Here is a 57,671-nt window from a genome sequence, read left to right as displayed (position 1 = left end):
ATACCATGCAAGTTGCCCCCGAGTACAACGATGTCATAAGCGATGTCAGGGCATTTCTCAAGCAACGTGCGGCTGCTGTGGTTTTAGCTGGAATTGCTGCAACACGAATCATAATTGATCCCGGATTTGGTTTTGGCAAGACACTGAAACATAACTTGATGCTATTGCATCAACTTGATCAGTTTTTGCCAATGGGTTTTCCGGTTTTAGTCGGTATTTCAAGAAAATCGATGCTGGGTGCAATCACGGGGAATGATGTCGATGATCGAAAATATGCCAGTATTGCAGCAGCTTTGATTGCGGCAGACAAAGGCGCTAGAATATTACGCGTGCATGATGTCAAAGCAACGCGGGATGCGGTTGCTGTACTGGAAGCGGTAAAATCAGCAAATACAATGTGAAGACCAATATCGGTAGCCTTTTAAGCAAATGACATTCAGCCAGCCATTCTTTGGTTTCTAGATTTTTACATAAAATGAAAAAAAAATATTTTGGTACGGATGGTATACGCGGAAAGGTTGGCATATCGCCGATAACACCAGAGTTTATACTTCATCTGGGATATGCTGCTGGCAAAATCCTGCGTGAAACTGACTGGCAGCCGCCCGTAAATGAGCGACCGACGATATTGATCGGTAAAGACACGCGAATATCTGGCTACATGCTGGAATCTGCCCTCCAGGCGGGTTTTTCTGCTGCAGGTGTAGACGTCTTGTTGTCCGGCCCGATGCCAACTTCCGCCGTTGCCTATCTTGTGCGTGCGCTGCGTATTCAGGCGGGCGTGGTTATTTCTGCTTCACATAATCCCTTCGACGATAACGGTATCAAGTTTTTTTCGGCAACAGGCTCCAAGCTACCGGATGAAATGGAATTAAAGATCGAAGCCGCCCTCGATATCCCGATTGAAACCATGCTATCGGCAAAACTGGGTAAAGTGCAGCGTCTCAAGGATGCATCTGGCAGATATATAGAATTTTGCAAGGGTACTTTTCCTTATCAGCTCAACTTGCGTGGATTGAAAGTTGTGGTGGACTGTGCTCATGGTGCGACGTATCACATCGCCGGTTCGGTATTCCATGAGTTGGGCGCCGATGTGGTAACTGTTTTTGCTTCGCCGAATGGCCTCAATATCAATCTTGACTGCGGTGCCACCCATATTGCTGCATTGCAGGATGCAGTTGCTCAACATCAGGCCGACTTGGGTATTGCGCTCGATGGTGATGGTGACCGGGTCATGATGGTGGATCATACCGGGCGAATATTTGATGGCGATAGCTTGCTCTACATTATTGCAAAGCACCGACAACAGTTAGGTACACTGCAGGGTGGGGTTGTCGGTACGCTCATGACCAATCTTGCCATTGAGCAAAAATTTGCAGAGCTCAGTATTCCATTTGCCAGAGCCAATGTAGGCGATCGCTATGTGTCGGCGTTATTGGAACAAAACAATTGGTATCTGGGTGGTGAAAATTCAGGGCATATCATATGCCATGATAAGCATTCAACTGGAGATGGCATCATTTCGGCTCTGCAAGTCCTCTATGCCTTGCGGGATACCGGATTGACACTTGCTGAATTCATGCAGAATATCCATTTCTTTCCACAACGGCTATTGAACGTGCCGATTCAGAGGAAATTTGATTTTAACCGCAATGAGGCTGTACTTAAGATAAAGTGTCAAGCTGAGCAAGCTTTAGGCAATGATGGTCGCATTCTGCTACGTGCATCGGGAACCGAACCTCTAATCAGAGTCATGGTTGAAGGCAAGATTCAAGAGCAGATCGAGCACTGGTCAAACAGGCTTGCTGAAATCATTCGGGATCAGGCAGAAATTAGTCACTAAAGAGCATTTCTAAAGTAATAACCGTTGTTAGTCATATAACTGTAACTAAAAGTGTTTACCTTGGCGGTGTTTAGCCTTGCAGGCTAAACAAAGTTCGATTTTAATTTTTAAAAAACAAGGGTAATTAACATGCAAAAATTTTTACTGGTATCGAGAAAAAATAATGGACGTATTTTTGCATTTTTAGTCAGCTTTCTAGCGATCAGCTTTGCCAGTCATTGTAGTTACGCAAAACCTATTATTAAAATAGATGGGTCAAGCACGGTATTTCCAATTACGGAAGCAGTTGCCGAGGATTTTCAGATTGATAAAAAAGGGGCGGTACGGGTTACCGTTGGAATTTCCGGTACAGGCGGGGGGTTCAAGAAATTTTGTCGAGGTGAAACTGATATATCGAATGCTTCTCGACCCATTCTGCATTCAGAAATCAAAGAGTGCAAAAGTAACGGGATTGATTTTATAGAAATGCCCATTGCGTTTGATGCATTAACCGTGGTGGTCAATCCCAAAAATAACTGGATCCAGTCATTAACGGTCGCAGAACTTAAAAAAATGTGGGAGCCATCGGCACAACGAACTATCACCCGCTGGAAACAGATCAATCCCGCCTGGCCTGATGCAGAAATGAATTTGTATGGTGCGGGTGCAGATTCTGGAACCTTTGATTATTTTACTGAAGCTGTTGTTGGGAAAGCTAAATCCAGTCGAGGTGATTTTACTGCTTCCGAAGATGACAACGTGCTTGTGCAGGGTGTTGCCAGTGATATTTATGCCCTTGGATTTTTTGGCTTTGCTTACTACATTGAAAATCAAAAAAAAGTAAAGGCGGTTGCGATTAATAATGGAGAAGACAGTGTTATTCCCTCCATGCAGACTGTGCAGAATGGAAGTTATGTTCCTTTGTCACGGCCAATTTTCATTTATGTCAGCGCCAAATCTACCCGGAAGCCAGAAGTTCGGGAATTTGTAAACTTTTATATGAAAAATGCGCCTGAACTAGTCACGGAAGTAAAATATTTTCCACTGGATAATAAGTTCTACGAACTCAACCTGAAACATATGCAGGATAACGTACTGGGAACAGTATTTGGTGGTGAGGCCAGTATTAGTCTGACTATCGAGGAACTATTTACCAAATCCAGGACACACTAAAAATCGTTATTTTTTATCCCGAGGCCGCAGGTACTGCTGGTCGTTTTGGTGGGCGTCGTATCTTCAAAAGGCATGCTGCTGCCGCATTCAGGAGCGCGGAGGGTATGAATCTTCGTAACCGGCTAGTTTTTGCCTAACAGGTGAACTGTTTTTACCTGGTCGGCCAAGCAGTAGCATGAAGAGATATGGCCATTCTATTAATAACCTTAACACATTAATTTAAAACAAATTTTTTTTCATAAGAGGTATACATTGATTGGCTTAACAAAGAAATTGCATTTCTCATCAAGCATTGTACGGTAATATCTCTTTTTGAATCGGGATGGGGTAACTCGTTCTTCTATATATGACGTTAACCATTCGCTCTCCGGAATTAAGACAACTGTACCAGCATCGCTGGGCTCCCAATCTGAAAATTCCTTTTTTCTACGGTATCTGGGGCGCGCTGGGTGTAATTGCCTGGCATACAGACTACTGGGTGCTAACCTGGCTGTGTTATTTGGCAATGGGCTACATGCAGATGGGTATTGTTACTTTCATGCATGATTGTACGCACAACACCTTATTTAAAGTTCGCTGGAAAAACTGGATATTTGGTGTTTTTGCGATGATTCCGCTCATCATCTCATTTACCGCTTTCAAGGAAGATCATCTTCAGCATCACCGATACAACCGTACTCCAAAGGATCCGGATGCATTTACAATGGGAAAGCGCGGGATAGGAGATTTTATTCTCTTTTATGCTTACGCATTGGTCGGCGTGTTTTTAACTGCGATTCAGTTTACTTTGATTTTTCCGTTGCAAGCCCTGCGTGGTAGAAAAGCGTTGTTCCATTGGCTCGAAATAGCGCTGCACATCTCGGTGATGTGGGGTTTGTTTCATTGGGCAGCCTCGCATGGAATGGCAGATCAGGTGTTTGCCCTATGGTTCTGGCCACTCATTTTTTTCGGTTTTTTTAACAGTATTCGTTTTATTGCGGAACATTATGGCTGTCCATGGGATGCCGGACCGCTGATTGGAACCCGAACAATCATCAGCAACCAGGCAAATGCATTTTTCTGGAATAACATCAATTATCATATTGGCCACCATGCCTACCCAGGCGTGCCATGGTACAACCTCAAAAAACTTCACATATTGATGCTGCCGGAAATCGAGCTCAGTGGTGCACTGATTGCTCATAGCTATTTTTCGATTTTCTTTGATGCACTTAAGCGTGGACCCGAAATCCAAAAAATGAGGCAGAATCGCTTTGACAAGGAGTAAATGTTTTCGCGACTTGCCTCTTGGTGAACTCTACGATATTCGGTTTACATCAGTACTTAAAATGAAGACCGACCTCGTCAATCTGAGCCTGGCCGACTAACTAGTCAAAATATTACCTGAAAATCAGCAGACAACCGTATTCGCGCCGGGTAACTGTCATGTCATAAAAACCAGAGCGGGTGTGGCCAGCCCGCGATGAACAGGCAGTTTTCCCGGAATAAAGATTACTCAAAAAGATTCAGCACGCCGTCCAGTCCGACATGATTGAGGCAATAAGTAGCGCGTGCCTGCAATACCGGCTTGGCATGAAAAGCAATGCCTACACCTGCCGCACCCAGCATTTTGAGGTCGTTCGCACCATCACCGATAGCAATTACCTGTTCTTTGGACAGCCCTAGTTCATTCCGTACCTGCTCAAGAATCTCGCCCTTGCCGGTTGCGCCGATTATATTGCCCAGCACATGCCCGGTCAGCCTGCCATTCTGAATATCGAGCGTATTGGCGAAAGCATAGTCCAGTCCCAGGCGCTTTTTGATCCGTTCGGTGAAAAAAGTAAAACCACCAGAAAGCACCATCGTCTTTATCCCTACTGATTGCATACGTTGCAGCATTTTTTCCGCTCCAGCACTTAACCGGAGGCGTTCATCATAAACACTTTGCAGTGCGTTCTCTGGCAGGTCCTTAAGCAAGGCAGCGCGACGGGTGAGACTTTCCGCAAAATTGATCTCACCACGCATGGTGCTTTGCGTGATTGCGGCAACTTCGGCCTTGACTCCATGAAGATCGGCAATTTCATCGATGGACTCGATCGCCAGTAGCGTTGAGTCCATATCCATCGCTACCAGACCGAAATCAGTCAGTTTTTTCCCCGGCACCACGAATGCAAAGTCGAGCGCTGTTTCTTCGCAAAAGGACTCAATTTCTGGATGCGGCTCAGCATCGAGCATCCGGAATGCTTCGCCTGTAATGCGCTCGATCTGACTCGCCCCAGCAAGTTTCGCCACCGCCCGCAAATCGCTATTTTCTATTTCAGTTCCTTGAATAATCAGATTCATATCATTTAGTTAAAGGTAATAAATCAATTAACATCCGCAACCGTCAATGCGGTCACGGCCTGAATTTGTATAAATCAGTATATTGTACCCGTCCGACATTACGCGGGGAGAGCTAATAGCGTTTGCCAATTAATCAATTAATATAATTTAGCGATCTTCATCTACGCTCCTTGTAACTATCCTCGGCAATTGAGGCTTCCCTGGCAGCGAATGCTATAATCGCGGGAATCAACTTTCTATTACTCCGATATGCCGGTACCTCATCTGACCGCTGATTTAAGCGGTCCCATCTTTGATCTGGAAAAACGTATTCTCGATGCCATGCCGACAATTGAGCATTGGTTGCGCAAGCAGTGGGTTGAACATGCTGTTCCTTTTTATTGCTCAGTTGATCTGCGTAATAGTGGCTTCAAGCTTGCTCCGGTGGACACCAATCTTTTTCCAGGTGGATTCAATAATCTGAATCAGGCATTTATCCCGTTGTGCGTGCAGGCGATGATGGCCGCGGTCGAAAAAATTTGTCCGGATGCGAGCAATATTCTGCTGATCCCTGAAAATCATACCCGTAATACCTTTTATCTGCAGAATGTTGTCACGCTGCAGGCGATCATGCAGCAGGCGGGGCTCAATGTCCGCATTGGCTCGCTGTTGCCGGAAATTACTCAACCTACTCCGATCACCTTGCCCAATGGCGATATGCTGTTGCTGGAGCCGATAAAACGCAGTGGCAACCGACTGTGTACTGGAAATTTCGATCCCTGCGCCATTTTGCTCAACAATGATCTGTCGGGTGGAGTGCCCGATATTCTGCAGAATCTGCAACAGATTATTCTGCCACCGCTGCATGCGGGCTGGGCAACGCGTCGAAAATCTTTACACTTTAGTGCTTTCGATGCGGTGGCACAGGATTTTGCCGAATTGATCGGCATTGACCCATGGCTGATCAATCCTTATTTTACCTCTTGCGGTAAGGTCAATTTTCACGAGAAAAAAGGAGAAGATTGCGTAGCTGTGGCAGTTGGCGAAATTCTGCGTGAGATTCAGGAAAAATATACACAGTACGGTGTCAAGGAAAAACCGTTTGTTATTGTCAAGGCGGACTCCGGGACTTACGGCATGGGAATCATGAGTGTCAAGGACAGCAGTGAGGTTTATCAGCTCAACCGCAAGCAGCGTAACAAGATGGCCACGGTCAAAGAAGGTCTGCAGGTCAGTAATGTGCTGGTACAGGAAGGCGTATATACTTTCGAGAGCATCAACCAGGCTGTAGCTGAACCAGTCATCTATATGATCGACCGCTATGTAGTCGGTGGGTTTTACCGGGTCCACACTGGTCGTGGCATCGACGAAAACCTTAATGCACCGGGCATGCATTTTGAACCACTGGCATTTGATACTACCTGCGTTCAGCCAGATCGCACTGCCGATCCGGATGCAATCCCCAATCGATTTTATGCCTACGGGGTTATTGCCAGATTGGCGCTGCTGGCTGCCGCTGTTGAACTGGAACGTTACGCACAGCAGACCGCGGTACTGTCGATTACCACAACCTGATGAAACTGGCCTTCATCCTCGATCCACTCGATACTATGAATCCGAAAAAGGATTCAAGTTACGCGATGATGCGCGAGGCGGATGCCCGGGAGCATCAGCTTTATGTGCTGCAACAGAGAGATATTATCTGGAAAGGGGGGGCGATTCTGGGGCTTGCTCGCAAACTCAATTTCATCGATCCTCCCATGAATGGCAATGTCTGGTATCAGCAGGACGAAGGCCAGGAACTGGCGCTGGCAGAATTTGATGTGGTGCTAATGCGTAAGGATCCACCATTCGACATGGAGTATGTCTACAGCACTTATTTATTGGAGCTGGCCGAAAAGCAGGGCGCATTTGTGGTCAACCGTCCTCGGGCAATCCGTGATCACAATGAGAAGCTTGCCATCATGGAATTCACGCAGTTCATTCCGCCATCTCTGGTTACGCGCCAGGAAGCGCTCATCCGTGATTTTCTGGCGGAACATAAAGACATCATTCTCAAACCACTCGATGGCATGGGTGGTGCCAGTATTTTTCGCGTGCACAGCACCGATCACAACATTGGCGTGATCATCGAAACACTCACCCACTACGGTACGCGTACCATCACGGCCCAGCGGTTCATCCCGGAGATCGTGGATGGTGACAAGCGGATATTGTTGATTGCCGGTAAACCCGTCGCACGTGCGCTTGCACGCAGACCCAAACCAGGAGAAACACGCGGCAATCTTGCCGCCGGAGGAACGGGAATAGTGCAGCCTTTATCACCGCGCGACTGGGAGATTGCCGAAACACTTGGTGAAATTCTGCATCAACGTGGACTGATGCTGGTCGGACTGGATGTGATCGGGGATTATATGACGGAAATCAATGTTACCAGTCCCACTGGGATGCAGGAGATTACCGCACAGAGCGGCATCAACGTGGGGGGGTTGATGATTGATGCACTGGAGAGTAGCATCCGTGAGCGTAAAGCATAAAATATAGGTGTGCCGCACGTTGTTTTTAATTGGGAAAAGGTTTCGTAGTAGTGCCCGTACAGTATGGTTTTCTTGAGAAATTTCCAGAACCGCTCGATCAAGCTAAGGTTCGGCGCATAAGGCGGCAGGAAAACCAGTTTGATTCTGGAATTCGCCAGGTAGTTCTTCACTAGCTGGGCATGGGAGTAACGGGCGTTGTCATAGCGAACAATGGAGCTGAGGTCGCTGCAATCGATGACACTATTGATGTTGAGCTGTTGCCGCCCGCCTTTGCGTTAGCGCTTGTGATGGTTGCGCATACTTTCCCGATCTGTCGTCATTAGTCGACTGCGCGACTCAGCTGACTGGCCAGCCACTGCCGAGCAAGTATACGGCTTTGATCCGATTGTCATATCGCCTGTCGTTGGTATGACGATGCTCGTATCCCAATTCGCCGAATTTTTGTTGTGTTTTAAGTGGTAACGATTTGACATGAGCTGATTATGAACGAATCAGCCGGTTATCGCATACTCCTAAATCTAATTTTGATTAGCGAGGGGCATATCTATCATACACAGCTGTAATATTTTGCCAAATCTGATCTATTCGGAAATCTGCGGGCGACTGTCATGGATGAACAAGTGAACCTCTTCTGATTGGACTTTGCTATTGGCTGGCCAGTAAAATAGAGTTAGTCGCCTTTTGCCTGGGTAAATCAACCTAACAATGAAGTTATGCCATTACGCCTTCAAAGCCATGGGTACGCCATGTTCCATGCAGCTTTATTCGCGCCGTTTCACGGTGGCGGAGGCCACATCCAAGCTGGTTATCCAGGATATCAAGCGACTGGAAGCCAAGTATTCCCGCTATCTGGATAACAGCTATCTATCCAGAATCAATCAGGTTGCGGCGTCTGGTGGGGAAATTAGAGTCGACCCGGAAACTGCCAGTCTGCTGGATTATGCGGCGGCCTGCTATCGTGAAAGTGGAGGGTTATTTGATATTACTTCCGGAGCCTTGCATCGTGCCTGGAATTTCAAATCCGGTCTGATACCAACCAAAAATATCATTAAAACCGCCCTGAAAACGGTAGGCTGGAAAAAGCTGCGCTGGGAGAACCCTTCGCTGATTTTTCCGATTGCGGGCATGGAGCTCGATCTGGGCGGTGTCGTCAAGGAATACGCGGTTGATCGCGCCGTTACGATTTGCTGGGAGGCAGGCATACGCAACGGTATGATCAATCTGGGCGGTGATATTCGCGTTATTGGCCCGCACGCCGATGGCCGGCCGTGGCGGGTTGGCATCAGTCACCCTCGCCGCAGGGATGTGGTGCTGCAAACCCTGGAGCTTTATGAAGGAGGGTTGGCGAGCAGTGGGGATTATGAACGCTGCATCACTCTCAATGGCGTGCGTTATGGTCATATCCTCAATCCTAAAACTGGCTGGCCAGTCAGACATATCGCCGCAGTCAGTGTGTTGGGTGAGCTTTGCGTTGTAGCCGGAAGTGCTGCTACGATTGGCATGCTGAAAGAAGATCAGGCGGACAAATGGTTGCGAAAACTCGGTTTGCCGCATTTATGGGTAACAGTTGATGGCGAAACTGGTGGCAGTTTGATGAAAAATCTGAATCAAACAAGTTTGTGATCATTCAACCAATAGTAACTGCTTACCCCTGTTCCATGCCGCCTCTCATCCAATGTTTCCCGCCGGTTGTGAATCAAAGCGCGACGGTACTGATTTTGGGCAGCATGCCGGGCATGGCGTCCCTGGCCGCCAATCAGTATTACGCGCATCCAAGGAATGCATTCTGGCCGATCATGGGGAATCTACTGCAGTTTGCACCGGAAACCGCCTATGTGCAGCGATTGCAGATTCTGCAAAATGCGGGGATTGCCCTGTGGGATGTGTTGCAGTCCTGCGAGCGCAGCGGCAGTCTTGACACCAGTATTGTGGCCAGCACCCGGTTTGTGAATGACTTTGCTGGTTTTTTACGGGACTATTCCAGTATTCGGTATATTTTCTTCAATGGCGGCCGTGCGTATACGATGCTCAGAAGGTATTCCTCGAATAGTTGTCTACCACCACACCTGTGCTTCACCCGTCTGCCCTCAACTAGTCCGGCGCATGCGCGAATGACTTTTGCACAAAAACTGACAGCTTGGCAGGTTGTACTAGACGTAGTCAGTTGAAGCAATGATTGCAAGCGTCATGTTTAGCTGAGGACAGCCGACTATATCAAGGAAAGGCAGGGGTTGTGGGTTCTGTCTTTTCCATTTCCAGCTCTGGTATGTGCCGTTTGATGCGATTTTCAATCTCTTCAACCCGGTCTTTCTGAACATCAACCAACACCAAAAAATGACCTGCTTCTATTGCACTCTCAAATTCTTTGATGCGTCTATTGTCAAAACTCAATCCAACCATACCACTTATCCAGGCGCCAATGCTTGCTCCTGCAAGTGAACCTATAAGCAAAGCACCACCTGCAATTACTGTTGACGCTGGCGGAAGAGCAACTGCAACGAGTCCGGCCAGCGCCCCGGTCACTCCTCCAACTGCAAGACCTTGTTCAACAGCTGGTATAAAATCACTCTTCTGTATTGCACTAGCTTCAGGCAAGTCTTCAAGTGGTGTCCCCGGTTTTGCAATGATATGAATATGTTTTTCTTCTATTTTCGCAGAAATCAGGTCGGCGACAATATGTTTTGTGGCATCAATATTAGGGACAAGAAAATAGATCCGTTTCATTTTACCCTCCTTCAAATTAACAGTACTTACTGACTAATTAATTACTTGCTTGTATATAAAACGGTTTCGCAGATAAAACTAAAGTACTCAAGAAAAACAATCGCTTTCTTCTCTATGAGACTAGAGCAACCTGCTGAGAATGAGTTTGACAGCCAGATGATAATGTGTCAATGCCAGATAGGAGTATTCGCATTCTCCTGTTATCCCCTTACTATGTATGAATCAGCATAAAACCCATCATGGACGTATTTATTTACGCTTGGTCGTAGGGCTGCAGTCTAAGAACACGGGCAGCTTATCCAATCGATTTTACGCGCGACTCTTACCTGTGTGATACACACAGGCAAAACGAAGCGCGCGTTCCCCTCCGGTATAATAAGCGTTTTGCGCTTTACCCCTGAAAGCGCAGTATGCGCACATCGCCTTCCATGCAAACTACCGAATTTGATTATCACCTACCCGCCGAGCTGATCGCACAATTTCCACTGGAAAAACGCACCGCCAGCCGCATGCTTTATGTCGACCCCGCTGGCCCGGTCATCCGGGGCGATCATTTCACTCAACTTCCCGATTATCTGCGCGTCAATGATTTGCTCATTCTCAATGATACGCGCGTCATCAAGGCGCGGCTGCATGGGGTCAAGCAAAGTGGCGGCAAGGTGGAGGTGATGATTGAGCGGGTACTCGATGACCATCGGGTATTAGCGATGATTCGCGCCAGTCATGCACCGGCAATCGGTTCGATACTGCTGCTGGAGCAGGAAGTTTCCGTCATGGTGGAAGCACGCCAGCAATCGTTGTATGTGTTGAGCTTCCCGGAGGACAGGGTGCTTGACGAATTACTCGAACGTTACGGCAGACTACCGTTGCCGCCTTATATCGAACGTGCCGCAACCGCCATCGATGAGAATCGTTATCAAACGGTATTTGCCCATGTGAATGGCGCAGTTGCCGCACCTACCGCCGGGCTGCATTTCGACGAAATTATGCTGACAAGTTTGCAGCAACAAGGTATCAATATCGCTTATGTCACTCTGCACGTTGGTGCGGGCACATTTCAACCCGTCAAGACCGAAATGGTCGAAGAGCACGTGATGCATGCCGAGCGCTACCATATTTCCGCAGAAACCATCGACGCCATCGAGCGCTGCCATGCGCAGGGGGGGAGAGTACTGGCGGTAGGCACTACCTGCCTGCGGGCACTTGAAGCTTGCGCGCAAGCCAATCATGGTGAGCTGTTGGCTGGCAGCGGTGAAACCCGCCTTTTCATCGCCCCGGGATTTGATTTTCAGATAGTGGATCGTTTGCTGACCAATTTTCATTTGCCGCGCTCGACGCTGTTGATGCTGGTCTCTGCATTCGCCGGAATGGATACGATCCGCCATGCCTACCAGTACGCCATTGCTGCGCGCTACCGTTTCTTCAGTTATGGTGACGCCATGCTATTGGAGAAGAGCGCATGAATTTTCAGCTGCATTACCGCGAGCAACGTGCCCGTCGGGGAACGTTGACACTGGCGCATGGCAAAGTGGAAACCCCGGCGTTCATGCCAGTCGGCACCTATGGCGCCGTCAAGGGACTATCCCCGGCAGAGTTGGTAACATTGCATGCTGAGATTATTCTTGGTAATACGTTTCATCTATGGTTGCGCCCAGGACTGGAAGTCATTGAGGCGCACGGTGGTCTGCATGGTCTCATGGGCTGGCAAGGGCCGATTCTGACCGATTCCGGAGGCTTTCAGGTTTTTAGCCTGGGGGATCTACGTAAAATCAGTGAGGCAGGCGTGCACTTTCGTTCACCGGTCAATGGTGACGCTTGCTTCCTGACGCCGGAATTATCGATGCAAATCCAGCGCACGCTGAATGCCGATGTCGTCATGATTTTCGATGAATGCACGCCCTATCCGGTCGATCTACCCATCGCGGAAACCTCGATGCAGTTGAGTCTGCGTTGGGCAGAACGCTCAAAAACAGCACATGCAGGCAATCCAAATGCGCTGTTTGGCATTGTACAGGGCGGTATGTTCGAATCGTTGCGCGATCAGTCCGTACAAGGTCTAAGGGACATCGACTTCGATGGTTACGCGATTGGCGGACTTTCGGTCGGAGAACCCAAAGAGGACATGACCCGCATCCTGACGCATACCGCCCTTCAGTTACCGGATGACAAGCCACGTTACCTGATGGGTGTTGGCACACCTGCGGATATCGTCCACGCAGTCGCACAAGGTGTCGATATGTTCGATTGCGTCCTGCCCACCCGCAATGCGCGTAATGGCTGGCTTTATACCAGCCACGGCGTACTCAAGCTACGTAACAGCCAGTATCGGCTGGATACCTCACCACCGGATGAAACCTGTGGCTGCTATACCTGCCAGCATTTTACCCGTGCTTACCTGCATCATCTGCAACGTACTAATGAGATGCTGGGAGCACGCCTGAATTCGCTGCACAATTTGCATTATTACCAGCATTTGATGGCAACGATACGCCAGTCTATTGAAACTGGTAATTTTACGACACTGTCACAGCAATTTCTCTCTGTCTAGACTGGCAAAATGGCTTTCTGCCGAAAGCCACATGTTAGAATGCGACTTGTTGCGCTTAATTTTATGAGGAGTACATATATGTTTATATCTGAAGCTTATGCACAAGCGGTTGATGCTGTTCAGGCAGAGCCTACGTTGATGAGTTTTTTGCCATTAATTGGTATTGTGGTTATTTTTTACTTCCTGCTGATTCGCCCACAGACCAAGCGCGCCAAAGAACAAAAAATCATGCGGGATGCCTTGCAAAAAGGAGATGAAATTATTATTAGCGGGGGCGAGCTTGGACGGGTCGTAAGCGCGGGTGAACACTACATCACGATGGAGCTGGCTCCTAATGTTGAAATAACGGTGCTTAAATCTTCAATACAAACGCTGCTGCCTAAAGGCACGCTTAAGAGTATCGACACCGGTAAAAGTGGTCGCGCCTTGAAACAGGGCAAACAACAAAAAGCGAGCGAACCACGACAGGAAGAAGTCGCATCAGAAATTGATCAGGAAACCGCGAATCAGCCTGAAGCAGCGGATAAAGCGCCTAAAACTGATAGCACTGCTGGTGAAACGGCTACAGACAGCGAAAAAAAATAAACTGCCTGACATTCCCTTCGTAATATCGATCCTGCCGATTAATAACCGGCAGGATTCATTTTTGCAAATACATTGGTAACCATGAATCGTTATCCCCTCTGGAAATATCTGATCATTGCCGCTTCACTTGTTTTTGGGCTGCTCTACACGTTGCCCAATTTTTTTGGGGAGTCTCCCGCCATCCAGGTCTCACCATTACGTGCGGGAACCACGCTGGATACGGACCTGCTAAAGCGCGTTGAGCAATTACTCGGCAAGCATCACATTGCTTTCAATGGCAGCCTGCTGGAACCCGGGGGAATTAAAATTCGTTTTGCTGATACCGACACCCAGATGAAAGCCAGGGATTTTCTGGAAGCTGAAATTGGCAAGGATTTCATTATCGCTCTCAATTTATTGCCGAATTCACCGCAATGGATGAGTCGTTTAGGTGCCTTGCCGATGTACCTCGGACTGGATTTACGTGGCGGCGTGCATTTCATGCTGCAGGTGGACATGGTGGGCGCCCTGTCAAAATCTCTGGATCGCTATAGCGCGGATATTCGCAACAGCCTGCGTGAATTGCGTATACCCTCTGCTGGCGTAGAACGTGAGGGGTCAAGCTTGTTGATCAAGTTTCGTGATGCCATTGCACGCGAAAAGGCCATGGTCGAATTGGCTAAAAATTTCACTGATCTGGAGTTACGTGAAGTCGATCATGCAAGCGGTTTGGGTTTACTGGCTATCATCAAACCGGAAGCGCATACCCGCATGCAGCGTTTTGCGCTGCAGCAAAACATCACGACTCTGCGCAATCGTGTCAATGAATTGGGCGTGGCAGAACCCATTATTCAGCAGGTAGGCGCCGATCGGGTGATCGTGCAATTGCCGGGAGTGCAGGATACTGCTAAGGCAAAAGACATTCTGGGGCGTACCGCCACATTGGAAATCCGCATGGTTGATGACGAAAGTAATCTCGAAGCGGCAGTGATGTCCGGGCAACCGCCTGCTGGTACCGAACTCTTCACGGAGCGAGGAGGTGATCCGTTGCTGGTCAAGAAGCAGGTTTTACTGACGGGCGACCGTATCACCGATGCCCAGCCGGGTTTTGATCAGGATAATCAGCCGGCTGTGCATGTCACGCTGGATAATAATGGCGCACGTATCTTCAAGGACCTGACACGCAACAATGTGGGCAAGCGTATGGCCATCCTGCTGGTTGAGAAAAATCAGAACGAAGTTGTTACTGCGCCCGTGATTCGTGAAGAAATCGGCGGTGGCCGTGTGCAGATCAGCGGCAGAATGAGCAGCCTTGAGGCGCGCGATGTCGCATTATTGTTACGTGCCGGTGCACTGGCTGCACCGATGGAAATTATTGAAGAGAGAACCGTCGGCCCCAGTCTGGGCGCCGAAAATATCACACGGGGATTCAACTCAACACTCTACGGTTTTATTGCTGTGGCTCTGTTTATCATGATTTACTACCGTGCCTTCGGGGTGATTTCCGTGACGGCACTGTCGGTCAATCTACTGTTGTTAATAGGACTGCTGTCGATTTTACAGGCGACACTCACCTTGCCTGGCATGGCGGCAATTGCGTTAACCGTCGGCATGGCGATTGATGCTAATGTGCTGATCAATGAACGTATCCGCGATGAAATCCGCAATGGTGCGCCACCTCAAGCCGCTATTTACGCCGGTTATGATCGTGCGATTGGCACCATTTTGGATTCAAATATTACTACGCTGATTGCCGGTATTGCGTTATTTTCATTCGGTTCAGGGCCGGTCAAGGGTTTCGCGGTGGTGCTGTGTCTGGGAATTCTGACATCGGTTTTCAGTTCTGTCATGGTCTCGCGTGGCATGGTCAACCTGTTTTATGGCAACCGCAAGCTCGACAAAGTACCCATTGGCTCGATCTGGAAGCCAATCCGTAAACAGCGTTAAACACTAGCGACTATTGGAGTAACTATGGAATTTTTTAGATTTGAGCGCGATATTCCTTTCATGCGCTGGGGTAAGTTTTCACTGATCCTGTCGCTGGTCATTTCCATTCTGTCGGTTTATTTTATTGCCAGCAAGGGATTGAATTTCGGAGTGGATTTTACAGGTGGGACTGTCATGGAAGTTAGCTATGACAAGGCCGTCGATCTGGCGCAAATACGCCAGGTGCTCGCAGAACAAGGCATTACCGACGCAACCGTACAAAATTTTGGCACTTCACGTGAGGTCTTGATCAGATTACCGGTTAAACATGAATTCTCAGGTGGCGATCTGTCCGAGGTTGTCATAAACGCATTGAAGCAGAATGATACGACTGTGAAAATGCAGCGTGTGGAGTTTGTTGGCCCGCAAGTGGGTCAGGAATTGCTGGAGAATGGTGCACTGGCGTTATTGTTCGTTTCACTGGGCATTGTTGCCTATCTGGCGGTGCGCTTTGAGTGGAAATTTGGTGTGGCGGGTATTACTGCCAATCTGCACGATGTCCTTGTGATTCTCGGATGCTTTGCCTTTTTTCAATGGGAATTTTCCCTGACGGTACTGGCTGCTGTGTTGGCGGTGCTAGGGTATTCAGTGAATGAATCCGTAGTCATTTTTGATCGTATCCGGGAAAATTTTCGTAAACTGCGTAAGGCCGACCTCACCCGAGTTATCGACAATGCAATTACCATGACCATGTCACGTACGGTTATTACTCATGGCAGTACGCAGATAGTAGTGATCTCGATGCTGCTACTCGGCGGCGAGGTGCTGTACTATTTTGCGCTGGCACTCACCATCGGTATTCTATTTGGCATTTATTCCTCACTCATGGTAGCGAGCCCTATTCTGATTCTGCTGGGCGTAAAACGCGAAGATTTGATCAAACAGGAGCGTAAGCAGCAGGAAGAGGCCGTTCCCTGAATAACGAAATGACAGTTTTATTCTATTTTCTGCCTTGGGTTTGCGATGCTTGCTGATCTGCTGAGCTGGATTGTTCAGGTTGTGGGCAGCCTCGGCTATCCCGGTATTTTCTTTCTGATGTTTCTGGAGTCGAGTTTTTTTCCGTTTCCAAGCGAAGTTGTCATGGTGCCAGCTGGTTATTTGGCTTACCAGGGTGAAATGCATCTGGTCGTTGTCGTGATATGCGGAATTCTTGGCAGCCTGGCAGGTGCATTATTCAATTACTATCTGGCCGTTAGAATGGGTCGGCCATTGCTGCTGCGCTATGGGCAATACGTTATGTTTAAAGAATCCGCTCTGCAAAAAATGGAACTTTTTTTCGCGCGTCATGGCCATATCTCAACCTTTACCGGGCGTCTGATTCCTGGTGTGCGTCAGTATATCTCGCTACCCGCCGGTCTGGCACGAATGAATCTGCCGTTGTTCTGTTTTTATACGAGTCTAGGTGCGGGTATCTGGGTACTGATTCTGGCTGTGCTCGGTTATTACATTGGCGGCAATGAAGCCATGGTCAAAACCTATTTGCGGGAAATTGTGCTTTATTTACTGTTGGCCTGTGCGGCAGGGCTGGCTGTTTACTGGTACTTCAACCGAAGGAAAAAATACTGAACATGGCTGGACTGGATTCCAAAACACCTATTCCGACAGCATTCAAATTACATTGCCGTTCCGGTATGCTGGATGTGACCTTCAACGATGGCAAAACTTTTAAGTTTTCCTGCGAATTCTTGCGTGTGTACTCGCCGTCAGCAGAGGTACGCGGCCATGGACCGGGACAAGAAGTTTTGCAGCTTGGTAAAAAAGATGTTTCTATTACGCACATCGAGCCAGTCGGGAATTATGCGGTTCGCCTTGATTTTTCTGATGGTCACAATACCGGTTTATATTCCTGGGACCTGCTCTATGACTATGGGCTGAAACAGGAAGCAATGTGGCAGCACTATCTGCAACGTATTGAAGCGTCTGGCGGTAGTCGCACTACTACAACACTCTAACCCACTGAACAGGAAACCACGGATGACCCATACCACCCATTTTGGCTTTACCACTGTCAACGAAACCGAGAAAGTACGCAAGGTGGCGCAGGTGTTTGATTCGGTTGCTTCACGCTACAATCTGATGAATGATCTCATGTCGATGGGTATGCATCGCTTGTGGAAGCGATTTGCCATTGAAGCCAGCGGGGCAAGAGAAGGTGACAGGGTGCTGGATATTGCAGGCGGCACAGCCGATTTAACCAGGCTGTTCCTGGATAAAGTGGGAGACGGTGGACAAGTCTGGCTAACCGATATCAACAATTCCATGCTGTCAATCGGCCGCGACCGCCTGCTCAATGAAGGTAAGGAAGTGCCAGTTGCACAATGTAACGCGGAGAAACTACCTTTTCCCGATAACTATTTCGACCGGGCCTGTGTGGCGTTTGGTCTGAGAAACATGACACACAAAGACCTAGCACTCAAGGAAATGTATCGGGTTCTGTCGCCGGGTGGCTCATTAAGTGTGCTGGAATTTTCCAAAGTCTGGAAACCGTTGCAGCCATTTTACGATGCGTATTCATTCAAAGCATTGCCGGTTATGGGTAAGCTGGTTGCCGGTGATGATAGCAGCTATCGTTATCTGGCGGAATCTATTCGTATGCACCCCGCCCAGGAGGAATTAAAGGAAATGATGCAGCAGGCAGGTTTTGAGCGGGTGGAGTACTTCAATCTTGCTGCTGGTGTAGTTGCGCTGCATCGTGGTTATAAATTCTAATCAGGGCACTTCTAAAAACTTATATTTCGCCACAATACTTTGTACTTACAAAAAATGTTTTCTTACATATTAATCATATGCTGCGTCAACATTTCTTATTCGCGCCTGATCTTGCTTAGAATTTTTAATTCTTAGAAACGCTTATCAGCTTGTTGCTGGGAATTTTCAGGCAATGACGATGCTTTCCGCGTATTTTTCACCCCTAATAGCTTCATGACATCGTCGGTTGACAGGCGCAGCAGTTCACCAACTGCGCGATAGTCATCGGGCAATGCTGCGTTATCCCAGCCATGGGCTGCGTGACGTGCAAGATCGACTGCCAACAGCACGTTACGCACACGTGAATAGCCAGCGCAGGAATCATTGAGTAAAGTAATCAACAGTTCGGGCAACTGCCAAGCGATGACAAGCTTCGACTGCAAATCATTGATCGCAAACCCCAGCACCTTTTCCTGAGCGTGGCGGCTGCGTAAGGTCGGATCCTGTTGCTGTGATGCCGTAATCGCAAGCATCTTGTCCGGAACATAACACCACAGCAGTAATTCTGTCATATCGTGCAGCAAAGCTGCTGTGCGAATTTCCTCGAAATGAATGTCATGTAGCCGCACTGCCCATTCGAAAGCATAATTGGCGGCGACATGGGCACGATGCATACGATGCAGAAGTTGTACCAACGCGGAGGAATGGGAATGGAGCAGGATTTCTACCTGTGATTCGGTAACAATCTGGTCAAGCGCATTTTCCACGCCTAGCATGATTAATGCCTGCTCGACCTGTATGACGTCATGGGCTTGGCGCTGACGCTTATGTTGTTGTAAATGTCGCAACAGCTTGACCACCATCAGCGGATCCTGCTTGATGATCTGGGCAGCAGCACGCGCGCTGGGGCAGGCATTCCCATCGCGCAATCGAACCAGATTGTTGCTGGTCTTGCGTAGTATGGGAATATCAGCATGGCCGAGAAACTCAATCCACTGCGAAAGGTTAACGGGCAGGCTAGTTTGCATGATTTACCTTTAGAGGCACCCCTTATTTATTGAGGGTTAGATAAAAATATCATGCAGCCTGTTTCGGCAGATTCCGAAAATAGTTTAATAGTGAATGTTGACAGAGATCAATCACCGGGCAGGGAGTATTGATGAACTATCTACTCATCTCCCTGCCCGGCTCTTGTTGCTAGTGACTGGTTTCAGTTTCAGTTTCAGCCGCAGCTTGGGTTGCAGCTTGTTGATCCTGCGCCTGATGCCCGGAAGGGTCGGTGAACTGATCATTCAACAGCTGGATATAATCGTTGGCATCATCTTTCACCTGAGCGAGTACCCGTTGATTACCGGAATTCCAGCCAGCCGGTTTTTGCAGAAACATGGGCCGGTAGCCTGCGGTACTCTTGTGGAAAGCCTGGCTCATCTGTTTGGCGGCATTATGGTCGTGTCCGAATTCATTCGGAATCTTTTTCAAAATGCTGCCGGCGACCTTGCCACGTACCGTGAAGTGAATATAAGCGGCGAAGATGAGCGAAAATCCTGTCATCAATACCGGGGAAGTTTCACCGGTTGTCAGACCATTGAAGCAATCCCGCACGAGATGCCAGCTATCCGTCAGAGTCAGCGCTGTACCAACCAGTACCAGCAACAGGCCAAAGATAATCCCGTCAAACAGAAATACCTTACTTTTCCATTGATCCAGCATGGCTTTCAGTTTGCCGACCGTTTGATTCTCGATGGTATCGGCAGTCTGTTCCAGCATGGCGGCAATGCGATAGGAGCGTTCGATTTCGATCTGTTGCATACGTGCGTAGATGTCACTCAGATCTTCCTCGCGTTTTTTCTCGAAACGCTCGCGTACTTGCAGGTTTTCGATTGGCATGGCAGCTTCTTTATCGTAAATTCGGTAGAAACGGCCTGCCAGCAATCCGGATTGCGCCAGTGAGCGCTGCCAGGCAGAAACCACCTCCTCAGGGTTGTCTTCTCTGGCGGTGACATCGATCTGATTGAGAATGTACAGAAACTTGTTGGCATCCGGACGATTGATGGTCGAAGTAACCAGATATTCCAATGTGTCATGCATGGCACCAGGCTCCGGATGGCGTGCATCAAAAAATACCAGCACCAAATCGGAAAGATCGATGATGTGCTGCGTTAGCCGCAGGGTGGAAGTGCGTTGACTGTCAGCATCAAACCCCGGTGAGTCGATCAGGATTTTGCCGCGAATTTTTTCTGATGGACAGGTCTTGAGTTGTATGTAGGCATCAATCCGCTGCGGGCCGGTCTCGGCAATTTCATCGATGCTACGGCTGATCTGGTAGAACGGGAAACGTGGATCGGCATCCAGCGCCACGCCCGGTAGTGTCTTGATTTCATCGTGACGGCTGTAGCATACGACTGTAAACTTGTCATCGACGGCCTGATTACCGGTTCGTTGCAAATGCAGACCCAGATAAGAATTGATGAAGGTTGATTTGCCGGATGAGAAGGTGCCAAGTACCGCGATCATCGGCCACCATGTCACTGAAGTTGCGTAGGTTTCGTCCCGGTTCAACAGACCAAGATCCTGCGCGACCTGATCCAGTTTCCTGAAGCTGTGAACGGCCTTGGCCAGCACCGGATTGTCCGGATGCTCTTCAGCCAGGTGTTTTTCAAGATTAGCAAGATGCCTGATGACATTGGCTTCACTCATATTCAATATTCCTTGTAGGTTGGTTGACGGAAAGCCTGCAATTCTGCGTCTATTTGAAGATTGCAGTGTTCTTGTTGTCTAGTGACAAGAGATCAGTGTATTTCGGCTAGCAACCCTTCTATGGTCGCCTCTGCCCGATGCAAATAATGCCCTCCAAATAAGTTGAGGTGGTTGAGTATATGATACAGATTATAGAGTTGCTTGCGCACGCGATAGCCACTATCCAGCGGCCAGGCCGACTGATAGGCAGCGTAAAAATCTGCTGAAAATCCACCAAAGAGTTCGGTCATGGCCAGATCCGTCTCGCGGTCACCGTAATAAACGGCAGGATCGAATACCACCGGTTGTCCATCGTTATCAAAAGCGTAATTGCCACTCCATAAGTCGCCATGCAGCAGGGAGGCAATCGGCACATCGTCAAAAAAATCTGCCAGATCCTGCATTAATCGTTCTCCAAGTTGCTGCAAACGGCCAGTGTGGCCATTTTTTCTGGCCAGCCTGAGCTGAAAACTCAGGCGATGCTCCCGCCAAAAGGCAATCCAATCGGAAGAAGGGGTATTTTCCTGCAAGGTAGTACCAATTGTGTTGTCATGTTTCCAGCCAAACCGCTCGGCGGTGTGACGGTGCATGCTGGCAAGTGCAGTACCCAGTGCTGTCTGGTTTCCATGATTTTGTAACGGGATGAATTCCAGCGCAAACCAGGCAAAATCCTGCGTAACGCCTTGGCACAATGGCTGCGGTACCCGTAGCGTGGCAGATCGCAAAATCTCGTCGAGCGCCATGCTTTCGCTAACAAACATTGAGAGACAACAGGCATCGTTGAGTTTGATGAAGAAACGTTGCCCGTTACCTTCCAGGCAGAATGTTTGATTGATACACCCCCCGCCAATGGGCGTGATCCGTTCAGCAACGAATACCGGATCAGCCGTTTCCACCAGCTGCGCGGCAATCTCTGGCCATGGAGATGCAGTTACTGAACGGCCCGGTGTGTGCAGCATAGCAACATCATTCGGTTATCGAGCTTCTCGCCCGCTCGATTGCCTGGCGAACTTGGGCGGGCGCCGTACCACCCGAATGGTTGCGGCTTTGCACTGAACCTTCCAGGGTCAGGATGGCGAAGACGTCAGCTTCAATGACGGCTGAAAACTGTTTCAATTCTGGCAGTGAGAGCGCGCTTAAGTCACACTGTTTATCTTCAGCTGCACGAACTACTTTTGCCACGATTTCATGCGCATCGCGAAACGGCATGCCCTTTCTGACCAGATAATCGGCGAGATCGGTTGCTGTGGCATACCCGCGCAGCGCCGCCTGACGCATCGTGGTCTGGTTGACCTTCACGCCCGTCATCATGTCAGCATAAATACGCAAGGTATCTTTCAGCGTATCGACGGTATCGAACAGCGGCTCCTTGTCCTCCTGATTATCCTTGTTGTACGCCAGTGGCTGCGACTTCATTAACGTTAACAATGCCACCAGATGTCCATTGATCCGGCCGGTTTTGCCACGAACCAGCTCGGGTACATCGGGGTTCTTCTTCTGCGGCATGATTGATGAACCGGTACAGAACCGGTCAGCCAGTTCAATGAACCCAAATGAGGGACTCATCCATAGGATCAGTTCTTCCGACAAACGCGACAGGTGCATCATGATGAGTGCGGCACAGGCGCAAAACTCGATGGCAAAATCCCGATCGGAGACGGCGTCGAGTGAATTTCGGCAAATTCCGTCAAACTCAAGTTCCCGCGCGACCGCTTCCCTGTCAATCGGATAACTGGTACCTGCAAGCGCTGCTGCTCCCAGTGGCAACTGGTTGATACGTTTTCTGCCATCCTGCAGGCGTTGCGCATCGCGTTGCAGCATCTCGAAATAGGCCAGCAGATGGTGGCCAAAGGTAACAGGTTGTGCAACCTGCAGGTGGGTAAAACCCGGCATGATAGTATCAGCGTGCTGCTCGGCCAGCTCCAGCAACGCCTGTTGCAATGCCCGTATCAAGCTGATAATTTCATCGCTGGCTGCGCGCAGATACAGACGAATGTCGGTTGCGACCTGATCGTTGCGAGAGCGAGCGGTGTGCAGCCTCTTGCCAGCATCACCAACCAGCGCGGTGAGTCGATGTTCAATATTCAGATGTACGTCTTCGCGTGCAACCTGCCAGTCAAACTGATGGTTATGGATTTCATCGCGAATCTGCTCCAGACCGCGTTCGATATCGGCAAGATCGCTGCCGCTGATAATACCGGCCGCAGCCAGCATATGCGCATGGGCAAGCGAGCCCTGGATGTCATATTCGGCCAGTTTATAATCGAATCCGACCGAAGCGGTATATCTTTCCACCAATTCCGAAACCGGCTCATTGAATCGGCCTGACCACTTTTTTTTGTCTTGTTCCACTTTGCAATTGCCTTTTTAATGAATCGCCCTATTTTACCGGGAAACGCATTCACCTTCCGAGTATAATTTGCTGAATATGCAACACTTGTTACGAGAAATGTCTCGAATATTTATCACCATGCTTTCCCTTTGAAAGGGAATGATGGATAATTGGCCGTTTTCACTTGTGGCACTCATTCATTTATTTAAGGAGCTAAATTTATGTCAGATCAATACACGCAAAATGGGGGCGATCAGTCCAAGGACAAGATTGAATGGAGCAAGCCCGCTTCACTATGGAACATTTTGACCAAGAAGTGTGCTCCTCTCGCTGAGCTTCAGCAAAAACAATTACCTTCCTGGTCACTTCTGGTATTTCTGGCAGTGCTGCTACTCATGTTCATCTGGAAACAGATCGCGGTCAATCAGGCGGACTCTCGTCTTGAAAAAGGACAAAGCCAACTTGCTCAGCAGCTTGAGATAGAACGTAACGACCTGATGAAGCAAGCTCGTGAGTATGCTGATAGTCAATATAAAAATGAAGAAGAGCGCTTTGGGCAAGTGCTTGCCTGGGCAGTGCGCGGTGAATTATTACGTAACAATCTGGATCAAATTGATCAATATCTGACTGAGCTCGTCAAAACCAAGGATACGGAACGGGTCGTACTGATCAGTGAAGCAGGCAAACTTTTGGTTTCTACCGACAAGAGGCTGGAAGATAAGGCTGCAGCTAAAATTTACCCTAAAGAGGTACTCAATCAGCGTAAAGTGGCCATGCTGTCAGACAGCAAAGGCAGAAAAATGCTGGTCATACCGGTGATGGGACTGAATTCCCGTCTGGCAACCGTGGTAATAACCTATAACCCTCCATCATTACTGAAAGACTGATCATTTTCTGGCCAGCCTGAATATCTGAAAGCCTCCGATTCAACCGGAGGCTTTTTTTTTGCCTTTCCTTATCTTGCCCTTGTACGGGTAATGTTCGCACCAAGTTGTTTCAGCTTGCTTTCGATCTGTTCATAACCGCGATCCAGATGATAAATCCGGCTGATTTCGGTTTCTCCTGACGCAACCAGGCCGGCGATCACCAGACAGGCAGATGCGCGCAGATCGGTTGCCATTACTTTAGCACCACCCAGCTCGGCGACCCCGGAAACAATGGCAGTATTTCCTTCGACATGAATATTGGCATTAAGTCTTTGCAATTCCTGGACATGCATGAAACGATTCTCGAAAATGGTTTCCGTAATCACTGCCGTTCCCTCGGCAATCGCATTCATCGCCATGAATTGCGCCTGCATATCGGTAGGGAAAGCGGGATACGGCGCCGTGCGCAGATTGACGGCACGTGGCCGGCGATTCATGCTGAGATGAATCCAGTTCTCGCCAGTATCAATACTGGCGCCTGCTTCGATAAGCTTATCCAGAACGGCATCCAGCAGATTGGCGCGGGTATGCATAAGGTGAATTTCGCCGCCACATGCTGCCACCGCAGTCAGAAATGTTCCAGTTTCGATTCGATCAGGCATAACCGTATGCGACCCACCGTGTAGCCTTTCCACGCCTTCAATGGTGATGACATCACTGCCCGCACCCTGTATTTTCGCGCCCATACTGATCAGGCAATTGGCAAGATCGATTATTTCCGGTTCGCGTGCGGCATTTTCAAGGATCGTTGTGCCATGCGCTAAGGTAGCCGCCATCATCAAGTTCTCGGTACCTGTAACGGTAACGAGGTCCATAATGATACGCGCGCCTGTCAAGTGATCAGCGCGCGCTTGAATATACCCCTGCTCAATACTGATTTCAGCGCCCATCGACTGCAATCCCTTGATGTGCTGGTCTACCGGGCGCAAGCCAATTGCGCAGCCACCCGGCAAAGAAATGTGCGCCTGCCCGGTGCGCGCCAGCAGGGGGCCCAGCACCAGAATAGCGGCGCGCATGGTTTTGACCATCTCGTAAGGTGCAGTTGGATTGGTAATCGTGGTGGCCGAAAACGCTATCTCGCCACTATCATTTGCTAGAATACCCACACCGATCTGCTCAAGCAGCGCCATCATGGTTGCCACATCCTGCAGATTGGGAATATTTTGTATTACCACGGTTTCGCTGGTCAGCAGCGATGCACACATTACCGGTAAGGCTGCATTTTTAGCGCCAGAAATACGGATTTCGCCACAAAGTTCCTGTCCTCCCTGGATAATGAGTTTTTGCATGAATTTTGAGTTGAAATTTATATTGGTAGAAAAGACCAGCCGCTCCAAGTAATTGACATTCTATCGTAATATTTGGGAGATAAGCATGCACAAAACAATTGTAACCACCAACGAAGCACCACAGGCTATCGGAACTTATTCGCAGGCAGTAAAGGTGAAAGGTGGCGAGACAGTCTATCTCTCTGGCCAGATCGGGCTTGATCCGACGCAGATGAAAATGGTCTCCGGGATCGATGCGCAAATCGAGCAGGTCATCGCCAATCTCAAGGCCGTTACCGTGGCAAGCGGTGGTGATTTGAGCGATATCGTCAAGCTCAATGTTTATCTGGTCGATTTGACAGATTTTGTGAAAGTCAATGAAGCTATGAGCAAATATTTCAGTCAGCCCTATCCCGCACGTGCGGCAATCGGCGTATCAGCACTGCCACGCGATGCACTGGTGGAAATGGATGCAGTCATGGTATTAAATAACGACTGAGCAAACGGCTCTCACCGTTACCCCTTTCATTACCTTGATATCCCCGCCCTTTCTGTTCGGCACACTCAATGAAGCATTAAAACAAAAGCTGAACAAGCTTGGGTTGATGAGTGATCTCGACCTGGTACTGCATCTGCCGTTGCGCTACGAGGATGAAACGCGATTGCTGCCAATTGCCCTGCTGGCAGCAGAACAAATCGCTCAGATCGAAGGCGTGGTGACGGCGCATGAAATTCAGACCCGCCCCAGACGGCAACTTGTCTGTCAGTTGCAGGATGCGAGCGGTACTATCGCTATCCGTTTTTTCAGTTTTTATCCAGGACAGGTTGCAAGCTGGGCGATTGGCAAGCGCTTACGGGTACTGGGCGAGGTACGTGCCGGATATAGCGGGCTGGAAATTATTCATCCGAAGTACCGGATAGCGGAGAAGAAGCTGCCACTTCCGGTTACCCTGACACCTATATATCCGATAATGGCCGGGCTTGCGCAGCAAACACTCTCCAAGCTTATTTCGCAGGCACTGGCTTACACCGGGCGAAATAAGTTGTTGGTAGAAATTCTGCCATCAGCCATTCTGAAAACACATCGATTACCAAAACTGGCGGAAAGCATCACGTTCCTGCACCATCCTCCTGCAGCTACGCCGCTGGATGCATTACAGTCCCGCACCCATCCAGCCTGGCGGCGTATTAAATTTGACGAACTGCTCGCTCAGCAGTTGTCAATGCGCCAGCATTATCACCAACGGCGCAGTCACCATGCCCCAGCCCTGCCGCAGCATCCTGCCTTACAGCAGAAACTGCTCGACTTGCTTGCGTTTACTTTGACTGCGGCGCAACAAAAGGTCGTAGATGAAATCAGTCGCGACATTGCCCAGTCATTTCCGATGCAACGTTTGTTGCAGGGAGATGTGGGAAGCGGCAAAACGGTGGTAGCGGGCATCGCTGCGTTGCAATCAATCGCCAATAACTATCAAGTGGCGGTGATGGCGCCTACGGAAATTCTGGCTGAGCAGCACTTGCAGAAATTTACCAGCTGGTTCGAGCCATTGGGAATAGAAATTGCGTGGTTATCCGGTAGCCTGAAAAAACAGCAGCGTGAGGCAGCCCTGCAAAAAATTGAAGCAGGAATTGCTGGGCTCGTGGTCGGAACCCATGCAATATTTCAGTCACCCGTCCAATTCAAACGCCTGGGGCTGGTAATCATCGACGAGCAGCACCGTTTTGGCGTGAACCAGCGTTTGGCGTTGCGCCTCAAAGGTAGTGGCGATACCGCAGGTGTGCCCCATCAGCTCATGATGAGCGCCACCCCGATCCCACGTACCTTATCGATGAGCTATTTTGCCGATCTGGATGTATCGGTGATCAATCAGTTACCACCGGGCCGGTCGCCAGTGGCAACTAAATTGATTGATAGCCGCCGACGAGATGAGGTGCTCACGCGCATTCGTGAAGCCTGTCGCGCAGGACGTCAGGCTTACTGGGTCTGTCCGCTGATAGAAGAATCGGAAGTATTGCAGCTCAAAACCGCAATGGAAACTCTGGTGATACTGCGTGAAACCTTTCCGGAGCTGCAAGTAGCACTGATACACGGCAGGCTGGATAGTGCAGAAAAATCGGCCATCATGACAGCCTTCAGTCAGGGCATCATACAACTACTGGTTGCAACGACAGTCATCGAAGTTGGGGTGGATGTGCCCAATGCATCCCTGATGGTGATCGAGCACGCAGAACGCATGGGACTGTCACAGTTGCACCAGTTACGTGGTCGGATTGGCCGTGGTGCAGACGCAGGGGTTTGCATCCTGCTATTTCAGCGTCCGTTTTCTGAACTTGCACGCAAACGTTTACAAGTCATTTTCAAGCATACCGATGGGTTTGAGATTGCGCGCCAGGATTTATTGCTGCGCGGCCCTGGTGAATTTCTTGGCACTCGGCAGAGCGGGGTGCCGCTGCTGCGATTTGCTGATCTGGATGCTGATGGCGAGTTGCTCGATATCGCCCGGGAAACCGCAGAAACCCTGCTACGGGATTATCCGCAGATAGCACAGGCGCATCTGGATCGCTGGCTGGGTGAGAAAAAGGATTATTTGCGGGTGTGAGCGGCAGCCGCTTCGGTCAGGCTGCGATGACGTACCAGCACATGCGTGAGATCATGAAAGTAGGCCGCCAGAGTTTCAGCAAAATAGACGGATCGATGCTGACCACCAGTACAGCCAATCGCCACCGTCAGATAAGCACGATTGTCACGCATGTATACCGGCAGCCAGGTATCAAGAAAACTACGAATATCGATTATCATTTTAGGTACGTTGGGTTGTGCCTCCAGAAAACGGATCACCTCGGGAGACTGACCGGTCAAATCCCGCAGGTGGGGATCGTAATGCGGATTGGGAATACAGCGCACATCAAACACTAGATCAGCATCGAGCGGAATACCATGCTTAAAGCCAAATGATTGAAACAGCAGCGTCAGTCGTGAAGTCGGATGGTTATCGGTGATGAATTCCCTGATAAAAGTACGTAACGTATTGGGTTGCAATGCACTGGTATCGATATGATGGCCCAAGGTTGCCAGGGATGACAATGCCTCACGTTCACGCCGAATCGCTTCATCAAGCGTGATGTTTTCGTCCGTCAGCGGGTGTCTGCGCCGTGTTTCGGAAAAACGCTGAATGAGAATATCCGTTCGCGCATTAAAAAAAATGAGTTTTATTTTAATGGGCTGGCGCTCAAGTAAGTCGAGTTGGCGTGGCAGGGCAGCAATGCTGTCACCACTGCGCATATCGACTGCTACGGCGACATGTGCATAACCCTGCTGTCGCAATAAAGACACCAGATCAACCAGCATGGGCGCCGGTAAATTATCGACACAGTAATACCCTGAATCTTCCAGTACGTTGAGTGCAACGCTTTTGCCCGAACCAGACAAACCGCTAATGATGACGATTTTCATCTATTGTTTAACATAAGGCTAAAATGACTGATTCGCAGATAATAAAAATGCAAATCAAATAATTCATTTTAATTAATGCGTTAATTGTTGTTGTAACTCGTAATTTTACCCACGTTCAGTATATGCCATTCCTACCACAGCAAGGAGTCTTTAGTGTTTTGACAATCGATTTCCTATTACGCGCAAAATTCCAGTGCTTCACTGGTACAACATGTCTACACAGCATCTTGCTGTTTCGTATTCCTGGCACACCGACAACCAGCTTGATAATAGCGCTCACCCAGCCCATAGACTGCTCGATCGTTATCCACATTGGCGACATTAGCACTTCTCCCCGCGGCATTCGATACTATAAGGAATGCTTTGCGCGTCGTTCGCATTCAGGAGCACACAGCGTAATTGGGCGGATAACGTTCGTTACTACAGTAAATCAGCTTGATTGATTACATAGTTCGCTCGAATGCCGACCGCGCCAATGATTTAATAGAGGAAGCGCTCCCTTTTTGTCTTGTGCCAAACTACACAAGGAAGGCAGGTAAGGACAGGCCTGTTTAGAATTGGGATACGGTTCATGGTCATGACAGTTCCTCTTTGAGTGGTTATTTGAGTCAGTATCGCCTTATCATAGAAAAAACGGGCTTGGCTGAACAATCTTTCTAACCAGGAATCACGTTGTGGCCGACTTCTGCGAAACAGGCAGCCGTTACTAGGCCCGCCGCATAGCTGATGTCGAAAATCGTTAATTCATGTGTAACCCTGTTGAAAAAACGAAAGTGGATAGCGAATACCAAACCAAAAGCCCAAAGAATACCAAAGATTCGTTACTCAAAAGCAATTAAGCGTAATAAGTCGCGTCGCCAAATCGTTCACACATTAGTGCCCTTTTGCAACCACCTCCAACACATCCAGCATCTTGCCAGCAAGCACACTGCGATCGTAATTTCGAGCCCCTACCATCGCATTGGCACGGTATTTGTCATATAAGGCTTTGTTCTCAGACAGCGCCATGAGCCCGTGGCAAAGTTGATTGGCATTCTCAGGTTCAAAAACAATACCAACGCCTTCTTTTTGCACAATCCCTGCTGACTCCCCAGCCACGCCGTGCAACACGGGAATACCCATACCCATACACTCAAACAACTTGGATGGAATCACGGTGGTGAATAGGTCGGTCTTGCTCAGATGAATAATTGATACATCAAGGAGGGACCAATACTTGACTACCTCGTCCTTGGATACGGAGTCAACAAAAATTACATTATCCAAGCTCATGCTCTCCGCCTTCGTTTTCAGATCGGCCTTACGTGCGCCATCCCCCAAGAAGATGATGCAGTGGCGTTTTCCATCCGGCATTGTCTTGATTTTCGCCGCAGCATCAAGCAAGGTCTCAAGCGAATGAGCCATACCATGTGTGCCGATGTAGCCGGACACAAATTTTCCCTCAATGCCTAGTTTGCGCACCAGTGCCACATCTTTTTCGCGCGGCTTGAAACGACTGATATCAACCCCATTGGTGACAACGTGAATTTTCTTGATGTCGGCGCCGCGAGCGATGATATTATCGCGGAATGCGTTTGTTACAGATACAATGGCGCTTGCTTTGCGGTAAAGAAAAAGCTCAAGTTTTTCAAGCCAGTCAAGCAGTCGTGAATCCTTCATGGCTCCAACTGCGCGAATCGACTCTGGCCACAGGTCACGCAACTCGAAGACAAACGGTACACGTTTCATTCGACTAACAACATAGGCCGCGCAGACAGTAAAGAACTGCGGCGACGTGCCAACAACAAGGTCAACTCCACGCACAAATGGGCTTGCAAGCGTTGCCGTCACCATAAAGCTCTGATAATCTAGAATACGCTTTACGAATCCCTCATTTGCAGTGATGTATGACCAAACCCGAATCACGCGAATCCCATCAACTTCTTCCGTTTGATAGAAGCTGTTCTTGTAGCCCTCAAATAACCTGCCTTTCGGAAAATTCGGGGCGCAGGTAATGACGGTAATCTTGTGACCGGCTTTGACCCATTCGCGACAGTGCTCAAACGTGCGGCTTGCCGGAGCATTGACTTCTGGCGGAAAGTTGTCGGTTAGAAATAAAATATGCATTGATCATATCCTATCTAATAGTCTGTCATGTTGAAAAACGAGGATACAAGTGTGCCGGTTTGCGAGAAATATCCTAGGAGGTAGAGCGCCAATTGACGGGAGCATCTTTGGCATTGCAGGCATTGACATTCGCCTCTGTCTACCTCACGGCTTAGATGATCTTTATCCGGAATGTGTTGTGTCACGCATATGTTGGACAGCACAGCCGGCTCGATTTCGGCAATGTGCTTCATGTGCTGGGCAAACTCAATATTGGTGCGCCGATCGGTGATATCGACCTGGTGAAAGCCACGTTTAGGCTCACAAATTATCATCAAGGAGTTATAACTAAATCTTGTTTTTGAGCGGTTGAAAAATAGCGGTATATCTGGATTATTAGTTGTCAGCAAACAATTAAAATCAATCCTGAGGAGATATGCTGTTATGAAGAAGCATACCGTTGTTGGACTGACACGTCCAGATCGGTTTAGTGATTCGTTGATAGAGTTGTTAAGGACGGGAGCCAAACAACTGCTGGAGCAAGCTGTTGAAGCTGGATTGGCAGGATTTATAGAGCAATTTTCCGACAAGAAGCTGAGTGACGGAAAATTGCTGTGGTATGGTAGAGGTAATGCTGGCTAGTGCGGATAAGCCGGGACTCTAACTTAAAACCTGCACTCCTAACAGCAACCTTTATAAGTTGGGGCTTGCTCTGACAATCATAACGATACCTCAAAACTTCGAACAAACTATCTCACTGTACAGCTTAAAAACTCGACCACCAACAAGGTCCCATGAATAATCTTTGGAGGCATTTAAAGCGCTTTCCGAAACACGGGTGTAATTCTTATATATCAACTCAATCTTTCGTGCCAAGTCTTTAGGTGAGGACGGGTCAACTGAGTAGCCCACACACCCTTCCTCATAAATCCCATCGAAACCCTGGCCTTTAGTATAAATCACTGGTAACCCTTGACTCATCGCCTCAAGATACACCACTCCTAAAGTCTCTCTGAATGAAGGCATAGCGAGAAGGTCGCAGGATCTGAGTATAGTCCTAAGAAAATAATTATCGGTTATTATGCCGTGAAACTTTATATTTATTCCTTTCGCATAGTTCTCGCAATAAGGTCTATCATCACCATCACCGACAACATGTAACTCAATCGGGCGCTTCTTCGCTCCCAACAACCGAGCGGCATCAATTAACAGTCTAAGGTTCTTATTTCGATCTATCCTGCCGACAAAGGCCACCCGCCGGATGGGTTCACTTCGATGTGAAGTGAACTCGATATGCCAATCTGCCGATATCGCACTAGGTATAACGTGAACCCTCTTCAGAATTTCCTTAAGAAACACTTCTGAAAAATAACGCGGGAACTGTTGATCTCTGTACACCGGTGACAGAACCATAATCGCCGACGCATTTCTCAGCACAAATCTTCCAACCCATCTAAAAAAAAAGCTTTTCCTAAAAAAAAAATCCGTGTCCGTATTTCTCACAGTAACTAGATAAGGAACGTCGTAAATTTTTCGAACAAAGAATGCAAGCAGACCATTCGAAACAGCAGTGTGAGCATGAATAAAATCGGGCCGATTTCCTTTCAAAAAAACAAGCAGGGCACGCCATATTATCAGCATTTTAAAAGGCCAGACATATCGGTACCAACTCCTGAAACATGGGACATAAAAAACTCTCGCGCCATTCACGTCTTCAACCACCTGTTTTGTAGAGGCCACCTTTTTTTCGACAGGTACGAACACAATCTGCTGAACACCTAGCTTTGACAGCGCGAGAATATACTCTCGATGAATTAAGTTTGTCTTATAGTATGAATTAAGATGAATAACATGCATAACTTTATTTCTCACAAGACTAACTAGTCAGAAAAACTGCAACTCTCCAAGAGAGAGATTGATGCTACACGATAAGCTTAACCACAAGAATACAAAACATCAGTTGTTGATGCCATCGAAGAGCTATCTATCTACAAAGTCCTTTCTAGGCAGTAAAACAACGATTAATATTAGCAAAACAAAACCATGAGTAGCCAAAACAGTTAGTAAAGTACTATCCACTAGCGCCCAACTCGGCATCAGCACAAGTAAAGCCGCTGTTTTTGATATCTTCTTCTGAAGAGCAACCATGTCCAGGAATCTATACAAAACGGCGGCGACAGCTGAAAATAAAATAACGCCTACCACACCGAAATCAGCATAAGCCGAAGCCATAAAATTTACGTTCGCCGACATCTCTGCCCGGCCAAAGTATTCGTTTCCTATTATGAACGGAGGAGTCAAACCCGGAGAATAGTCAAAAAGCCCACCTAGGACAGAATAACCAAGCATCGCAAATTCATTTACTCCGTAGTATTCAAAATAATACCCCGACAAAACACCAGGAATTATGAGCATCCGACGAACTAACACATCATTGATCAAAGAGGATCCAAAGTAGTCCAAAGCAAGACCTAAAGTCGTAAGGCCAAAGAAAAATAATGATAAGCGTAGAAACGTCGCGCCACCATTTGATCGCATAAAGAACCAAGCACCAAATATCAGAAACAGTGATAAGAAAATACTTTTGTGGCCGGATATAGAAAAAAGCAGAATGGTGAACAATACCCCGCTTACAACGAGATACCATTTTCGTATTTGCAAGCCAATTATTACAACAAAAGGCGCTACAATTTTAATAAGCCAAGTAAAGAAATACTGTATCAACCCAGGGATACCTGAACTCGTAGCGCGATACTCTTCTCGAATATCATAAAGAGCATCCAATTGTTGCAACTGAATGAGATGATTGATATTTAGTCTATAAAATGAAAATACAAAAACAGAAAGAAAAACTATTAAGAAGCCGAAAATAGCCCAGAATTGCCTTGCTGAGAACCCTTTAACATAAACCATTTTAAGTTTAAGTCGCGGAACAAAGAAAATCACTAAGACGCCGAGCGTGAGCGAAATAAACAATTTTATATAAGTGTCGCCGTGAACAGCTAACGAAAAATATGAAACACTGATCGCTGGCATATAAACAATAAAAAAAACAAAGAAACTTAGCACTGAAGACGGTCTATCCAACTTATCCGGTGCAAGCGTTATTAGCAACGAAGCAAAAGACACAATCACTAAGAACTCATACAGATTCGCTTTCGAATTAACTTGTAACCCCATATAGACATAGAAGGGCTGAACAACGTTTACATATGAGTACGCGAGCCCAATTGCATACACAACAGAGCATATAAAAGCTAGAAATCTCGCACTTGGAAGAGTCATTCTTGTGGGATCCTAATTTTAGGAGTGACCTAAAATAGTCAAACCCCTGGCAATCATATAAGACAAAATCAAGCTAACTCCATACAGCACGAAGGACCCAATTGAATACCATAGAATTGCTGAATACAGGGATGGACTCAAATAGAAAACAAGAATCGTAAACAAGAATAGTGTAATTTGCCAAGATAGGTCCCAAAGTTGTCTATTTGCCAAGAAAAACATATAGCTCAGGGGGCTTGCAACAAATCTAATTAAGAACGCTGGAGCAAGAATCTCGGCAATCTCACCAGCATCACCCCACGCCGACCCAAATACGAATTCAAATAACTCCTTACCAAATAAAAAAATAATCAAAAACGGAAATAGCGCAATAAAGAAAAGCGAACGAGCGGTATAGAGATAACTATCTTCGCAATTACCTAGCTCTCGATAAGATCGAGACGACTCTTCTCGGAATACCGACAATATGGCGCCTCCAATTAAACCTAAAGGGGCTGAAAGCGTCTTATGCATCAGCCCATACTGGCCACTAGCCACTGTACCAATCTTTAGACTCAATAGAAAAAGTGGAGCGTAGTGCGAAAGCATGTTAATCAGGGCTGCCGGCATCGAAACAAGTACAAACGCACGCTGCTCTCGAAGGACAACTAACGTTTCTTTTAGATCATTAAAATAACTGAAATCCGAAAATTTAAGACCTACTTCTCGCATTAAAAAGAGCGATACCAAAGAGCTTGAAAGAGCGTAAGCCAAGGACAGACCAATTGCCGATTCAAAAAGATAAACCATTAACAACTGAGAAGATGACAACGCACCCCCCAAATACAGCTTGTATAGCGCCTGTTTTTTAAAATTAGCGCTCCACACAAGAGCTGAATTCACAAGTAAATTGATTGCGTTAGCAAAAGTAGCGACAATTGCCAGACCCACATAAACATAGCGCATGGAGGACAATAACTGGGTCTGAAAGTATTTATCCGCTGAAAAAATCAATAGCAGAGTTAATACAGCAGTGATAGCAAAAACTAAATTCACTGTGACGGTGGCCTTCACTATTCTCACCACATCCGAACCCGATTTAGCCTGCAAGACCGCCATGTCAAGACGCAGTGTCAATGCCACGGCACCAACGACGACAGCGCCCAGCCAGGTAAAATAGAACCCAAGATCTTCTGGTGTAAGTAGTCTGGTGAAGACCGGAAGAACCAAGAGAGGCATGACTTGATAGGCAAGCGTACCTAAAAGAACAATTGATGCATTCTTCCAAAATTGTAAAATTTTTACTTTCACAAACGATTCACTATGGTGAAGCAGTAAGCGGCACAATAAACACGGCTTAATTCCAGAGGGTTTAAGTTCAACTGAGGGTTTAACCGATTTTCTGATTACAACCTCAAATCTGCCATGTCCCTTGATAGCACAACATTAGGTCATAAACCACATGAAACTTCTTGTCTAACACGCAGATCGCCTTAAACCGGCGTATCAATCGGTGTGATGTCATACTCATGCTGTGCCTTAGCTGTATCCGCCCACGGGTCATGATGTCACACCCATCAAGAGTCTCTGGCGTAGCCCGGTACTACACGGCGTTGGCGGGGAATCTGCAGATATCGTAAGCAATGAAGAAGTGGACATCGTATTCGAATCAGAAAACGCAACACAGTTGGTGGAAGGCTTGATACGCATGCACCTCAACCAGGAAGCTTATAAGACATTTCAAAGAAATTGCCTGGAAGCATCCAAAAAATACGGTCGGTCTGTACAAACACAGAAGATGATGGATGTGTTAAAAATGATGTGGCAATATAACCGTTACACTGTGAGTGAATGCTCTTTTTAAAAAAGAATTCAAAATCAAACAATATCCGTGAGCAAATTAGCTTTGTTATAAGTGGTTAATTGAAGGAGTGCTTTCTTCAACCTCGATCAGAAAGTATAACTAAATATCGATTGACACATTACAAACTCGTTGTATTGTGGCATAGCCACAATACAACGAGTTTGTGAGTGTTTATTAAACACCTATAAATATTTACTTTTTCTGGGTGCTTTTGCGTCTACGTACTGCGCCCATGCCCAAAACACCCAGTCCAATCAGAGCGAGCGAGGCTGGCTCAGGGACTACTTGATCAGAAACTTGCTCGGTTATGACGAAGCTGCCGTTGCTGGTGATGACGTCTTGATTAACGCTAATGTTGTTGCCAGCATAAACGATGGCGCTGACACTACCGTCAGTCGGTCCACCTCCAAATCCATCCAGACTCGACAGAGCAGCTTCGAGATTCGGTCCTGAAGTGGTTGATTCGGTGATATCCAGAGTCAAAATATCAGTCAAGCCATTAAACGAAAAGGCGGTGGTGACACTACCCGCTCCCGGACCCGTGATTCCGAGTAACGGAAAATCGGAAAATGTGCCATTGTAAACATCCGTTATGCTGCCGCTGAAGCTTGCTGATGATGAATCGAGCGTGCTTGGGATCGCTCCGGTAAGCGAGTTGAGTGTGGAGGTGATGGTACCGGAAAAGGCGGTTCTATTGGCATAATTACGTTCAAATTCCAGCCCTGCCACAAGCGGGTTATCCAGTCCAATTGCGCCATTGACCACGAGGCTGTTAGCGGTGGCCGAATTACCGGCACTCATACCGGTAAGCGAGCCAATCGTGTTGATACTGCTGTTACCAAATGGAGTGCTTAACTCAAGCGTCACCGAGAAGAATCCATCGGGTGTGCTGTCCAAGCCTGAAATGGTCATGCCGGCTCCATTTAGATCCAGGTTGAAGGTATTTAATATAAAGGCATTGGCGTGGGTGATGCTGCCCATGCCGATCACCATACCGCTTATGACAAAAAGTTTATTTAATCTTGATTGAATATTCATATGTTCTCCAGATAGGATTGCTTGAAAAACAGCTTTGAGAGATTGGTAAAATTGATTGTAAGATGGTCATCGGATAAAAAATGATTAGACCGATAAGATGTTACAGGCTGCATGTTACAAAACCGCCTACAAAAATTAGACTGATTCCTACAAAAGGAATAGAAATTCTGACTAATTTTTCGAATTCTATGACAATAATCAGATAAGGTAAAGAGCTAAATTGTTGAATAAATTTTCTTTATCAACTTTTTGTTTGTCGAGAAAAACCCGGGTTGACTTGGCAGAATAGGAAGAATTACCCGAAAGGCATTCGGATTCCGGGTAGCCGGAATTTTCCTTGATCTGAGATTGGTTGTAGTGGGAAGGTGCAAATATGTTTAATCAACCTCAAGGATTTTCTGAATCAATCATGATTTTCTATGACAAAGGAGTTGTCATCTGTTCAATAACATTCTGGTAGTATGCGTGGGTAATATTTGCCGCAGCCCGATGGCGGAGGGGTTGCTCAGACAGGCTATGAACGATGCCGGTAAAGTTGATCGCTTTGTCGGATCAGCTGGTTTGAATGCGCTGGTTGGCCACCAGGCTGATCCCAGTGCTTGTCAGTTGATGGCGAGCAGGCAAATAGATATTTCCGCACATCGTGCATGCCAGATCAATAGTGTGATGATTCGTGCTGCTGATCTTGTTCTGGTGATGGAGTCGGCACACAAAATAGCAATCGAAGGAAAAGAGCCGAGCGCGAGGGGAAAAGTGTTCCGCTTGGGCGAATGGGGGAAATTCAATATTCCAGATCCTTACCAACAGGATCTAGCGGCTTTCGAGTATTCTCTGATGTTGATTGAACGCGGGGTATCCGATTGGGTGGTGAGACTCTAAGGTTTTGTTAACTGGCCTGGTAATATTAAAAAATAACACTCTTAATTATTTGTAGAAAATGATTTGGCTGGCGGCAATCAGTCCGGTACTTCTTTATGCTATTCCGGAGTATATATCGCATATATTCTGGCCTACACAAAAAAAGTAGCATGTAATCTGCTTCCAGTCTTTTTATTAATTATCAAAAATAACCATGCGTCTGAGAAACATATTTATTGTTTTTGCTGTTTCCGTGCTTACTGCTTGCACTATTATCCCGGGACAGCACATGAGTCCTTTTTCCCGGCAATCGAGTGTGGAGATGCCAGTCGCAGAGGACAACGAGGCGGTATTGAAGAAGCTGGATATCAAAACAATTGATGCAAAACTGATTGTCGAGCTGGAACAGAATTTCGGTAATCGTAGCTTGAGCCCTGATAATGTGGCCAATCATTATTTCAATTACCGTATTGGCGCTAAAACTATTAAAGGCGTGCCGGTCGAGGACGAACCTTATAGCCAATATCGGGTCGGTCCGCGGGACATACTGAATATTACAGTTTGGGATCATCCCGAGCTGACCACGCCAGCGGGACAATTTCGCTCTGCTGAAACGGCCGGTAGTGTCGTGGGAGAAGATGGCAATTTTTTCTACCCTTATGTTGGTGTGATTCAGGCAGCCGGGAGGACCGTTGAGGAAATTCGTGATGAATTGTCCAGAAAGCTTTCAAAATACATTGAGAACGTACAACTCGATGTGCGAGTAGCGGCTTATCGGAGCCAACGCGTTTATGTGGTCGGTGAAGTGGCTGAACCCGGCATTCAGCTGGTGCAGGATATTCCTTTGACGGTGTTGGAGGCGATCAACAACGCAGGTGGCGTTAAATTTGAGGCTGACCAACGCAATATTACCCTTACGCGCAATGATAAAACCTATAGCATCAATCTGCTGAGTTTGTATGAGGGAGGGGATATCTCACAAAACGTGCTGCTGCAGCATGGAGATGTGCTGAATGTGCCGGATAGCTCATTTAACAAGGTATTTGTGCTGGGAGAAACCAATTTTCGCATTCAGGGTGGCCTTGGGGTTGGGAGATCGCGTAGCATCGTGATGAACAAAGGGCGTATGACATTGACTGAGGCATTGGCCGATGGTGGAGGATTTGATCAGGAAACTTCCGACCCCGCCAGAATTTTTGTTTTCAGAGGCGGGTTGGGAAAACCTGAAATTTACCATTTGAACGCTAGATCGCCGGATGCATTGCTATTGGCAGATCGGTTCCCCTTGCAGCCGCGCGATGTCATTTATGTCGATCGTGCCGAAGGTATACGCTGGAACCAGATTATTTCCCAGATTCAGCCAACGGTTAATCTGCTGAATTCTTTTGATGGTGTCTTGAGAGTGCAGCCGTTACAGCAGCAGGGCAGATAGTTGGTTTTTCAAAGACATCGCTTTTCTTATATCAATTACTCATAGTTTCTGATGCCCAATAATTCTGATTCTCAAGTAAAGCCTTCTTTCGATTATTTACGTAACGAGCATGAAGATGAAATCAATCTAAGTGAGTTATTTGGCATATTGCTTGAGGGTAAATGGTTAATCCTGGTGATTGCGTTGTGTGTTCTGGGGCTGGGTGTTGCCAAGGTTTTGATTGATTTGCCGGTTTATCAAGCGGATGGTTTGCTGCAGATCAAGGAAAATTCAAAACCAATGCCAGGATTGGAGTCGTTGACCGGGTTTCTGGATAACGATACACCTGTCATGGCGGAGATTGAGCTGCTTAAGTCGAGGATGATCCTGGGAAAAGTTATCGAGAATCTTCATCTCAATATCGATGCTTATCCGAGCTATTTCCCGCTGGTGGGCAGGGTGGTTGCCAGATATTTGGCAAACCAGAATGAGAATGCCCTTGCCAGTCCGTTATTTGATCTGTCGCACTATGCCTGGGGAGGGGAAGTTATTCAGGTGGATACCTTTACCGTACCTGCTTATCTGGAAGATGAAATCTTCATATTGCAGGCTGGTGAAGCTGGCACCTTCAAATTGCTGCATGATGATCAATTAATTCTGGACGGAGAGGTTGGCAAACCGGCAAGCGGCATGTTGAAAGGGCATGAACAGCACGTTTCCATCTTTATTCCAATATTAAAATCCCGGCCCGGTACACACTTTATTGTTAAGCGCGTATCTCAAAATCAAGCGCTCAAAAATCTCAGGGAAAGCATCACGATTGCCGAGAAGGGAAAAGGTACCGGCATACTGTCACTGACCGTTGAGTCTTTTTCACCACAAGCTGCTGTACAAATACTCAATGAGATAGCTAATATTTATTTGCAGCAGAATGTCGAAGAAAAATCGGCCGAGTCACAAAAAACCCTCGCATTTCTTGAGCAGCAGCTTCCTGCCATCAAGGAACAGCTGGATACCGCAACCAACGCCTTGAACGAGTTTAGAACGCGCAAAGGATCGGTTGATCTGGATATCGAAACGAGTAACATGCTAGGAAGTACTGTTACGCTGAAAACCGAAACAACCCTGCTGCAACAGAAACGGGATGAATTAAGGCAACGTTTTACCGAATCACATCCGCAGATTATTGCGATTGACAAGCAGATTGCGCGACTACAAGGGCAAATGAATGCTTTTGATCGACAGATTGGCAGTTTGCCTGAAACGCAACAGATCATTCTCAGGCTGTCAAGAGACGTGCAGGTCAACACGGAGCTTTATACAACGATGTTGAACAGCATGCAAACATTACGTGTGGCAAAGGCGGGTACGATAGGCAACGTCAGAATTGTCGATTACGCCGTTTTACCGACTGAACCGATCAAGCCCAGAAGAATATTGATTATGGCCATCGCGCTCATTTTGGGATTGATGCTGGGCATTATCACGGTATTCGTTCGAAGAATGCTGCACCAGGGAATAGAAGATCCCGATTTGATCGAGAAGCTGCTCAATACGCCTGTTTACGCGACAGTTCCACATAGCAGAGATCAGCAGGAGAATAGCAAACGGCTTAACACAAAACATTCATCCAGTTATCTCCAGCCAGCTATTCTGGCGTTGACGAACAAAGAAGATTTGGCAATCGAAAGTTTGCGCAGTTTACGTACCACGCTACACTTTGCCTTTCTGGAAGCAAAAAACAATATCATCATGATTACCGGTCCCAGTCCGGCTATTGGCAAATCCTTTATTTCCGTTAATCTTGCTGTCGTTATGGCGGAGGCAGGCAAAAAAATATTGTTGATCGACGGCGATATGCGCAAGGGAAGCGCTCATCAGATGATTGGAACCAGCAGAGAAAATGGTTTATCCGAGTTGATAATGGGTGCGATTGGAATGGAAACCGCTATTCTTAAAACAGTCCATCCGAACTTGGATTTTATCCCGGCTGGCGCGATTCCTCCCAACCCATCGGAATTATTGCTGCACGAACGTTTTGATCTGCTACTGAAAAACATCAGTCAGCATTACGATCTTGTCATTATTGATTCTCCGCCTGTCCTCGCTGTGACTGATGCCGCTATTATCGGTCGCCTGGCCAGTGCAACGTTGATGGTTGTCAAGGCTGGTCAACACCCGGCCCGTGAACTGGAGCAGAGTGCGAAAAGACTATTACAGGCTGGGGTCAATCTGAAGGGCATTGTCTTTAACGACTTGCCTGAATCATCTTCTCGCGCTGGTTACGGTAATTATGTATATCAATATACGTATAAAAGCGGAAAATGAAGTGGGCTTGATGAGGGGTTGTTGGCTAGCAAAACGTCGCTGCTTGCCTGTAGGTGTCACTATGAATCAGCCTTAGCCTTTGCAGACTGAGATAACTCAATCGAATCATGCATTACTTCCAGTAGCAATATCCGCTGACTGGGGTGGCGTCTTTCAAAAAAACGCCTTTCTGCTGGATTCTTACCAGCATGCAATCTTCGCTCATTTTTGCTGCTGCGATCAATAAATTGCCGGACTAGAATGCCATATTCTGCCATCATCTGCTGTTCCATCCGTGCGATGTATCGCTTGATATCTTCCTCGGCGATATCTTCTTCACCTGTCAAGCGAATATTGATGACTACAGCATAGCTAAGGGTATTGCTTTGTGTCTGCCGCTCAAAAACATGTACCCACGAATCCAGGCCCGGGCCAAGTATTTTACAAGCTTTTTTTACCAGTTCTTCTGCTTCCCTGGCAGAGTAACTGCCGAGGAATAAGTCTTGACATTTAACCGGCGCCAATCCAAGGAAAGTATGAAAATGACGTAGCAGTGATATAAAGAACCATGGTCGCGACGTCAGATAGTAGTACGCAAAATAAACCAGCAAAAAGCTGGTAAACATGATGAACTCAGGTAACTGAAGCAACAAACCTGCCAATCCTATGGTGCCAAGTAGTAATTGCAGCGATCCTATGACAAAAACGGCATCTTCAACTCTAAAACCAGCGTTCAATAAAATATGATGCAAATGATTGTTATCCGCAGCAAAAGGAGACTCCTTACGTCTGATGCGACGCAGCATAACGCTTGCGGTATCCATTAGAGGCACAGAGAACAACCACAAGGCCGTAACGGGAGTCATTACCTGGTTAGCTCCTTGTGATAAATCAATCAACAACCAGGAGAAGATAAATCCAAGCAGCATACTCCCGTTATCCCCTAGAAAAACACGTGCACGCCGTTGTGAAGAATAGCGAAGATTAAAATATAGAAAACCGATTAAACCACCAGCAAGCAGGGTAACGAGCGTCAAATTTGCTGCATCACCTGCAATTAAGACCAGAAAACCAATCAGCGTCAAACTGATTAACGATACCACGCCCGAAAGGCCATCGATACCATCAATCATATTCAAGGCATTGATCACCCCAAGAGTGGCAAAGATGGTGAAGGGAATCTCAAACCAGCCGAGTGAGACAGTAAAAGCACTAGAAAATAACATGCCAAGATTGCTCAACACGACTCCTCCCGCCAGAATCATGATCAATGCAGCTATGCTTTGAATAACCAATCGGATTTTGTGGCCGAGACGAATTAAATCATCCACGAAACCTGTAATGAAAATGATGGTGCTACATATTCCCAAAACAAGCCATTTCAATCCTTGATCAGGATGATCGATGCCTATGGTTATCAGAGAAATCAATAAAACCGTAAATATGCCAACACCCCCAACAAAAGGCGTGCTCATGTCATGCTGTTTATGTCCCCCGGGCTGATCGGCGATCTTGAATTTCAATGCAAGTATCATGGCTCTGTGTATCGCGGCGACCGCAAGCAACATACTCAGTATAAATAAAAAAATAATATGTGTCATAGGGAATTGAGCTCTTATCACCAGGGATTGTCATAACCGCAGCAGGCGCCGATAGATGGTAGAGTATTACTCTATTCGATTATTTCCGTTGCCTTCATTTTGTGCGGGAGGTGTTTCAGATTCAGATTCAGATTCAGATTCAGATTCAGGCGTGACATCGTCTTCGTAATGGAAAATATCCTTATAGCTGATGTAAACAGAGGCAAATGCAATGGGAAACAACAGAATAAAACCCAGTCCATACGGTATGGCTGCCAGGACAGCTAGTATCATCAGCACGATGAAATAAAGCTGAAAAGCGAACAGATTTTTCAGGCACGCAAAAAAGCTGATGCGCATGGCGAGGACAGGAGGTATTTTTTCGAACATGACTAACATGGGTGCAAACCAGACTGCCATCATCAGCGGGATTGCCAGCAATAAAGAAAACAGAATGGCAGACAAGGCATCATCCATGATGGCGGCCAGCTCGTTTTCCTGAAAGCGCTTGCCATATAACCACATATCAACCAGTGCATCGCCACCCATTAACATGAAAAAACCGATAATCAGGACATCGCCGATCAGATAAATGCCACCAACGGTGATCAGTGCAACGGTATTCTGCCTGAATCCGATGAATAGGTATTCGAGCTCCAGTTTGTTATTAAGATCCAGTTGTCTCAACGCGACCATGATGCCGGCGATAAAAGCTGGCAGCGTCAGCGTGCCAATGAAACTACCGAGTAACGGAACCAGTCCCAGAGTCGCGCCAATCAGCAGATAAGTGAAACACAGCAATATCAGGTTAAGCGGGGCTTCGCGGAAAAAATAAAACCCGCTCACAATCCATTGCAGTCCTCGCATAGTGCGGACATGTCGAGCTTCCATTTAATTTAGTTCTCCTTGGGTTTGTTGCAAACTGACTTGCCAGTATTCGGATAACCAGCAAGACAAATAAAAATGATTGTGTTTTATTCTGTTTCTGTCTGACTTGAAGTGACTGTCATAGTTGTGCTCAGGAGTGAGGAATTGTTAGCTTCTCTGGGTTGACTATGTGATGCGTCAGAATTTTTCTGAAATGTTCCGGGTCCTTCTGGTGAGTTAATTCACCGGGGCGTGGCAGATGAAAATCATAAAGCCGTGATAACCAGAATCGCAACGCCCCCGCGCGCAGCATCCCGGGCCAAGCCTGTTGCTCTTCAGTGTTCAGCGGACGCACATTATGATATGCCTGAATAAATGCTTTGGCGCATGCTTTGTCGAATATACATTCATCACGAAAACACCAGTCATTAATAGTTATGGCAAGATCATACAAGAGTGCATCATTGCAGGCAAAGTAGAAATCGATTATGCCGCCGATGCCGCCATCGACAAACAGAACGTTATCACGAAACAAATCCGCATGGATTACCCCATGAGGTAGTCTCTCGGTCTGTTGTTGTGTCTGGAAATGAATCTCGTCAATGAGTAGCTTCTGATCTGCAGGGCTGAGAAAAGGCAGGACTGCTTCAGCGGTAACACTTCGCCAGCGGGAGCCGCGTGGATTGGCATTTTGTAGTTGATACGACAGCCCTGCCAGATGCATTCTGGCCAACATTTCTCCGATTTGCGTGCAATGTTTCTCAGTCACATCGATGATTGACTTGCCAGATAAAAAAGTAACGATGCAGGCAGGCTTGTCATTCAACAGGCTCATTATGTCGTTATTGCGCATATTGACCGGTCTTGGGCAGGGAATTCCTCTGCTGGAAAGGTGTGCCATCAAATTAAGATAATATGGCAGCTCGGTCACGGCAATTTTTTCGAATAACGTCAGGATATATTTTCCCTGCGATGTTGTGACGGAGTAATTGGTGTTTTCGATGCCGGAAGTAATACCCTGTAATTCAACTAGCTTCCCGAGTGCGTAATTTTGCAGTAAAACTTCAAGTTGAGCTTTGGAAACCGGTGTAAAAACAGACATGAATAAAAAATTTAAGAAAATTGATTTTAAGCTGATAATTGGCGCTGGCGGCAGTTTCTATCTGGCCAGGTGGTCCTGTCAAGAACGCCAGAAACTAAGGGTAATATATAAATATCAGAAGCGATAAATTTCCCACATGGGCACACTGACACCGGATTCCATATTGCCACGGTGAGGAGGCTCGCTCGCTCGATTACGACTAAGCAGAAAATAAGGCCTGCCAACTTTGGGAATAACCTTGATCATATAGAGTTGCCCATTGACGCGATATTCTTCGACGGTTTCATCTTTTCCCTCAGTAATGGTAATTTCCGGCTCCAGCGAAGGGTCCAGTCCCATGTCGGGATAAGGTACTTCATCCTCGGCAGGTGGTTCGCTATATTCGGGCAATGGTACCAGTCCTTCAGGCTGCCGGCTGGATTGGGCGACCACCCCGGAAGCCGCCCAGAAAAGGCTGCTGACAATAACCGCAAAAATTAACCATTTCATGTTAGGCGCTCCTCAAAAAGATGGCTGGAAATTGGCATGCTGGGCACAATTTATAGATTGAGCTGAATTTCGCGTTCCGTGGCTGACGGTTCAAAGCCGGAAGTTTCATAATAACGGAATATGGCGTCAACGACCTGTGCAGGCTCATCAATGAGCTGAATGAGATTCATATCTTCTGCTGAAATGAGGTTTTCCTTGACCAGCGCCTGCTGAAACCAGTCTATTATGCCTTGCCAGAAATCCGTACAAACCAGAATGATGGGCATTTTTCGGGTTTTACCCGTTTGCACCAAAGTTAATGCTTCCATCAACTCATCCAGCGTGCCAAAACCACCGGGCATCACTACATACGCGGTCGCAAATTTGACAAACATGTATTTACGCGCAAAAAAATGGCGAAAAGTCTGGCTGATATCCTGATAGGTGTTGCGATGCTGTTCATGTGGTAGTTGAATGTTGAGTCCCACGCTGGGCGATTTTCCGAAATAGGCACCTTTGTTGGCTGCTTCCATGATGCCTGGGCCGCCACCAGAAATGACTGAAAACCCTGCATCTGACAATTGCCTCGCTATCGCCTCGGTTAATTTATAATAAGGGTGCTCGGGGGCGGTTCTTGCGCTGCCGAAGATGCTGACGGCTGGCTGGATGCATTCCAGTCTTTCTGTTCCTTCAACAAATTCCGCCATAATTCTAAATACACGCCATGATTCCCTGGATGACCACGGCCTTTCCAGTGGCAGAACGCTGGCAAGTTTGGTTTGCAAGCTCATAGAGGTCCTTTCTGATGAAAACGCTTTTGATGGTTGATGGCTCTTCTTACCTGTATCGGGCTTTTCATGCGTTACCGGATTTACGTAACCGCCTGAATGAACCCACTGGCGCAATTTATGGTGTGTTGAACATGCTGCGTCGCTTGCACAAGCAGTATCATGCTGATTATAGCGCGTGTGTGTTTGATGCAAAGGGTAAAACATTTCGCGATGCGATTTATCCGGAATATAAAGCACATCGCCCTGCCATGCCAGAAGATCTTGCCAGCCAGATTCCGCTTCTGCATGCGTGTATCCATGCAATGGGCTGGCCACTACTGATGGAGGATGGTGTTGAGGCAGACGATGTGATTGGCACGCTGGCACGGCGGGCTACCGATAGCCAGGTACAGTGTGTCATCTCCACCGGTGATAAGGATATCGCCCAACTGGTCAGCCCGGACATTCAGTTGATCAACACCATGAGCAATGAATTGCTGGATGAGGCCGGCGTTATCCATAAGTTTGGAGTCACGCCCTCACAGATCATTGACTTTCTGGCACTGGTAGGAGATAGCGCAGACAATATTCCGGGTGTCGAAAAAGTTGGCCCCAAAACAGCAGCAAAATGGCTGAAGAAATACGGCAACCTGGAAAAGCTAATTGCACATGCGCATGAAATCACCGGTCAGGTTGGCGAGAATCTACGCCGAAGCCTGGACTGGCTGGAAACAGCTAAAACACTCCTGACTATCAAATGTGATGTGCCGCTTGTACTCGACTGGCAGGATTTAGTTGCCCAGTCACCTGACACCAGTCAACTGGCCGCACTTTATGAGCGGCTGGAATTCAAAAGTTGGTTACGTGAGCTGACGCAAGGTCAGAGTACTAAGGCACCAGCACAGAATGCGTTGCAGGTTAAATACGCATCAGCTGATTCAGCCAGTAACGACTGCTCGTCCAATTACGAAACCATTCTGACCGAGTCGCAGCTCAATGACTGGTTAATGCGTTGTGAACGCGCCGAACTGGTCTCGCTGGATACGGAAACGACCAGTCTTGATCAAATGCAGGCACAGTTGGTGGGCTTGTCATTTTGCGTGGAAGCCGGGCACGCAGCTTACCTGCCATTGGCCCACACCTGCCCAGGTGTGCCGCAGCAATTGGACAGCAAATGGGTATTGGCACGCATGCAGCCCTGGTTGGAAAATCCGAGTAAATTTAAAATCGGGCAGAATCTGAAGTACGACAAGCATGTGCTTGCCAATTACGGCATTACGCTCAGGGGTGTCGCGCACGATACCCTGCTTCAGTCGTATGTGCTGGAATCTCATCTGTCGCATGATCTGGATAGCCTGGCGAAACGTCATCTGAATTACACCACTATCTCCTATGAAGAGTTGACCGGAAAGGGCGCGAAGCAGATTGGCTTTGCACAGGTGGCCATCGATCAGGCGACCAAGTATGCGGCCGAAGATGCTGATATTACCTTGCGCCTGCATCAATCCCTGTTTCCGCAGCTAGATAAGACCGCGCATCTCGCTGATATTTACCAGACAATTGAGTTACCACTGATAGATATCTTGTTTCAGATAGAACGTAACGGCGTATTGCTGGATGTTGACCAGCTACATGCCTACGGCAAGGAAGTGCTGCGGCAATTGGAAATTCTGGAGCAGCAGGCTCACGCCACCGCCGGGCAGGCATTCAACCTGAACTCAACTCAGCAAATTCAGGAAATTCTGTTTGGACAACTGAAATTGCCCGTCACTAAAAAGACACCCAAAGGTGCACCTTCCACAGATGAGAGTGTGCTTCAACAGTTGGCGCTGGACTACCCGCTACCCAGGATTTTGCTGGAATATCGCATGCTGGCCAAACTTAAATCGACTTATATCGATAAGCTGCCAAGAATGGTTAACCAGAATACAGGGCGGGTGCATACACATTATGCACAGGCAGTCGCGGTCACTGGTCGACTGGCCAGCAATGACCCCAATTTGCAGAATATTCCAATTAAAACCCCGGCAGGGCGCCGTATTCGTGAAGCATTTATCGCGCCAGAAGGCTGGTATATTATTTCTGCGGATTACTCACAGATCGAGCTCAGAATCATGGCACATATTTCTCAGGATAAAGGGTTACTGAAAGCCTTTACTGAAGGGCGGGACGTGCATCGCGTCACCGCTGCAGAAATATTTGGCATGCCGGTTGAACAAATCAGCCAGGAGCAGCGCCGTTATGCCAAGGTGATCAATTTTGGTCTGATTTATGGCATGTCAGAATTTGGCCTTGCAGCACAGTTAGGTATCGACCGCGCTGCCGCACGAAATTTCATCGAGCGCTACTTTATTCGTTATCCAGGGGTAGCTGATTATATGCAGCGCACACGTGAAATGGCGAAACAGAACGGATATGTTGAAACCGTGTTGGGACGCAGATTGCAACTATCAGATATCCGCAGTCCTCAGCACAACCGCCGCATGGGCGCAGAACGTGCTGCTATCAACGCACCGATGCAGGGTACAGCAGCTGATATCATTAAGCTTGCGATGATCGCAGTGCATAACTGGCTGGCGCAAACAGAGGCGCAGAGTAAGCTTATCATGCAGGTTCACGACGAATTGGTACTGGAAGTTCCCGAGAATGAATCAGCAACCGTCATGCAGCAACTTCCTGTCCTGATGGAAAATGTCATCAAGCTGGATGTCCCACTGGTAGTTCAGACAGGCCAGGGCAGGAATTGGGAGCGGGCACATTGATTCCGTTATTATTTAGAGAGCTGCAGCATTTTTTTTTGCTGTGTTCATAAAATTATCACCATAGCTCTTGATTTATGTTTGACATGTCTATACATTGAAGGTATTACAAAGCTTAATTTTTAAGGAGGGTGTTTAATAGAATGGACATTTTATTATTTGGCTTGATTGATTTGCCGTGGTGGGGATATATTATCGTCACTTTGGTATTGACACATATTACTATCGCCAGCATTACAATTTTTTTACATCGCCATCAGGCACATCGGGCACTGGAATTGCATCCTATTCCAAGCCATTTTTTCCGTTTCTGGTTATGGTTAACGTCGGGTATGGTTACCAAGGAATGGGCAGCAATTCATCGCAAGCACCATGCAAAATGCGAAACTGTAGACGATCCGCATAGTCCTGTAGTCTACGGCATAAAAAAAGTACTGGCTGAAGGTGCGGAACTTTACAAGATAGAGGCTAAAAATAAAGAGACCTTGGAGCGTTACGGTCACGGCACACCTGATGATTGGATGGAGCGGAATGTCTACACCAAACACAGCGCTGCCGGAATTGTTTTAATGCTTGTTATTAACGTTATGCTGTTCGGGCCAATCGGTCTGACTATATGGGCGGTGCAGATGATGTGGACGCCAGTAATGGCTGCGGGCATTATCAATGGAGTCGGTCACTTCTGGGGTTATCGCAACTTCCGATCGGAAGATGCCAGCCGTAATGTATCGCCATGGGGGATTCTGATCGGTGGTGAAGAGTTGCACAATAACCATCATGCCTACCCGACTTCGGCCAAATTATCCAACAAGTGGTTTGAGTTTGATATTGGCTGGATGTACATTCGTCTGATGGAAATGATTGGTTGGGCCAAGGTCAAAAAAATAGCTCCCAAGTTACAACTGGATAAAACTAAAACTGAGTGTGATTTTGCAACGTTGCAGGCGGTTATTTCACATCGCTACGAAGTGTTGGCCAACTACAGCAAATCAATCAGGGTTGCCTTTAAGAAGGAACTGGCGCATATACAAAATGCTGCGACAGCGCATGGTATTGACGGCGCGACTTTGAAGAACTGGGTGATGGCTGATGCTAAAACGTTGCAAGCAGATGAGCGTGATAAGTTATCTCAGGTGTTGAGTCAAACCCAAATGCTGGAGCAGCTTTATCGTATGCGGGAAGAGCTTTCCATGATTTGGGAGCGGTCTGCCGCTACTAAAGATGAGCTGCTCAAACAGTTAGAAGATTGGTGCCACCGGGCCGAAGCAAGTGGTAACGAGTTTCTTGAGCAGTTCTCACGCCGCTTACGCTGCTATGCATAACACTTGACGGCATGACAATAAAAAACCCGCGAAAGCGGGTTTTTTATTGAATCAATCAATTTATATTATTTTAATTTTGTTTCTTTATACGGCACATGTTTTCTTACCACGGGATCGTATTTCTTGAGTTCCAGTTTTTCTGGATTGGCTCGTTTGTTTTTAGTCGTGGTGTAAAAATGGCCGGTCCCTGCTGATGACTCCAACTTTATTTTCTCGCGCATAAAACGTCCCGCCTTTATCTCTAACTATAAAATCAATCGGTGATCAAATTCGCTCTCCGCGAGCGCGCATATCAGCCAAAACCGAATCAAGACCATTTTTGTCAATGGTGCGCAATGCGGCGTTGGTTAGTCGGATCCTAACCCAGCGGCTTTCACTTTCCACCCAGAAGCGACGCGATTGCAGGTTAGGCAAAAAGCGACGCTTCGATTTATTGTTGGCGTGAGAAACGTTGTGACCAGACATAGGTCGCTTACCTGTAACTTGACAAACTCGCGCCATTATTTTCCCCTTAAATCCAAAAATACTAAAGTTCGTGATTATAGCCTGAAAGCGCATTGCTTTTCAATGCAAATTAGCAGCCATGGGTTTTTTAACAGGGGAATTTAAAGTTGAGTGGTCATAAGTAAAATGCAATTTATAGTGTACTGCCGGCACTATCCATGCCTGTTCAAATTAACCCACGCTCGGCGAAGGAAACCACGTCTTCACTGCCAATGACAAAATGATCCAGCACACGAACATCCACCAGCGTCAACGCCTGTTTGAGGGATTGCGTCAGCATCTCATCGGCCTTGCTTGGTTCTGCTAAGCCGGAAGGGTGGTTATGTGCAAGAATGACGGCAGCTGCGTTATGGAATAATGCACGCTTGACGACTTCCCGAGGATAAACGCTTGCCTGAGTCAAGGTGCCGCGAAATAGCTCCTCGGTTGCTATCGTGCGGTGCTGCGCGTCCAGAAAAATCACGGCAAATATTTCGTGTGGCTTGGATCGCATGCTTAATCGCAGATAATCCTTGACGGACTGAGGCGAATCCATGATGGCACCCTGCTTGATCTGCTCGGCAAGCGCACGGCGAGCCATTTCCATGACGGCCTGGAGCTGAGCATATTTAGCTGGTCCCATGCCTGGCTGCTGACCAAAGGTGACTAGATCCGCCATACATAATTTTGTTAAACTGCCAAAATGTGCCAATAATTCTCGCGCCAACTCAACCGCATTTTTGCCGGCAATCCCTGTGCGCAGAAATATGGCAAGCAACTCTGCATCCGAGAGATGCGCTGCCCCTTTATGAATCAGTTTTTCGCGTGGTCGCTCTGCTTCAGGCCAATCGGTAATTGCCATATAAAATGGATCCTTTGAAAATGAATTTGCTGACAATGAGAAACGGCACTTTCTTTCGGAAATGTATGGGTAACGATAGAGAATGACGGAAACCTACACCCAATTTGGGAGAAAACGCGTGCTGCTGGGGATAACAGGCGGCATTGCAGCGTACAAATCAGCGGAGCTGGTGCGTCTGCTGGTTCAGGAGGGTGCCGATGTGCAGGTCGTCATGACCGAGTCTGCCCGCCATTTCATCGGCGAGGCAACCCTTCAAGGGTTATCGGGCAAAAAGGTCTTTACAGATATCTGGGATACTGCAATTCCGAACAACATGGCGCATATCGAGCTCTCTCGCAGCGTGGATGCCATTCTGGTCGCACCCGCAAGTGCAGATTTTATTGCCAAACTGGCACATGGTCTGGCTGACGATTTATTATCGACGCTTTGTTTAGCCAGAAATTGCCCGTTATGGGTTGCGCCGGCGATGAATCTGCAAATGTGGGAAAATCCAGCCACCGTGCGAAATTTGCAAACCTTGCGCCAGGACGGCATTGCTGTATTCGGACCGGATAGCGGTGCGCAAGCCTGTGGTGAAACTGGTGCTGGCCGCATGCTGGAGCCTGCGGCTCTGCTGGAGGCAATTCGAGCACAATTCTTGCCAAAATATCTAGATAGTCTAAATGGTAAGCGTGTATTGATCACGGCCGGGCCGACTTTCGAAGCAATTGATGCGGTGAGGGGACTTACCAACCGGAGCTCAGGAAAAATGGGGTTGGCCATGGCGCAGGCCGCGCTTGACGCTGGAGCGCAGGTAACATTGATTTGTGGACCAATTTGCTTGCCTTGCCCACCAGTAGATAAGCAGGTCAACGTAAGCAGTGCTGAAGAAATGTTTGCTGCTGTCAAAAACGAAATTGCAAATAATGATATTTTTATCAGTGTCGCGGCGGTGGCGGATTACCGTCCAGCCGAAACGTATCCGCACAAGTTGAAAAAAGAGGCAGAGGTGCTGACACTGACGCTAGTTCCCAACCCGGATATTCTGCGCTATGTGGCGAGCTTGCCTCACGCCCCGTTTTGTGTGGGATTTGCTGCTGAGACAGAACAGATTGAACAGTACGCCGAGTCAAAAAGAAGAGATAAAAAATTACCATTGATCGTCGCCAACGATGCGCGTTCAGCCATCGGTTCGGATGACAACGCCCTGATTCTAATCGATGACGATGGTATTCATCCGCTGTCAACAGCGGCAAAAACCGTGCAAGCTGCACGCGTTATGGCGCACATCGCCGAATTGTATGCCCGATATCCGTAACACCATCCGACCAGTCAATCCAAAAATGAAAACAATTGATTTTAAAATACTTGACGTACGCCTCAAGGACTTCCTGCCGGCGCATGCCACGCCGGGATCAGCGGGAATTGATCTTCGTGCGTGCCTTGAAGAAAGGATGTTGCTTCACCCCGGCGAAACCTGCCTCATTCCGGCAGGTATTGCGATCCATCTCGCTGATCCTGGTCTAGCGGCAATGATTCTGCCACGCTCCGGCCTCGGGCATAAACATGGCATCGTGCTCGGTAATCTTGTAGGGCTGATCGATTCAGACTATCAGGGAGAGATTCTGGTTTCCTGCTGGAACCGCGGGTATCATGTATTCGAGCTCAATCCGCTGGAACGAATTGCGCAACTCGTCATCGTGCCGGTCATTCAGGCACACTTCAATCGTGTTGAAACATTCAGCCCAAGCGAACGCGGCTCGGGTGGCTTTGGCAGTACGGGAAAATGCTGAAAGAAAAAATTTTTCTTGCGGTACTGATAGCGGGGCTGGGGCAGGTCACTCTGGCTGATAACAAATTGCTGCCTATCATCGACCTGAATATATCCGGTCAAGCTATTTTGGCAGAAGTCGCCGCCACACCTGCCACTCTTGCTACCGGATTGATGTACCGTCAGCACTTAATTGAAAATAGCGGCATGTTGTTCGTTTTTCCAGAAGCTGGCATCCATGTCATGTGGATGAAAAATACATGGATTCCCCTCAGCGTCGCATTCATTGATGCCGAGGGTATCATCATCAACATTGCCGATATGGAGCCAAATACACTCAAACAACATCATTCGGCAAAGACAGCCAGCTTTGCGCTGGAAATGAATCAGGGCTGGTTTGCTAAATACGCCATCCAGACAGGCGATCAGGTTCGGGGACTCGAAGGTATAGAAAATGCCAGCTGGCCGTAGCGGTTCTAACGCATTTGTGGAAACATCCCCTTGACTGCGCGCATCATTTTTGACATACCACCCTTGTTCATCATTTTCATCATCTTGCGTGTTTGTTCAAACTGGGCAAGCAGCCGATTGATTTCCTGTACCGAGACGCCGGAGCCTGCGGCGATGCGGCGTTTGCGCGACGCTTTCAGAAGTTCCGGTTTGGCTCTTTCCTGCGGCGTCATGGAATTGATGATGCCTTCACTGCGATTGATAATTTTTTCATCGACGTTCATGTTTTGTGCTGCCTGCGTAAGCTGGTGTGGCATTTTTTCGAGCATGGCATTCATACCGCCCATTTTTTTCATTTGCTGGAATTGCTGCGCGAAATCATTAAGATCGAAACCCTTGCCGGATTTCATTTTTTTCATCAAGCGTTCGGCTTCTTTCTGATCCGAGGCACGTTGTGCATCCTCAATCAGGCCCAGCACATCACCCATTCCCAGAATACGGGAAGCCATGCGTTCCGGATAAAATGGCTCCAGTCCATCCAGTTTTTCGGCGATACCGGCAAACTTGATCGGTTTGCCGGTGATGTGCCTGACCGAAAGTGCTGCACCACCGCGCGCATCACCATCGAGTTTGGTGAGAATGACGCCGGTCAAAGGCAGTGCATCGGCAAATGCTTTGGCGGTATTGACCGCATCCTGACCTTGCATTGCGTCTACGACGAACAAGGTTTCAACCGGTTTTAGCAGACGTTCCAGCTCGCTTATTTCCTGCATCATGGCTTCATCGATACCCAGTCGCCCGGCAGTATCGACGATCACCACATCCAGATGGTGTTTGCGCGCGTAATCCATTGCTGCGCTGCAGATTTCCGCGGGTCGTTGGTCAGTCTGCGATGGAAAAAATTCTGCGCCAGTCTGCCTGGCGAGCAGTTCCAATTGCTCAATTGCAGCGGGACGGTAAATATCACAAGACACCAGCATCACTTTTTTCTTTTTCTGTGCCATCAGCCATTTGGCAAGCTTGCCGCTACTGGTGGTTTTACCTGCACCTTGCAAACCTGCCATCAGGATGACGGCAGGTGGTGTCACGTTGAGATTAAGTTCGTTTTTTTCGCCACCCATGATGGCGATCAGCTCCTGATGCACGATACCAATCAAAGCTTGCCCGGGAGACAGGCTATCCAGCACTTCATGGCCGATCGCCCGCTGCCTGATTTGTTCAATGAACACCTTGATGACCGGTAACGCCACGTCGGCCTCCAGCAGCGCCATGCGAACCTCACGCAGCGCATCCTGAATATTGCTCTCAGTCAGACGCGCCTCTCCGCGTAAGGTTTTCATCACGCCTGATAGGCGTTCGGTTAAATTGTCAAACATAGTAGCTCCTGGTTAAAATTTGGCTAATCTGCATTAAACGTTGAAAGTACATTTTTGTCTAATAAACTGGAATATTAAGACTGAGTCATAGTCATGAAAGTCTCCAATTTCTACAAGTGGTTGCAAAAAATATCACAACTTAGTTCTACTTTGTCAGATTCAATTGATTCCATATAAGGCGTCAAGTTGATATATATACTCACTTAAAATCTTAAAATCTTCAAATTTTGGCACTCGAGCGTAATCGAAAATCTGAAAACTATCGGTCAACAAGGAGCGTAGCGCATCCTTGTAGCTGCTCGGAAGCAGCAAAAAATCATCGCAAACTCGCTTGAACATGGCAAAGGTTCCGTAGTATCTGCCATACAGAATTTCTTTTTTGAAGAGTCGCTAATAGTGTTCAATCAGGTTCGGGTTGAGTGTATAGGGTGGCAGGAAGATCGATTCGATTTTTGAATCTGCCAAGTATTCATTTTCAGGAGCTTTTAGAAGCACTTGGTGCGTATTTATCTTCATTTTCATCATTTATTGTATCCTCGATGCGACAGCAATATTTTACGGCTATCTGCATGGACTGTTTCAGCCTGAACGGGCGAATATGTTGCGTATGGGAGAGGTGAGCGAAATTGATCACCAGACTATGCAATCATGCTGACATCAAGTGAATTGACTGGAATAGATTTGGCGAGCAGATTACGCGCGTGAAACGGACGCACTGCTGACTGGCTTGGAAGCCATTCTGATCCTTGGTGAGAGTGATTTTATCAGGAAGGAAGAAGCTTCAGCGGGAGTTGCCCGGCAATGGAAATGGGCGGCTGGGTAAGGTGGACAATTGCCAGGGGGGATGTATTTCCGACATTGGATTCGTGATTCGGCACTTGAACCCAATATACATTTTCAGCACATACAGATGCAGCATGTAGAAAAACATAGGTGCGCCACCAAAAAATGCAAGATGGCGTGGCGGTAAATGTTGCTGCATGCATTCAAACAGCGTTAGCAGCAGTATCCAGCTTGCTCATTCACCACATTTGAAATCCTGATTAGTTACCTGTCTCAGAAATTCTCAATATACCGATCGGAAGAGGTTCTGTCGTTGCGGCGGCGCGCAGCAATCGCGGCACCATGGCAGCCAAATCAAAACGGCGATTGAAGCGATAGGAGAATTCTGCAAGATAGCGCTGTGCATACTTGGCGTGATTGAATGCATGGTAGGTTCCGCTGAAGGCAGTCTTGAGATTGCCAAGAAGCGTATTGACCCAGCGAAACTCGGCACGCTGCACAGCAGATTTGCCACTTCCCACAATATGGCGCTCATGCTGCGCGGCTGTATGCGTAACCGCCCCGAAACACCCCAAACCATCAGATACGACTCGTGCAGTAGATGACAGACATTCAGCCGACCACTGTTTGAGCGCTTCATATGTAAAACCCGCTACGGGGGTCAAGCGTATATAAAGTGGCTTCCCCTCGCTGTTTGTTTGTATTGCCGCTACAAATGGCGTCTTACTTGCCGCGCCCCGCCCGCGCTTTCCCGGCCTTTCACCTCCCAGATAAGCATCGTCAACCTCCACGCGTCCATCCAGACGGCGTTGCTCTTCGCGCAGCAGCATGGTCTGTAACAGCTTATGCTTGATCGACCATGCCGTTTTGTAACTTACCCCCAGCTGACGTTTGAGTTCCAATGCACTGACCGCATTCTTGCTTTGCGTCATCAAGTAAATGGCCAGAAACCAGGTTCTTAGCGGTAATTTAGTATTTTCAAACACGGTGCCGACAATTGAAGAACATTGGTAGCCACAATCCAGGCATTCCCATAGCTTGCGGCCGTTATGGGTACAGGAATATCGCTCCCCATCGCAGCGCAGGCATCTCCAGCCATGTGGCCACCTCGCAGCAAACAATGCTGCTTCACATTGTGCTTCCGTGCCATATTGATGCAGAAATTCATGCAGTGACAGGCCTGCCTGAAACTGAATTTTATTCATCGCCATTG

51 protein-coding genes and 1 pseudogene (1 of these 52 running past the window's edge) are annotated in these 57,671 nt (G+C 47.7%); 28 read left to right on the top strand and 24 right to left on the bottom strand.

Features of this window, described 5'->3' with window-relative positions:
• The 4 genes from folP to NSMM_RS05515 all read left to right on the top strand — a co-directional run.
• Nucleotides 1-401, top strand: the end of a protein-coding gene (folP, locus tag NSMM_RS05530; protein ID WP_090285575.1) for a dihydropteroate synthase. 430 nt of this gene lie to the left of the window's left edge; the window shows 401 of its 831 coding nt (coding positions 431-831); the start codon falls outside the window, past its left edge; it ends in the stop codon at nucleotides 399-401.
• Nucleotides 402-475: 74 nt separating this feature from the next.
• Complete coding sequence (gene glmM / locus NSMM_RS05525; protein ID WP_090285421.1) at nucleotides 476-1,843, top strand: phosphoglucosamine mutase; 1,368 nt, start codon at nucleotides 476-478, stop codon at nucleotides 1,841-1,843.
• Between the two features lie 129 nt (nucleotides 1,844-1,972).
• Complete coding sequence (locus NSMM_RS05520) at nucleotides 1,973-2,995, top strand: PstS family phosphate ABC transporter substrate-binding protein (RefSeq protein ID WP_090285419.1); 1,023 nt, start codon at nucleotides 1,973-1,975, stop codon at nucleotides 2,993-2,995.
• Nucleotides 2,996-3,341: 346 nt separating this feature from the next.
• Nucleotides 3,342-4,262 carry a fatty acid desaturase family protein gene (locus NSMM_RS05515; protein WP_090285417.1) on the top strand — a complete coding sequence of 307 codons (921 nt, stop codon included), beginning with the start codon at nucleotides 3,342-3,344 and terminating at the stop codon, nucleotides 4,260-4,262.
• A 224-nt stretch (nucleotides 4,263-4,486) separates the two neighbouring features.
• Here the strand turns inward: NSMM_RS05515 and serB are convergent, their stop codons facing one another.
• Nucleotides 4,487-5,317, bottom strand: a complete 831-nt coding sequence (gene serB / locus NSMM_RS05510; RefSeq protein ID WP_090285415.1) for a phosphoserine phosphatase SerB — start codon at nucleotides 5,315-5,317, stop codon at nucleotides 4,487-4,489.
• Between the two features lie 249 nt (nucleotides 5,318-5,566).
• Between serB and gshA the strand changes: the two genes are divergently transcribed.
• Both gshA and gshB read left to right on the top strand, forming a co-directional pair.
• Nucleotides 5,567-6,871 carry a glutamate--cysteine ligase gene (gene gshA / locus NSMM_RS05505; RefSeq protein WP_090285413.1) on the top strand — a complete coding sequence of 435 codons (1,305 nt, stop codon included), beginning with the start codon at nucleotides 5,567-5,569 and terminating at the stop codon, nucleotides 6,869-6,871.
• Nucleotides 6,871-7,833, top strand: a complete 963-nt coding sequence (gene gshB, locus NSMM_RS05500; RefSeq protein ID WP_090285411.1) for a glutathione synthase — start codon at nucleotides 6,871-6,873, stop codon at nucleotides 7,831-7,833. The genes gshA and gshB overlap by 1 nt, the downstream gene beginning before the upstream one ends.
• Before the next feature lie 35 nt (nucleotides 7,834-7,868).
• On the opposite strand, the pseudogene NSMM_RS16990 reads toward gshB, so the two are convergent.
• Nucleotides 7,869-8,045, bottom strand: a pseudogene (locus NSMM_RS16990) (transposase); the annotation flags it as partial.
• 523 nt (nucleotides 8,046-8,568) lie between these two features.
• On the opposite strand from NSMM_RS16990, the gene NSMM_RS05490 reads away from it, so the two are divergent.
• Entirely contained in the window at nucleotides 8,569-9,456 is an 888-nt protein-coding gene (locus tag NSMM_RS05490) for an FAD:protein FMN transferase (protein WP_245654692.1), read from the top strand.
• A 35-nt stretch (nucleotides 9,457-9,491) separates the two neighbouring features.
• The gene (locus tag NSMM_RS05485) at nucleotides 9,492-10,001 is read left to right on the top strand and encodes a DNA-deoxyinosine glycosylase (protein ID WP_090285406.1); all 510 of its coding nucleotides are present in this window, start codon (nucleotides 9,492-9,494) and stop codon (nucleotides 9,999-10,001) included.
• Between the two features lie 46 nt (nucleotides 10,002-10,047).
• Here the strand turns inward: NSMM_RS05485 and NSMM_RS05480 are convergent, their stop codons facing one another.
• Nucleotides 10,048-10,557 (bottom strand): tape measure protein, encoded by a 510-nt coding sequence (locus NSMM_RS05480; protein WP_090285404.1) that lies wholly within the window; start codon nucleotides 10,555-10,557, stop codon nucleotides 10,048-10,050.
• Between the two features lie 428 nt (nucleotides 10,558-10,985).
• Here NSMM_RS05480 and queA point away from each other — a divergent pair, with 428 nt between their 5' ends.
• The 8 genes from queA (at nucleotide 10,986) to ubiE (ending at nucleotide 18,364) form a co-directional block, all read left to right on the top strand.
• Complete coding sequence (queA, locus tag NSMM_RS05475) at nucleotides 10,986-12,020, top strand: tRNA preQ1(34) S-adenosylmethionine ribosyltransferase-isomerase QueA (protein ID WP_090285573.1); 1,035 nt, start codon at nucleotides 10,986-10,988, stop codon at nucleotides 12,018-12,020.
• A complete protein-coding gene (gene tgt, locus NSMM_RS05470; RefSeq protein WP_090285402.1) occupies nucleotides 12,017-13,105 on the top strand; it encodes a tRNA guanosine(34) transglycosylase Tgt in 1,089 nt (362 codons plus the stop codon). Before queA ends, tgt begins: the two co-directional genes overlap by 4 nt.
• A gap of 78 nt (nucleotides 13,106-13,183) precedes the next feature.
• The gene (gene yajC / locus NSMM_RS05465) at nucleotides 13,184-13,690 is read left to right on the top strand and encodes a preprotein translocase subunit YajC (RefSeq protein WP_090285400.1); all 507 of its coding nucleotides are present in this window, start codon (nucleotides 13,184-13,186) and stop codon (nucleotides 13,688-13,690) included.
• A gap of 81 nt (nucleotides 13,691-13,771) precedes the next feature.
• Entirely contained in the window at nucleotides 13,772-15,616 is a 1,845-nt protein-coding gene (gene secD, locus NSMM_RS05460; protein WP_090285398.1) for a protein translocase subunit SecD, read from the top strand.
• A 24-nt stretch (nucleotides 15,617-15,640) separates the two neighbouring features.
• On the top strand, nucleotides 15,641-16,573 hold the full coding sequence (secF, locus tag NSMM_RS05455; protein ID WP_090285396.1) for a protein translocase subunit SecF: 933 nt from the start codon (nucleotides 15,641-15,643) through the stop codon (nucleotides 16,571-16,573).
• A gap of 45 nt (nucleotides 16,574-16,618) precedes the next feature.
• Entirely contained in the window at nucleotides 16,619-17,221 is a 603-nt protein-coding gene (locus NSMM_RS05450) for a DedA family protein (protein WP_090285394.1), read from the top strand.
• A gap of 2 nt (nucleotides 17,222-17,223) precedes the next feature.
• Entirely contained in the window at nucleotides 17,224-17,607 is a 384-nt protein-coding gene (locus NSMM_RS05445; protein WP_090285392.1) for a gamma-butyrobetaine hydroxylase family protein, read from the top strand.
• A 22-nt stretch (nucleotides 17,608-17,629) separates the two neighbouring features.
• Nucleotides 17,630-18,364 carry a bifunctional demethylmenaquinone methyltransferase/2-methoxy-6-polyprenyl-1,4-benzoquinol methylase UbiE gene (gene ubiE, locus NSMM_RS05440; protein ID WP_090285390.1) on the top strand — a complete coding sequence of 245 codons (735 nt, stop codon included), beginning with the start codon at nucleotides 17,630-17,632 and terminating at the stop codon, nucleotides 18,362-18,364.
• A gap of 131 nt (nucleotides 18,365-18,495) precedes the next feature.
• On the opposite strand, the gene NSMM_RS05435 is transcribed toward ubiE, so the two are convergent.
• From NSMM_RS05435 to argH, 4 genes are all read right to left on the bottom strand, one after another.
• The gene (locus tag NSMM_RS05435) at nucleotides 18,496-19,371 is read right to left on the bottom strand and encodes an HDOD domain-containing protein (protein WP_090285389.1); all 876 of its coding nucleotides are present in this window, start codon (nucleotides 19,369-19,371) and stop codon (nucleotides 18,496-18,498) included.
• Nucleotides 19,372-19,540: 169 nt separating this feature from the next.
• Complete coding sequence (locus NSMM_RS05430) at nucleotides 19,541-21,040, bottom strand: dynamin family protein (RefSeq protein WP_090285387.1); 1,500 nt, start codon at nucleotides 21,038-21,040, stop codon at nucleotides 19,541-19,543.
• A gap of 92 nt (nucleotides 21,041-21,132) precedes the next feature.
• On the bottom strand, nucleotides 21,133-22,038 hold the full coding sequence (locus NSMM_RS05425; protein WP_090285385.1) for a fructosamine kinase family protein: 906 nt from the start codon (nucleotides 22,036-22,038) through the stop codon (nucleotides 21,133-21,135).
• Between the two features lie 7 nt (nucleotides 22,039-22,045).
• Nucleotides 22,046-23,431, bottom strand: a complete 1,386-nt coding sequence (gene argH / locus NSMM_RS05420) for an argininosuccinate lyase (RefSeq protein WP_090285383.1) — start codon at nucleotides 23,429-23,431, stop codon at nucleotides 22,046-22,048.
• A 201-nt stretch (nucleotides 23,432-23,632) separates the two neighbouring features.
• Here argH and NSMM_RS05415 point away from each other — a divergent pair, with 201 nt between their 5' ends.
• A complete protein-coding gene (locus NSMM_RS05415; protein WP_090285380.1) occupies nucleotides 23,633-24,298 on the top strand; it encodes a hypothetical protein in 666 nt (221 codons plus the stop codon).
• 68 nt (nucleotides 24,299-24,366) lie between these two features.
• Here the strand turns inward: NSMM_RS05415 and murA are convergent, their stop codons facing one another.
• Complete coding sequence (murA, locus tag NSMM_RS05410; protein WP_090285378.1) at nucleotides 24,367-25,626, bottom strand: UDP-N-acetylglucosamine 1-carboxyvinyltransferase; 1,260 nt, start codon at nucleotides 25,624-25,626, stop codon at nucleotides 24,367-24,369.
• 85 nt (nucleotides 25,627-25,711) lie between these two features.
• Here murA and NSMM_RS05405 point away from each other — a divergent pair, with 85 nt between their 5' ends.
• Nucleotides 25,712-26,104: a Rid family detoxifying hydrolase gene (locus tag NSMM_RS05405; RefSeq protein ID WP_090285376.1), complete on the top strand. Its 393-nt coding sequence runs from the start codon at nucleotides 25,712-25,714 to the stop codon at nucleotides 26,102-26,104.
• 34 nt (nucleotides 26,105-26,138) lie between these two features.
• A complete protein-coding gene (gene recG / locus NSMM_RS05400; protein WP_281200890.1) occupies nucleotides 26,139-28,205 on the top strand; it encodes an ATP-dependent DNA helicase RecG in 2,067 nt (688 codons plus the stop codon).
• On the opposite strand, the gene rapZ is transcribed toward recG, so the two are convergent.
• Both rapZ and NSMM_RS05390 read right to left on the bottom strand, forming a co-directional pair.
• Nucleotides 28,190-29,059, bottom strand: coding sequence for an RNase adapter RapZ (gene rapZ / locus NSMM_RS05395; RefSeq protein WP_090285374.1), 870 nt, complete (start codon nucleotides 29,057-29,059; stop codon nucleotides 28,190-28,192). The genes recG and rapZ overlap by 16 nt on opposite strands.
• Before the next feature lie 873 nt (nucleotides 29,060-29,932).
• A complete protein-coding gene (locus NSMM_RS05390; RefSeq protein WP_090285373.1) occupies nucleotides 29,933-31,165 on the bottom strand; it encodes a glycosyltransferase family 4 protein in 1,233 nt (410 codons plus the stop codon).
• 423 nt (nucleotides 31,166-31,588) lie between these two features.
• Here NSMM_RS05390 and NSMM_RS05380 point away from each other — a divergent pair, with 423 nt between their 5' ends.
• Nucleotides 31,589-31,786 carry a hypothetical protein gene (locus tag NSMM_RS05380; protein ID WP_090285369.1) on the top strand — a complete coding sequence of 66 codons (198 nt, stop codon included), beginning with the start codon at nucleotides 31,589-31,591 and terminating at the stop codon, nucleotides 31,784-31,786.
• 90 nt (nucleotides 31,787-31,876) lie between these two features.
• On the opposite strand, the gene NSMM_RS05375 is transcribed toward NSMM_RS05380, so the two are convergent.
• The 4 genes from NSMM_RS05375 to NSMM_RS05355 all read right to left on the bottom strand — a co-directional run bounded on the left by NSMM_RS05375 (nucleotide 31,877) and on the right by NSMM_RS05355 (nucleotide 37,310).
• On the bottom strand, nucleotides 31,877-33,001 hold the full coding sequence (locus tag NSMM_RS05375; RefSeq protein WP_143001868.1) for a glycosyltransferase: 1,125 nt from the start codon (nucleotides 32,999-33,001) through the stop codon (nucleotides 31,877-31,879).
• A 123-nt stretch (nucleotides 33,002-33,124) separates the two neighbouring features.
• Nucleotides 33,125-34,213 (bottom strand): O-antigen polymerase, encoded by a 1,089-nt coding sequence (locus tag NSMM_RS05370; RefSeq protein ID WP_218121021.1) that lies wholly within the window; start codon nucleotides 34,211-34,213, stop codon nucleotides 33,125-33,127.
• Nucleotides 34,214-34,447: 234 nt separating this feature from the next.
• Nucleotides 34,448-35,719 carry a lipopolysaccharide biosynthesis protein gene (locus NSMM_RS05365; RefSeq protein WP_090285363.1) on the bottom strand — a complete coding sequence of 424 codons (1,272 nt, stop codon included), beginning with the start codon at nucleotides 35,717-35,719 and terminating at the stop codon, nucleotides 34,448-34,450.
• 745 nt (nucleotides 35,720-36,464) lie between these two features.
• Nucleotides 36,465-37,310: a PEP-CTERM sorting domain-containing protein gene (locus NSMM_RS05355; RefSeq protein WP_090285359.1), complete on the bottom strand. Its 846-nt coding sequence runs from the start codon at nucleotides 37,308-37,310 to the stop codon at nucleotides 36,465-36,467.
• Between the two features lie 438 nt (nucleotides 37,311-37,748).
• On the opposite strand from NSMM_RS05355, the gene NSMM_RS05350 reads away from it, so the two are divergent.
• The 3 genes from NSMM_RS05350 to NSMM_RS05340 all read left to right on the top strand — a co-directional run bounded on the left by NSMM_RS05350 (nucleotide 37,749) and on the right by NSMM_RS05340 (nucleotide 41,907).
• The gene (locus NSMM_RS05350) at nucleotides 37,749-38,189 is read left to right on the top strand and encodes an arsenate reductase/protein-tyrosine-phosphatase family protein (protein WP_090285357.1); all 441 of its coding nucleotides are present in this window, start codon (nucleotides 37,749-37,751) and stop codon (nucleotides 38,187-38,189) included.
• Between the two features lie 193 nt (nucleotides 38,190-38,382).
• A complete protein-coding gene (locus NSMM_RS05345; protein ID WP_090285354.1) occupies nucleotides 38,383-39,600 on the top strand; it encodes a polysaccharide biosynthesis/export family protein in 1,218 nt (405 codons plus the stop codon).
• A 51-nt stretch (nucleotides 39,601-39,651) separates the two neighbouring features.
• Nucleotides 39,652-41,907: a polysaccharide biosynthesis tyrosine autokinase gene (locus NSMM_RS05340; RefSeq protein WP_090285352.1), complete on the top strand. Its 2,256-nt coding sequence runs from the start codon at nucleotides 39,652-39,654 to the stop codon at nucleotides 41,905-41,907.
• Between the two features lie 59 nt (nucleotides 41,908-41,966).
• Here NSMM_RS05340 and NSMM_RS05335 read toward each other — a convergent pair whose 3' ends face one another.
• The 5 genes from NSMM_RS05335 to NSMM_RS05315 all read right to left on the bottom strand — a co-directional run bounded on the left by NSMM_RS05335 (nucleotide 41,967) and on the right by NSMM_RS05315 (nucleotide 46,694).
• Entirely contained in the window at nucleotides 41,967-43,454 is a 1,488-nt protein-coding gene (locus tag NSMM_RS05335) for an MraY family glycosyltransferase (protein WP_218121020.1), read from the bottom strand.
• A gap of 99 nt (nucleotides 43,455-43,553) precedes the next feature.
• The gene (locus NSMM_RS05330) at nucleotides 43,554-44,357 is read right to left on the bottom strand and encodes a BPSS1780 family membrane protein (protein WP_090285347.1); all 804 of its coding nucleotides are present in this window, start codon (nucleotides 44,355-44,357) and stop codon (nucleotides 43,554-43,556) included.
• Between the two features lie 127 nt (nucleotides 44,358-44,484).
• Nucleotides 44,485-45,435 (bottom strand): homoserine kinase, encoded by a 951-nt coding sequence (locus NSMM_RS05325; protein ID WP_090285345.1) that lies wholly within the window; start codon nucleotides 45,433-45,435, stop codon nucleotides 44,485-44,487.
• A 114-nt stretch (nucleotides 45,436-45,549) separates the two neighbouring features.
• Nucleotides 45,550-45,924 carry a DUF2782 domain-containing protein gene (locus NSMM_RS05320; protein ID WP_090285343.1) on the bottom strand — a complete coding sequence of 125 codons (375 nt, stop codon included), beginning with the start codon at nucleotides 45,922-45,924 and terminating at the stop codon, nucleotides 45,550-45,552.
• 50 nt (nucleotides 45,925-45,974) lie between these two features.
• Nucleotides 45,975-46,694 (bottom strand): LOG family protein, encoded by a 720-nt coding sequence (locus tag NSMM_RS05315; RefSeq protein WP_090285341.1) that lies wholly within the window; start codon nucleotides 46,692-46,694, stop codon nucleotides 45,975-45,977.
• Nucleotides 46,695-46,708: 14 nt separating this feature from the next.
• Here NSMM_RS05315 and polA point away from each other — a divergent pair, with 14 nt between their 5' ends.
• Complete coding sequence (gene polA / locus NSMM_RS05310) at nucleotides 46,709-49,435, top strand: DNA polymerase I (RefSeq protein ID WP_090285339.1); 2,727 nt, start codon at nucleotides 46,709-46,711, stop codon at nucleotides 49,433-49,435.
• A 140-nt stretch (nucleotides 49,436-49,575) separates the two neighbouring features.
• On the top strand, nucleotides 49,576-50,754 hold the full coding sequence (locus NSMM_RS05305; RefSeq protein ID WP_090285337.1) for a DesA family fatty acid desaturase: 1,179 nt from the start codon (nucleotides 49,576-49,578) through the stop codon (nucleotides 50,752-50,754).
• Between the two features lie 65 nt (nucleotides 50,755-50,819).
• Here NSMM_RS05305 and rpmG read toward each other — a convergent pair whose 3' ends face one another.
• The 3 genes from rpmG to radC all read right to left on the bottom strand — a co-directional run bounded on the left by rpmG (nucleotide 50,820) and on the right by radC (nucleotide 52,099).
• The gene (gene rpmG, locus NSMM_RS05300) at nucleotides 50,820-50,975 is read right to left on the bottom strand and encodes a 50S ribosomal protein L33 (RefSeq protein WP_090285335.1); all 156 of its coding nucleotides are present in this window, start codon (nucleotides 50,973-50,975) and stop codon (nucleotides 50,820-50,822) included.
• Nucleotides 50,976-51,018: 43 nt separating this feature from the next.
• Complete coding sequence (rpmB, locus tag NSMM_RS05295; protein ID WP_090285569.1) at nucleotides 51,019-51,255, bottom strand: 50S ribosomal protein L28; 237 nt, start codon at nucleotides 51,253-51,255, stop codon at nucleotides 51,019-51,021.
• 169 nt (nucleotides 51,256-51,424) lie between these two features.
• Entirely contained in the window at nucleotides 51,425-52,099 is a 675-nt protein-coding gene (gene radC / locus NSMM_RS05290; RefSeq protein WP_090285333.1) for a RadC family protein, read from the bottom strand.
• Between the two features lie 82 nt (nucleotides 52,100-52,181).
• Between radC and coaBC the strand changes: the two genes are divergently transcribed.
• From coaBC to NSMM_RS05275, 3 genes are read left to right on the top strand one after another with little or no spacing between them, the layout of a single operon-like run.
• Nucleotides 52,182-53,396, top strand: coding sequence for a bifunctional phosphopantothenoylcysteine decarboxylase/phosphopantothenate--cysteine ligase CoaBC (gene coaBC / locus NSMM_RS05285; RefSeq protein ID WP_090285331.1), 1,215 nt, complete (start codon nucleotides 52,182-52,184; stop codon nucleotides 53,394-53,396).
• Between the two features lie 25 nt (nucleotides 53,397-53,421).
• Nucleotides 53,422-53,871: a dUTP diphosphatase gene (gene dut, locus NSMM_RS05280; protein WP_090285567.1), complete on the top strand. Its 450-nt coding sequence runs from the start codon at nucleotides 53,422-53,424 to the stop codon at nucleotides 53,869-53,871.
• Nucleotides 53,865-54,320, top strand: a complete 456-nt coding sequence (locus NSMM_RS05275) for a DUF192 domain-containing protein (protein WP_090285329.1) — start codon at nucleotides 53,865-53,867, stop codon at nucleotides 54,318-54,320. Before dut ends, NSMM_RS05275 begins: the two co-directional genes overlap by 7 nt.
• Nucleotides 54,321-54,325: 5 nt before the next feature.
• On the opposite strand, the gene ffh is transcribed toward NSMM_RS05275, so the two are convergent.
• Both ffh and NSMM_RS05255 read right to left on the bottom strand, forming a co-directional pair.
• Nucleotides 54,326-55,675, bottom strand: a complete 1,350-nt coding sequence (ffh, locus tag NSMM_RS05270) for a signal recognition particle protein (RefSeq protein WP_090285327.1) — start codon at nucleotides 55,673-55,675, stop codon at nucleotides 54,326-54,328.
• Between the two features lie 1,043 nt (nucleotides 55,676-56,718).
• Nucleotides 56,719-57,669, bottom strand: coding sequence for an IS1595 family transposase (locus NSMM_RS05255; protein WP_090283515.1), 951 nt, complete (start codon nucleotides 57,667-57,669; stop codon nucleotides 56,719-56,721).
• Nucleotides 57,670-57,671: the final 2 nt, after the last annotated feature.

The organism is Nitrosomonas mobilis, from assembly GCF_900103035.1.
GTDB classification, from domain to species: Bacteria; Pseudomonadota; Gammaproteobacteria; order Burkholderiales; family Nitrosomonadaceae; genus Nitrosomonas; species Nitrosomonas mobilis.
The sequence above is the reverse complement of the archived record's forward strand: the minus strand, read 5'-3'. Positions and strand labels throughout refer to the sequence as shown.

Excerpts from the sequence above, each read along its gene's own strand:
- glmM (WP_090285421.1), top strand. The coding sequence starts at position 476 with ATGAAAAAAAAATATTTTGGTACGGATGGTATACGCGGAAAGGTTGGC.
- NSMM_RS05520 (WP_090285419.1), top strand. The coding sequence starts at position 1,973 with ATGCAAAAATTTTTACTGGTATCGAGAAAAAATAATGGACGTATTTTT.
- NSMM_RS05515 (WP_090285417.1), top strand. The coding sequence starts at position 3,342 with ATGACGTTAACCATTCGCTCTCCGGAATTAAGACAACTGTACCAGCAT.
- serB (WP_090285415.1), bottom strand. The coding sequence starts at position 5,317 with ATGAATCTGATTATTCAAGGAACTGAAATAGAAAATAGCGATTTGCGG.
- gshA (WP_090285413.1), top strand. The coding sequence starts at position 5,567 with ATGCCGGTACCTCATCTGACCGCTGATTTAAGCGGTCCCATCTTTGAT.
- gshB (WP_090285411.1), top strand. The coding sequence starts at position 6,871 with ATGAAACTGGCCTTCATCCTCGATCCACTCGATACTATGAATCCGAAA.
- NSMM_RS05490 (WP_245654692.1), top strand. The coding sequence starts at position 8,569 with ATGGGTACGCCATGTTCCATGCAGCTTTATTCGCGCCGTTTCACGGTG.
- NSMM_RS05485 (WP_090285406.1), top strand. The coding sequence starts at position 9,492 with ATGCCGCCTCTCATCCAATGTTTCCCGCCGGTTGTGAATCAAAGCGCG.
- NSMM_RS05480 (WP_090285404.1), bottom strand. The coding sequence starts at position 10,557 with ATGAAACGGATCTATTTTCTTGTCCCTAATATTGATGCCACAAAACAT.
- queA (WP_090285573.1), top strand. The coding sequence starts at position 10,986 with ATGCAAACTACCGAATTTGATTATCACCTACCCGCCGAGCTGATCGCA.
- tgt (WP_090285402.1), top strand. The coding sequence starts at position 12,017 with ATGAATTTTCAGCTGCATTACCGCGAGCAACGTGCCCGTCGGGGAACG.
- yajC (WP_090285400.1), top strand. The coding sequence starts at position 13,184 with ATGTTTATATCTGAAGCTTATGCACAAGCGGTTGATGCTGTTCAGGCA.
- secD (WP_090285398.1), top strand. The coding sequence starts at position 13,772 with ATGAATCGTTATCCCCTCTGGAAATATCTGATCATTGCCGCTTCACTT.
- secF (WP_090285396.1), top strand. The coding sequence starts at position 15,641 with ATGGAATTTTTTAGATTTGAGCGCGATATTCCTTTCATGCGCTGGGGT.
- NSMM_RS05450 (WP_090285394.1), top strand. The coding sequence starts at position 16,619 with ATGCTTGCTGATCTGCTGAGCTGGATTGTTCAGGTTGTGGGCAGCCTC.
- NSMM_RS05445 (WP_090285392.1), top strand. The coding sequence starts at position 17,224 with ATGGCTGGACTGGATTCCAAAACACCTATTCCGACAGCATTCAAATTA.
- ubiE (WP_090285390.1), top strand. The coding sequence starts at position 17,630 with ATGACCCATACCACCCATTTTGGCTTTACCACTGTCAACGAAACCGAG.
- NSMM_RS05435 (WP_090285389.1), bottom strand. The coding sequence starts at position 19,371 with ATGCAAACTAGCCTGCCCGTTAACCTTTCGCAGTGGATTGAGTTTCTC.
- NSMM_RS05430 (WP_090285387.1), bottom strand. The coding sequence starts at position 21,040 with ATGAGTGAAGCCAATGTCATCAGGCATCTTGCTAATCTTGAAAAACAC.
- NSMM_RS05425 (WP_090285385.1), bottom strand. The coding sequence starts at position 22,038 with ATGCTGCACACACCGGGCCGTTCAGTAACTGCATCTCCATGGCCAGAG.
- NSMM_RS05415 (WP_090285380.1), top strand. The coding sequence starts at position 23,633 with ATGTCAGATCAATACACGCAAAATGGGGGCGATCAGTCCAAGGACAAG.
- murA (WP_090285378.1), bottom strand. The coding sequence starts at position 25,626 with ATGCAAAAACTCATTATCCAGGGAGGACAGGAACTTTGTGGCGAAATC.
- NSMM_RS05405 (WP_090285376.1), top strand. The coding sequence starts at position 25,712 with ATGCACAAAACAATTGTAACCACCAACGAAGCACCACAGGCTATCGGA.
- rapZ (WP_090285374.1), bottom strand. The coding sequence starts at position 29,059 with ATGAAAATCGTCATCATTAGCGGTTTGTCTGGTTCGGGCAAAAGCGTT.
- NSMM_RS05390 (WP_090285373.1), bottom strand. The coding sequence starts at position 31,165 with ATGCATATTTTATTTCTAACCGACAACTTTCCGCCAGAAGTCAATGCT.
- NSMM_RS05380 (WP_090285369.1), top strand. The coding sequence starts at position 31,589 with ATGAAGAAGCATACCGTTGTTGGACTGACACGTCCAGATCGGTTTAGT.
- NSMM_RS05375 (WP_143001868.1), bottom strand. The coding sequence starts at position 33,001 with ATGCATGTTATTCATCTTAATTCATACTATAAGACAAACTTAATTCAT.
- NSMM_RS05355 (WP_090285359.1), bottom strand. The coding sequence starts at position 37,310 with ATGAATATTCAATCAAGATTAAATAAACTTTTTGTCATAAGCGGTATG.
- NSMM_RS05345 (WP_090285354.1), top strand. The coding sequence starts at position 38,383 with ATGCGTCTGAGAAACATATTTATTGTTTTTGCTGTTTCCGTGCTTACT.
- NSMM_RS05340 (WP_090285352.1), top strand. The coding sequence starts at position 39,652 with ATGCCCAATAATTCTGATTCTCAAGTAAAGCCTTCTTTCGATTATTTA.
- NSMM_RS05335 (WP_218121020.1), bottom strand. The coding sequence starts at position 43,454 with ATGTTGCTTGCGGTCGCCGCGATACACAGAGCCATGATACTTGCATTG.
- NSMM_RS05330 (WP_090285347.1), bottom strand. The coding sequence starts at position 44,357 with ATGGAAGCTCGACATGTCCGCACTATGCGAGGACTGCAATGGATTGTG.
- NSMM_RS05325 (WP_090285345.1), bottom strand. The coding sequence starts at position 45,435 with ATGTCTGTTTTTACACCGGTTTCCAAAGCTCAACTTGAAGTTTTACTG.
- NSMM_RS05320 (WP_090285343.1), bottom strand. The coding sequence starts at position 45,924 with ATGAAATGGTTAATTTTTGCGGTTATTGTCAGCAGCCTTTTCTGGGCG.
- NSMM_RS05315 (WP_090285341.1), bottom strand. The coding sequence starts at position 46,694 with ATGAGCTTGCAAACCAAACTTGCCAGCGTTCTGCCACTGGAAAGGCCG.
- polA (WP_090285339.1), top strand. The coding sequence starts at position 46,709 with ATGAAAACGCTTTTGATGGTTGATGGCTCTTCTTACCTGTATCGGGCT.
- NSMM_RS05305 (WP_090285337.1), top strand. The coding sequence starts at position 49,576 with ATGGACATTTTATTATTTGGCTTGATTGATTTGCCGTGGTGGGGATAT.
- rpmG (WP_090285335.1), bottom strand. The coding sequence starts at position 50,975 with ATGCGCGAGAAAATAAAGTTGGAGTCATCAGCAGGGACCGGCCATTTT.
- rpmB (WP_090285569.1), bottom strand. The coding sequence starts at position 51,255 with ATGGCGCGAGTTTGTCAAGTTACAGGTAAGCGACCTATGTCTGGTCAC.
- radC (WP_090285333.1), bottom strand. The coding sequence starts at position 52,099 with ATGGCAATTACCGATTGGCCTGAAGCAGAGCGACCACGCGAAAAACTG.
- coaBC (WP_090285331.1), top strand. The coding sequence starts at position 52,182 with ATGACGGAAACCTACACCCAATTTGGGAGAAAACGCGTGCTGCTGGGG.
- dut (WP_090285567.1), top strand. The coding sequence starts at position 53,422 with ATGAAAACAATTGATTTTAAAATACTTGACGTACGCCTCAAGGACTTC.
- NSMM_RS05275 (WP_090285329.1), top strand. The coding sequence starts at position 53,865 with ATGCTGAAAGAAAAAATTTTTCTTGCGGTACTGATAGCGGGGCTGGGG.
- ffh (WP_090285327.1), bottom strand. The coding sequence starts at position 55,675 with ATGTTTGACAATTTAACCGAACGCCTATCAGGCGTGATGAAAACCTTA.
- NSMM_RS05255 (WP_090283515.1), bottom strand. The coding sequence starts at position 57,669 with ATGGCGATGAATAAAATTCAGTTTCAGGCAGGCCTGTCACTGCATGAA.